General features: G+C 65.1%; 41 protein-coding genes and 4 pseudogenes. 30 read left to right on the forward strand and 15 right to left on the reverse strand.

What is annotated here, in order from left to right; translation table 11 throughout:
* Positions 1 to 104 precede the first annotated feature (104 nt).
* The 3 genes from ACWEKR_RS33800 (at position 105) to ACWEKR_RS33810 (ending at position 2,269) form a co-directional block, all read left to right on the forward strand.
* Positions 105 to 299, forward strand: coding sequence for a LysM peptidoglycan-binding domain-containing protein (locus tag ACWEKR_RS33800; protein ID WP_452357960.1), 195 nt, complete (start codon positions 105 to 107; stop codon positions 297 to 299).
* Positions 300 to 510: 211 nt separating this feature from the next.
* Entirely contained in the window at positions 511 to 1,659 is a 1,149-nt protein-coding gene (locus ACWEKR_RS33805) for a zinc-dependent alcohol dehydrogenase (RefSeq protein WP_452357961.1), read from the forward strand.
* Between the two features lie 13 nt (positions 1,660 to 1,672).
* The gene (locus ACWEKR_RS33810) at positions 1,673 to 2,269 is read left to right on the forward strand and encodes a hypothetical protein (protein WP_452357962.1); all 597 of its coding nucleotides are present in this window, start codon (positions 1,673 to 1,675) and stop codon (positions 2,267 to 2,269) included.
* 407 nt (positions 2,270 to 2,676) lie between these two features.
* On the opposite strand, the gene ACWEKR_RS33815 is transcribed toward ACWEKR_RS33810, so the two are convergent.
* The 3 genes from ACWEKR_RS33815 to ACWEKR_RS33825 all read right to left on the reverse strand — a co-directional run bounded on the left by ACWEKR_RS33815 (position 2,677) and on the right by ACWEKR_RS33825 (position 5,887).
* On the reverse strand, positions 2,677 to 3,972 hold the full coding sequence (locus tag ACWEKR_RS33815; protein WP_452357963.1) for a DUF2254 domain-containing protein: 1,296 nt from the start codon (positions 3,970 to 3,972) through the stop codon (positions 2,677 to 2,679).
* Positions 3,973 to 4,087: 115 nt separating this feature from the next.
* Positions 4,088 to 4,501 carry a GlcG/HbpS family heme-binding protein gene (locus ACWEKR_RS33820; RefSeq protein WP_195089960.1) on the reverse strand — a complete coding sequence of 138 codons (414 nt, stop codon included), beginning with the start codon at positions 4,499 to 4,501 and terminating at the stop codon, positions 4,088 to 4,090.
* Between the two features lie 81 nt (positions 4,502 to 4,582).
* Positions 4,583 to 5,887, reverse strand: coding sequence for a glutathione-independent formaldehyde dehydrogenase (locus ACWEKR_RS33825; protein WP_452357964.1), 1,305 nt, complete (start codon positions 5,885 to 5,887; stop codon positions 4,583 to 4,585).
* A gap of 181 nt (positions 5,888 to 6,068) precedes the next feature.
* Between ACWEKR_RS33825 and ACWEKR_RS33830 the strand changes: the two genes are divergently transcribed.
* The 11 genes and pseudogenes from ACWEKR_RS33830 to ACWEKR_RS33880 all read left to right on the forward strand — a co-directional run bounded on the left by ACWEKR_RS33830 (position 6,069) and on the right by ACWEKR_RS33880 (position 16,780).
* A complete protein-coding gene (locus ACWEKR_RS33830) occupies positions 6,069 to 6,365 on the forward strand; it encodes a putative quinol monooxygenase (RefSeq protein WP_452357965.1) in 297 nt (98 codons plus the stop codon).
* Positions 6,366 to 7,126: 761 nt separating this feature from the next.
* Positions 7,127 to 7,630, forward strand: a complete 504-nt coding sequence (locus ACWEKR_RS33835) for a general stress protein (RefSeq protein WP_452357966.1) — start codon at positions 7,127 to 7,129, stop codon at positions 7,628 to 7,630.
* 3 nt (positions 7,631 to 7,633) lie between these two features.
* Positions 7,634 to 9,517, forward strand: a complete 1,884-nt coding sequence (dnaK, locus tag ACWEKR_RS33840) for a molecular chaperone DnaK (protein WP_452357967.1) — start codon at positions 7,634 to 7,636, stop codon at positions 9,515 to 9,517.
* A gap of 8 nt (positions 9,518 to 9,525) precedes the next feature.
* Positions 9,526 to 10,041: a nucleotide exchange factor GrpE gene (locus tag ACWEKR_RS33845; RefSeq protein ID WP_452357968.1), complete on the forward strand. Its 516-nt coding sequence runs from the start codon at positions 9,526 to 9,528 to the stop codon at positions 10,039 to 10,041.
* 7 nt (positions 10,042 to 10,048) lie between these two features.
* Positions 10,049 to 10,954 carry a DnaJ C-terminal domain-containing protein gene (locus ACWEKR_RS33850; protein WP_452357969.1) on the forward strand — a complete coding sequence of 302 codons (906 nt, stop codon included), beginning with the start codon at positions 10,049 to 10,051 and terminating at the stop codon, positions 10,952 to 10,954.
* Positions 10,951 to 11,279: pseudogene (locus tag ACWEKR_RS33855) on the forward strand (chaperone modulator CbpM). Before ACWEKR_RS33850 ends, ACWEKR_RS33855 begins: the two are co-directional and overlap by 4 nt.
* A complete protein-coding gene (gene clpB / locus ACWEKR_RS33860; RefSeq protein WP_452357970.1) occupies positions 11,261 to 13,894 on the forward strand; it encodes an ATP-dependent chaperone ClpB in 2,634 nt (877 codons plus the stop codon). Before ACWEKR_RS33855 ends, clpB begins: the two are co-directional and overlap by 19 nt.
* Before the next feature lie 14 nt (positions 13,895 to 13,908).
* Positions 13,909 to 14,361, forward strand: a complete 453-nt coding sequence (gene trxA, locus ACWEKR_RS33865) for a thioredoxin (RefSeq protein ID WP_452357971.1) — start codon at positions 13,909 to 13,911, stop codon at positions 14,359 to 14,361.
* A complete protein-coding gene (locus ACWEKR_RS33870) occupies positions 14,358 to 14,624 on the forward strand; it encodes a UBP-type zinc finger domain-containing protein (protein WP_195089945.1) in 267 nt (88 codons plus the stop codon). Before trxA ends, ACWEKR_RS33870 begins: the two co-directional genes overlap by 4 nt.
* Positions 14,602 to 16,326, forward strand: coding sequence for an FAD-dependent oxidoreductase (locus ACWEKR_RS33875; RefSeq protein ID WP_452357972.1), 1,725 nt, complete (start codon positions 14,602 to 14,604; stop codon positions 16,324 to 16,326). Before ACWEKR_RS33870 ends, ACWEKR_RS33875 begins: the two co-directional genes overlap by 23 nt.
* 13 nt (positions 16,327 to 16,339) lie before the next feature.
* Positions 16,340 to 16,780 (forward strand): DUF1931 family protein, encoded by a 441-nt coding sequence (locus ACWEKR_RS33880; RefSeq protein ID WP_452357994.1) that lies wholly within the window; start codon positions 16,340 to 16,342, stop codon positions 16,778 to 16,780.
* Between the two features lie 739 nt (positions 16,781 to 17,519).
* Here ACWEKR_RS33880 and ACWEKR_RS33885 read toward each other — a convergent pair.
* The 5 genes and pseudogenes from ACWEKR_RS33885 to ACWEKR_RS33905 all read right to left on the reverse strand — a co-directional run.
* Positions 17,520 to 17,906 (reverse strand): annotated as a pseudogene (locus ACWEKR_RS33885) (arsenate-mycothiol transferase ArsC); the annotation flags it as partial.
* Positions 17,907 to 17,920: 14 nt separating this feature from the next.
* The gene (gene arsB / locus ACWEKR_RS33890) at positions 17,921 to 19,042 is read right to left on the reverse strand and encodes an ACR3 family arsenite efflux transporter (RefSeq protein WP_452357973.1); all 1,122 of its coding nucleotides are present in this window, start codon (positions 19,040 to 19,042) and stop codon (positions 17,921 to 17,923) included.
* A complete protein-coding gene (locus ACWEKR_RS33895) occupies positions 19,039 to 19,413 on the reverse strand; it encodes an ArsR/SmtB family transcription factor (protein WP_452357974.1) in 375 nt (124 codons plus the stop codon). Before ACWEKR_RS33895 ends, arsB begins: the two co-directional genes overlap by 4 nt.
* A 117-nt stretch (positions 19,414 to 19,530) precedes the next feature.
* Positions 19,531 to 20,343 (reverse strand): ABC transporter permease, encoded by an 813-nt coding sequence (locus tag ACWEKR_RS33900; RefSeq protein WP_452357975.1) that lies wholly within the window; start codon positions 20,341 to 20,343, stop codon positions 19,531 to 19,533.
* Positions 20,340 to 21,266, reverse strand: a complete 927-nt coding sequence (locus tag ACWEKR_RS33905; RefSeq protein WP_452357976.1) for an ATP-binding cassette domain-containing protein — start codon at positions 21,264 to 21,266, stop codon at positions 20,340 to 20,342. Before ACWEKR_RS33905 ends, ACWEKR_RS33900 begins: the two co-directional genes overlap by 4 nt.
* 602 nt (positions 21,267 to 21,868) lie before the next feature.
* On the opposite strand from ACWEKR_RS33905, the gene ACWEKR_RS33910 reads away from it, so the two are divergent.
* Together ACWEKR_RS33910 and ACWEKR_RS33915 are read left to right on the forward strand one after the other, a co-directional pair.
* Positions 21,869 to 22,528, forward strand: a complete 660-nt coding sequence (locus ACWEKR_RS33910; RefSeq protein WP_452357977.1) for a sigma-70 family RNA polymerase sigma factor — start codon at positions 21,869 to 21,871, stop codon at positions 22,526 to 22,528.
* Between the two features lie 725 nt (positions 22,529 to 23,253).
* The gene (locus ACWEKR_RS33915) at positions 23,254 to 24,186 is read left to right on the forward strand and encodes a LysR substrate-binding domain-containing protein (RefSeq protein WP_452357995.1); all 933 of its coding nucleotides are present in this window, start codon (positions 23,254 to 23,256) and stop codon (positions 24,184 to 24,186) included.
* Positions 24,187 to 24,391: 205 nt separating this feature from the next.
* Here ACWEKR_RS33915 and ACWEKR_RS33920 read toward each other — a convergent pair whose 3' ends face one another.
* The 3 genes from ACWEKR_RS33920 to ACWEKR_RS33930 form a co-directional block, all read right to left on the reverse strand.
* A complete protein-coding gene (locus ACWEKR_RS33920) occupies positions 24,392 to 25,168 on the reverse strand; it encodes an SDR family NAD(P)-dependent oxidoreductase (RefSeq protein WP_452357978.1) in 777 nt (258 codons plus the stop codon).
* Between the two features lie 313 nt (positions 25,169 to 25,481).
* The gene (locus tag ACWEKR_RS33925) at positions 25,482 to 26,897 is read right to left on the reverse strand and encodes an aldehyde dehydrogenase family protein (RefSeq protein WP_452357979.1); all 1,416 of its coding nucleotides are present in this window, start codon (positions 26,895 to 26,897) and stop codon (positions 25,482 to 25,484) included.
* A 104-nt stretch (positions 26,898 to 27,001) separates the two neighbouring features.
* Entirely contained in the window at positions 27,002 to 28,654 is a 1,653-nt protein-coding gene (locus ACWEKR_RS33930; RefSeq protein ID WP_452357980.1) for an APC family permease, read from the reverse strand.
* A 228-nt stretch (positions 28,655 to 28,882) separates the two neighbouring features.
* Here ACWEKR_RS33930 and ACWEKR_RS33935 point away from each other — a divergent pair, with 228 nt between their 5' ends.
* The 12 genes and pseudogenes from ACWEKR_RS33935 to ACWEKR_RS33990 form a co-directional block, all read left to right on the forward strand.
* Positions 28,883 to 30,349: a 2-hydroxymuconic semialdehyde dehydrogenase gene (locus tag ACWEKR_RS33935; RefSeq protein ID WP_452357981.1), complete on the forward strand. Its 1,467-nt coding sequence runs from the start codon at positions 28,883 to 28,885 to the stop codon at positions 30,347 to 30,349.
* Positions 30,346 to 30,702, forward strand: coding sequence for a hypothetical protein (locus ACWEKR_RS33940; protein ID WP_452357982.1), 357 nt, complete (start codon positions 30,346 to 30,348; stop codon positions 30,700 to 30,702). The genes ACWEKR_RS33935 and ACWEKR_RS33940 overlap by 4 nt, the downstream gene beginning before the upstream one ends.
* Positions 30,699 to 31,469, forward strand: a complete 771-nt coding sequence (locus ACWEKR_RS33945) for a 2-keto-4-pentenoate hydratase (protein WP_452357983.1) — start codon at positions 30,699 to 30,701, stop codon at positions 31,467 to 31,469. The genes ACWEKR_RS33940 and ACWEKR_RS33945 overlap by 4 nt, the downstream gene beginning before the upstream one ends.
* A gap of 26 nt (positions 31,470 to 31,495) precedes the next feature.
* Positions 31,496 to 31,891, forward strand: a complete 396-nt coding sequence (locus ACWEKR_RS33950) for a RidA family protein (protein WP_452357996.1) — start codon at positions 31,496 to 31,498, stop codon at positions 31,889 to 31,891.
* A 14-nt stretch (positions 31,892 to 31,905) separates the two neighbouring features.
* A complete protein-coding gene (locus tag ACWEKR_RS33955; protein ID WP_195089905.1) occupies positions 31,906 to 32,430 on the forward strand; it encodes a 3-hydroxyanthranilate 3,4-dioxygenase in 525 nt (174 codons plus the stop codon).
* Positions 32,427 to 33,446, forward strand: a complete 1,020-nt coding sequence (locus ACWEKR_RS33960; protein WP_452357984.1) for an amidohydrolase family protein — start codon at positions 32,427 to 32,429, stop codon at positions 33,444 to 33,446. The genes ACWEKR_RS33955 and ACWEKR_RS33960 overlap by 4 nt, the downstream gene beginning before the upstream one ends.
* A gap of 1,268 nt (positions 33,447 to 34,714) precedes the next feature.
* The gene (locus ACWEKR_RS33965) at positions 34,715 to 35,281 is read left to right on the forward strand and encodes a hypothetical protein (protein ID WP_452357985.1); all 567 of its coding nucleotides are present in this window, start codon (positions 34,715 to 34,717) and stop codon (positions 35,279 to 35,281) included.
* A 110-nt stretch (positions 35,282 to 35,391) separates the two neighbouring features.
* Positions 35,392 to 35,655: a hypothetical protein gene (locus tag ACWEKR_RS33970; protein ID WP_452357986.1), complete on the forward strand. Its 264-nt coding sequence runs from the start codon at positions 35,392 to 35,394 to the stop codon at positions 35,653 to 35,655.
* A 761-nt stretch (positions 35,656 to 36,416) separates the two neighbouring features.
* Positions 36,417 to 37,091, forward strand: coding sequence for an MspA family porin (locus tag ACWEKR_RS33975; RefSeq protein ID WP_452357997.1), 675 nt, complete (start codon positions 36,417 to 36,419; stop codon positions 37,089 to 37,091).
* Positions 37,092 to 37,156: 65 nt separating this feature from the next.
* On the forward strand, positions 37,157 to 37,828 hold the full coding sequence (locus ACWEKR_RS33980; protein ID WP_452357987.1) for an MspA family porin: 672 nt from the start codon (positions 37,157 to 37,159) through the stop codon (positions 37,826 to 37,828).
* 368 nt (positions 37,829 to 38,196) lie between these two features.
* Positions 38,197 to 38,370, forward strand: coding sequence for a hypothetical protein (locus ACWEKR_RS33985; RefSeq protein ID WP_452357988.1), 174 nt, complete (start codon positions 38,197 to 38,199; stop codon positions 38,368 to 38,370).
* Between the two features lie 84 nt (positions 38,371 to 38,454).
* Positions 38,455 to 38,591: pseudogene (locus tag ACWEKR_RS33990) on the forward strand (IS256 family transposase); the annotation flags it as partial.
* Positions 38,592 to 38,719: 128 nt separating this feature from the next.
* Here ACWEKR_RS33990 and ACWEKR_RS33995 read toward each other — a convergent pair.
* The 3 genes from ACWEKR_RS33995 to ACWEKR_RS34005 form a co-directional block, all read right to left on the reverse strand.
* A complete protein-coding gene (locus ACWEKR_RS33995) occupies positions 38,720 to 39,976 on the reverse strand; it encodes a flavin-dependent oxidoreductase (RefSeq protein WP_452357989.1) in 1,257 nt (418 codons plus the stop codon).
* A gap of 893 nt (positions 39,977 to 40,869) precedes the next feature.
* Complete coding sequence (locus tag ACWEKR_RS34000; protein WP_452357990.1) at positions 40,870 to 43,128, reverse strand: hypothetical protein; 2,259 nt, start codon at positions 43,126 to 43,128, stop codon at positions 40,870 to 40,872.
* Between the two features lie 868 nt (positions 43,129 to 43,996).
* A complete protein-coding gene (locus ACWEKR_RS34005) occupies positions 43,997 to 44,860 on the reverse strand; it encodes an IS701 family transposase (RefSeq protein ID WP_452357991.1) in 864 nt (287 codons plus the stop codon).
* Between ACWEKR_RS34005 and ACWEKR_RS34010 the strand changes: the two genes are divergently transcribed.
* Positions 44,778 to 45,290, forward strand: coding sequence for a transposase (locus ACWEKR_RS34010; protein WP_452357992.1), 513 nt, complete (start codon positions 44,778 to 44,780; stop codon positions 45,288 to 45,290). The genes ACWEKR_RS34005 and ACWEKR_RS34010 overlap by 83 nt on opposite strands.
* On the opposite strand, the gene ACWEKR_RS34015 is transcribed toward ACWEKR_RS34010, so the two are convergent.
* A complete protein-coding gene (locus tag ACWEKR_RS34015; RefSeq protein WP_452357993.1) occupies positions 45,214 to 48,474 on the reverse strand; it encodes a protein kinase domain-containing protein in 3,261 nt (1,086 codons plus the stop codon). The two genes, ACWEKR_RS34010 and ACWEKR_RS34015, sit on opposite strands and share 77 nt — an antisense overlap.
* A gap of 788 nt (positions 48,475 to 49,262) precedes the next feature.
* Here ACWEKR_RS34015 and ACWEKR_RS34020 point away from each other — a divergent pair.
* Positions 49,263 to 49,472, forward strand: a pseudogene (locus tag ACWEKR_RS34020) (MCE family protein); the annotation flags it as partial.

Genomic DNA, 49,472 nt, shown 5'->3' on the forward strand with positions numbered 1-49,472 from the left:
TACAACCAGCACGCCCGACCCAAACGCGACTTCGCCGTCAACTCCAAGATCCGGCAACCTGATTACCTACCGAAGGTTGCTTGACGAGGCACTAGGAGCTACTCATGGCAGCCGAATGGCACCGAGTCGTCGCAGGCGAGACCCTGTCGGGGATCGTCAAGAAGAAGTACGGCGATCTCGGATTCCTCCAGATGATCGCCGAGCTGAATCACATCTCGGACCCGAACCTGATCAGAGTCGGCCAGGACATCATGCTTCCCCTGCGGTCCGTTCTCGCCGGAACGGCGGACGTCGAGTAGTCATCGATCGATGCAGGAGGCCGCGATCCGGACCTACGGGCAACCCTCCCAGTCGCGGATGCTTCCACTTCTGGGAGGGCCGAACTCACAAGCGAATGGGCCTCATCTCGCCGGGCTGCCGCAGCTGCGGCGAATCCGAGTACCGGCGTGGTGCGGTGCTGTTTCGCGGCCGCGGACCCGGGTATGGCTAGCGGGATCAGAGGAGGCAGCCATGCGAGCGATGGTTTATCGCGGCCCGTACAAGGTGCGGGTGGAGGAGAAGGACGTCCCGTCGATCGAGCATCCGAACGACGCGATCGTGCGCGTGCAGCGGGCCGCTATCTGCGGCTCCGACCTGCACCTCTACCATGGGATGATGCCGGACACCCGCGTCGGCATGACGTTCGGCCACGAGTTCATCGGTGTCGTCGAGCAGGTCGGCGGGTCGGTATGCAATCTCCTGCCCGGTGATCGGGTGATGGTGCCGTTCAATATCTATTGCGGATCCTGCTACTTCTGTGCGCGTGGCCTGTACTCCAACTGCCACAACGTCAACCCCAATGCCACGGCCGTCGGCGGCATCTACGGTTACTCCCATACCTGCGGCGGTTACGACGGCGGTCAGGCGGAGTACGTGCGGGTGCCCTTCGCCGATGTCGGCCCGGCCCAGATCCCGGACTGGCTCGACGACGAAGACGCTTTGTTGTGCACGGACGCGCTGGCCACCGGCTATTTCGGTGCACAGCTGGGCGACATCGCCGAGGGCGATGTCGTGGTGGTGTTCGGGGCGGGCCCGGTGGGGCTGTTCGCCGCGCAGTCGGCGTGGCTGATGGGCGCGGGCCGGGTGATAGTGGTCGACCACCTCGACTACCGGCTGGAGAAGGCGCGGGAGTTCGCGCACGCCGAGACGCTGAACCTGGCCGACTGCGGTGACGTGGTGGTCGAGATGAAGCGCATGACCGGCTACCTCGGCGCGGACGTGGCGATCGATGCGGTGGGCGCCGAAGCGGACGGCAATCTGCTGATGCATGTGACCGCGGCGAAGTTCAAATTGCAAGGCGGCTCTCCGGTCGCGTTGAACTGGGCCATCGATTCGGTGCGCAAGGGCGGCACGATTTCGGTGATGGGCGCCTACGGGCCGATGTTCAGCGCGGTGAAGTTCGGCGACGCGATGAACAAGGGACTGACCATCAACACCAACCAGTGCCCGGTGAAACGTCAATGGCCGCGGCTGTTCTCGCACATCCGCAACGGCTATCTGAAACCGAAGGAAATCATCACTCACCGCATCCCGCTCGAGCACATCGCCGAGGGGTATCACATCTTCTCGGCCAAACTCGACGGTTGCATCAAGCCGATCGTGGTGCCCGATTCGGCATGAAGGAGCAGTCGAAATGACCTACACCAGCGAGCATCCGCCCGTGCCGAGTGCCGAGGAACTGCGTGCGCGCATTCCGGGCTGGGGCGTCGACCTCGACCCGGCAGACCGTCCGTCCGGACGGAAATTCCGCTCTGAGGAGACCGGCGCGCACTGGGACCTGCCGGAATACCAGCCGGAGACGAAGCACCGTGAACGCTCGATCGAACACGCGGCCCTCACTCCGGTCTTCGGCACCTCGGCACCGCTGCGCGGGCTGTCGGGCCGGATCCGCCGCCGTGCCTACGAGCGCTACAGCGAGGGCAGAGCCGCGCACTGGCTGCTGCTGATTCTCGGCGACCGTGTCGACGCCTGGGAGAATCACGCGCGCTCGTTCGCCACCCTGCGGCCCGACAATCCGATCACCGAGACGGGGGTGAAGGCCGAGTTCACCCATCACGGATTGCGCTCTCGCACACAGAGCACCCGGGTCGATCGAGCCCATCAGTGGATGGACCCGATCATCATCGCCGGACCGTGGGTGGCCGCCGGTGTGTTCGCACTGGGCGGGCTCCGAGCGCTCGCCCGGCGCGGCCGACGCTCCCTTGCGATTCCTACCTCCCTTGGCCGATGACTCTGTGCGCTGCGTCGGCGTGACCGCTGCTTCAACACCCGTGAGGTCGCCAAGACCCACTACATCGACGTGCCCGAGACCGTGCCCGACAACCGTGCTGTTCCGGAGGCTTGGGCGCGGGGGCAGAGCCCGACCACGTGAGATGTCGGTGAGATAGGTCGAATCCTGACACCGCTCCACCGAACAAGACACCTCTTCCGATGCGGGTCGAAATCCCGCCGATCACAGTGCCTGGCATCGCTTCTGGGGCACAGAGCAGACAGCAGGGCAGTCCTGGACGCCTATCCAGACTCAGGCCCGTTCACACCGGAATGGAAGCCGTACGTACCGCCGATGGATTCTCGACCTGCGAGCCTTCATCGCCCGCCGTGTTTCCCGCTCGGAAGACGCCGACGACCTCCTGTCGATCATGTTCCTGCGCCGGCGCGCTTGGTCGCCGCCTCGGACTCCGCCGCGAGGTCGGCGCCCGAACCGATGCCCTGCTGATCGGCGACCAGCGCCGCACCTCGGTCGCGCTGGTCGTCGTAACTGCGGTGTACGGCGGCGACGAGCACATCCAGCTGCCGCTCGAGCGGTGGGTGCCGCTCGGGTGGTGCGACCGTCAGGAGGTCTTCCAGTGCGGCGCGTAACCGGCGCGATGCCTGGGGGGAGGCGGCTCCGGCGAGGCAGAGCTCGTCGAACGCGAGCCGGACGTAGCCCGCCCAGCTGAGCGTTCGCTCGATGAGCCGAACCTCGCCGCCGGCGTCGTGGTGCCGGCCGGAGGGGAAGTCGCGGTCGGCGAGCTGCCGCAGGCAGTCGTGCAGGCGGTCGATCACCATCACGGCGGTGGTCGGGTCGGTGAACGGTTGGGCCAGACCACGCTCGGCAATGTCGACCAGTTTGCGGAACCCGTACGCCGGGTCGTCGCCGTGGGTCCGCTCCGCGGCGAGGACGACGAGACTTGCGACGCGGGCGTGGTCGAGACGGACGGGATCGCCGTGCACGCGGAACAGCGGCGCGCCCGCCGGTACGAAGTCGCCCATCAGGGGAACCATCTCCATCACGCAGCCGGCCTTGGACGCTGCTGCGACCAGCGCGGGACGATCCAGGTCGATAACGAGACCCGGTTCGGGCGAGACCACGACATCAGGCTGAGCGGGCGGCGGCACCTTCGCCGGGTACTTGCGGTTCAGCTGCTCGCGCAGATGATCGCCGACCAGGTCGATCAGGCCCGAGGCGCGCAGCGCGTTTCCCGAATGGTGGATGTAGAGGAACAACCCCGCGATGCTGGCCAGCATCAGCAGGTAGGCCACCGACACGGTCAGGCCCGGCACCGCACCCTCGCCCACGGCGTTGACCTCGCGGATCGCGAGGATCGCGAAGACGAACGTCGAAGCGAACAGCCCGTAGGCCAGCTGGCCGCTGCGGTCCTGGAGCAACGCCCGCACGATGCGCGGCGAGAACTGGCCCATCGCGAGCTGGACGGCCACCGTCGTCACCGTGAGCACGAGCGTGGTCAGGGTGACCATCGCGGCGGCGATGGTGCTGAGGATGTTGGCCACCGCGTCCGCCGAACCCGTGATCGTCGCCGGGATCAGCCGATAGCCGAACTGCCGATCGACCGCCACGGTCACGAACGACAGCCCGATCGAGGCCAGCACGCAGAGCAACGGTGTGATCCACAGGCTGGACCGCAGCCGATGACGGAACCGCAGGGAGACCATCAATCGCCCTTCTCCTCCGGCCGTGGCCGAGACTCGCGGTGCGGGCACCTCGGCAGGCAGCGGGGCCGCTTTGTCAGGCTCTCCGCGACGGCGCCCGGTCGACGTAGTTCACTGCTCACATCGCCGTCGCGGCTGCCTCGGCGACAGCCTTGTCCTGCTCTCCGGTGCCGCCGCTGACGCCGACCGCCCCGACGACCTGGCCGTTGCGCCGCAACGGCACACCGCCGGCGAAGATCATGATGCGCCCACCGTTGGAGGTATGTATCCCGTAGAACTGCTTGCCCGGACCCGCATCGGCCGCGAGGTCCTCGGTCGAGATGTCCAGCGCTCGGGAGGTGAATGCCTTGTTGATCGAGATGTCGATGCTGGCGATCCATGCGCCGTCCATCCGCACATGGGCTACGAGGTTGCCGCCGGCATCGACCACCGCGATATTCGACGGCGACTCGATCTCGGCGGCTTTGGCCTGCCCGGCGGCAATCACCCGCTGCGCATCGTCGAGGGACACCGAGGTCTGGTTCATTGTCATGACGCACCTGTCCCGGTCTTCGCGAACTGCTTGCCCCGCAGTGCTTTTCCCATCGTTGCGTTCCTCTCGGTCCGGGCCCCCTCACGGATGCATTACGACCTTGGTCCATCCGTCGTCGCGGGCATCGAAATGCTGGTAGCCGGACTCGGCCTCAGCCAGCGGGAGTTCGTGAGAGACGATCCACGACGGTTTGGCCCGGCCTTCATGGATCAGGTCGCGAAGCTGGCGGTTGTAGTGCTTGACGTTGGCCTGCCCGGTTCCGGCCTTTTGACCCTTGAACCAGAACTTGCCCATGTCGAAGGCGATCTTGCCCTTCTTCTCCAGCTTGTCGGGCGCGTTGGGGTCTCGCGGCAAGAAGATGCCCACCACGCCGATGTGCCCGGTGAACCGCACCGAATCGACCAGCCGATTCATGGTCATCGCCGAATCCTCATTTCCCTGCGGGTCATGAGCCTGATAGCCGACGCACTCACAACCCTTGTCGGCGCCGAGCCCATTGGTCTGCTCCAGCACCTGCTCGACCGGGTCGCCCTTCGAGTCGTCGATCGGTATGACGCCGATCTGCTCGGCCAGGCGCAACCGGTCTGGATGCCGGTCCACTATCATCACCTTCCTCGCGCCCTGGATCATCGCCGAATATGCCGCCATCAAGCCGACCGGGCCGGCCCCGTAGACCACCATCGAATCGCCAGGCCGCATATCGGCCAGACGCGTGCAGTGCCAACCGGTCGGGAAAATGTCCGCCAGCATCACATAGTCGGTTTCTTTGTCCTGAGCATCCTCGGGCAGCCGCAGGCAGTTGAAGTCGCCGAACGGCACTCGCAAATACTCGGCCTGTCCGCCCCAGAACGGTCCCATCCCGGCGAAACCATACGCGGCGCCCGCCATCTTCGGATCCGGATGCACCGTCAGGCAGAACGCGGTCAACCCTTCCTCGCAGTTTCGGCAGAAACCGCAACCAATGTTGAACGGCAGGCACACCCGGTCCCCGGTGGTGACCTTTACCACCGCATTGCCCACCTCGGCGACGATCCCCAGGTTTTCGTGACCGAGGACCATCCCGGGCTCCAGATCGGTGCGGCCCTCGTACATGTGTAGATCCGATCCGCAAATGTTGGTGCTGGTGATCTTTACCAGCACATCGGTCGGCTGCTCGATTCTCGCATCGGGCACATCCTTCACATGAACGTTACGGGGCCCGTCGTACACAAGTGCTTTCATCTCGATACTCCCTGACATGCGGCGTTTCCGGTTGACGCCCGGCCACAGGCGGTTACGTGTGAGCGACCGACCGAACGAACCGTTCTGCTGGGGTAGCCGACGCGACAGCGCACGCAACGGAAAGAACACACCAAAACTAAGGCACACCACCATGTTTCGCGTCATGGACAACAAACAGTGGGCCATTCCAGGCGTCGCGTTCTCTCCACCCTGGAGTCTCCTCTTTCGGCTCGACGATCGCTAGGGGTTGAGATCGGTTTTACTAATTTGTGGGTCGACTCCTTCTCTTCACCGGTCGACGGTGTGATGCTGGGTCTTGTCCACCACCTCGAAAAGGAGACCCGACATGGCCACCAAGGCGCTGCTGGTCCAACTCGAAGCCAAACCCGGCAAGGAAAACGCGGTCGTGGAATTCCTCCGATCGGCGCTGCCACTCGTCGAGCAGGAGCCCGGCACGAAGCCGTGGCTCGCGGTACGGTTCGGCCCCTCGACGTTCGGCATCATCGACGCATTCCCAGACCAGGCCGCCCGCGAAACACATCTCGACGGGCCGGTCGGCAAGGCCCTCGGCGAACGCGCCGACGAACTCTTCGCTGCGCCGCCGGAAATCAGCAACCTCGAGGTGCTCGCCGACAAGCTCTGAACCACCGACTGGATACTGCCCGCCCGCAAACTCGCCAGACCCACGTCACCCGCCCGACCGCGAACTTCGGCATGCGAGTCCGCCGAGCCTGTCGGATTCTTTGGTGCGCAACGACGAGGTCAGCCAGCCTGATGGTCACCGGGCTGCCACCGAAGTTCCGCGCAACTCGGGACATCCTCCGCGACCACCATGCTTACCAGGCCAAAGCAACTCTGGTGCCCGGGTGGGCGTAGGAGCACAGCATGTGTCCGGTGGGGCGTCTCAGGCGTCGGGGGGCGGCCTCGCCGGGTGGTGTCGACGACACCGGCGTTGGCCATGCAGCAGGATGACGATGCCTCGTCGGTGAAGTCTTCGCGCAGGTGGCCGCTGCTGCCGGCGCGAGCGGGCATGGATCCGTGACTCCCGGTGCTTCTGTGACTACACTGTGTGGCGTAGTCGGCTTCCTACTTTCGACTTGCTGGGACCTTGTCACACGCTCAGCAGTCCCGATCTTTCGTATCGGATTTCTACTCGTGGAAGCCCCGGAGTAGTGGCTGATGCCCGGAGTGCGCGCACCGGTCGCCTCGAGCGGGTTCCGGCACTCCTATGCCCCAGCCGGGTGTGGACGCCATCGCCTCCCGTTCTGTCGCCGCTACAGGCGGATGAAGAACAGTCAGCGGTTGAGCCGTCCGTGAGGTCGAGCGGTTGACCGACCGGCCGGACGCCGAACCGGTACCCACCGGCTCGGCGAACACCGAAACCATCGACGCCCAGGGGGCGTGATGTCAGAGTCCAGTCGTGGAACCTCCGCGGTACGTCCGAACCAACCTGCCCGCCAGGTAATAGCAACATTCGACAACTACGCCGACGCCGAAAGCGCCGTCGACTACCTCTCCGACCAGCATTTCCCGGTAGACAAATTAACCATCGTCGGACGCGACATCGAGCTGGTCGAGCAGGTCGTCGGCCGTTTGAACTACGGCTGGGCCGCTCTGCGAGGCGCCGCCGCGGGCGGGCTGACAGGCGCACTGTTCGGCTGGATCTTCGGAATATTCGACTGGGTCCAGCCGCTGCTCACAAGCTTCGTGCTCGCCTGCTACGGGCTGGTGTTCGGCGTGGTTGTCGGCGCCCTGCTCGGCCTGCTCATGTACGCGCTGCAGCGCGGCCGGCGCGACTTCACCTCGATCCAATCATTACAACCACGACACTACGAAGTCCTCGCCGACGTCGAGGTCGCGGACGAAGCCGTTCGCCTGCTCACCGGCCGGACCGATCGAAAGGAATGAGTCATGGCGACTGCTGTAGGTATCGACCTGGGCACCACGAACTCGGTCATCGCAAGCTGGCAAGGCGGCGAGCCGGGGGTGATCCCGAATGCCGAGGGAGCGCGGACGACGCCGTCAGTGGTGGCCTTCACCGAGAGCGGGGAGCGGTTGGTGGGTCAGCTCGCCCGACGGCAGGCGATCTTGAATCCGAAGGGCACAATTTACTCTGCGAAACGCTTCATCGGACGTCACTACGACGAGGTCTCCGAGGAGGCCAAAGCGGTCAGTTTCGACGTCGTCCCGGGTGATAACGGTGAGGCTCGATTCGACGTGCGGGGCAAGAAGTACGCGCCGGAAGAGATCAGTGCCCTCGTGCTGCGCAAGCTCGTCGACGACGCGAGCAAGTTCCTCGGTGAGAAGGTCAAAGAAGCGGTCATCACCGTTCCCGCGTACTTCAACGACGCGCAGCGCAACGCCACCAAGGACGCCGGCCGGATCGCAGGCCTCGAGGTTTTGCGGATCATCAACGAGCCGACCGCCGCGGCACTGGCCTACGGCATGGACAAGCAGACCCACGAGACCGTACTGGTCTTCGACCTCGGCGGCGGCACCTTCGATGTGAGCCTGCTCGACGTCGGCGAAGGAGTGGTCGAGGTTCGTGCCACGGCCGGCGATTCCCACCTCGGCGGCGACGACTTCGACCGACGTCTGGTGGACTACCTCGCCGACGAATTCCAACGGGCGGAGAACATCGATCTGCGTAAGGATGCCCAGGCGTTGCAGCGCCTCTTCGAGGCAGCGGAGAAAGCCAAGGTCGAGCTGTCCTCGGTGACACAGGCCCAGGTCAACCTTCCCTTCGTCACCGCGGACGCGAACGGTCCCAAGCACCTCACCACCACGATCATGCGATCGAAGTTCGAGGATCTGACGGCGGATCTGGTGGAACGCTGCCTCGGCCCGGTGAAGCAGGCGATGAGTGACGCCAAGGTCACCGCCAACGACATCGACGAGGTGATTCTGGTCGGTGGTTCGACACGTATTCCGGCGGTGCAGGCGCTGGTTCGCCGGCTCACCGGCGGCAAGGACCCCAATATGAGCGTCAACCCGGACGAGGTCGTGGCGCTGGGTGCCGCAGTCCAGGCGGGCGTGCTCAAGGGCGAGGTCTCCGATGTGCTGCTGCTCGATGTCACCCCGCTGTCCCTCGGCGTCGAGACCCAGGGCGGGGTGATGACCAAGATCATCGAGCGCAACACCACGATCCCGGTCCGGCGCAGTGAAGTGTTCGCTACCGCGGAAGACAATCAGCCCGCAGTGGATGTCGTGGTCCTGCAGGGCGAACGCGAACGGGCCGCCGACAACCGGGTGCTCGGTCGGTTCCGGCTGGAAGGCATCCGCCCGGCACCCCGTGGCGAGGCCCAAGTCGAAGTCACGTTCGACATCGACGCCAACGGCATCCTGCACGTCACCGCCCGCGACAAGGACACCGGTAAGGAGCAGAGCATCACGATCAGTGAGCAGGGCAACCTCGACCAGAGTGAGGTAGAGCGCATGCTCGCGGAAGCCGAACGGAACCGGGCCGAGGACGAGGCGCTGCGAAGGGCGGTAGACGCGCGCAACGCGCTCGATTCGGTTGCCTATCAAGTGGAACGGCGACTCGCCGAACTCGGCGACAGTGCCCCACCGCACGACAAGGCACGCGCCGAGATGCTGATCGCCGACGCCAGGAAAGCCGTGGAAGACAAGGCTCCCCCCGAGGAGGTAGAGCCACTCACCTCCGAGCTGCAGCAGTTGCTCTACGGGCTCGCACCGGTCCAGTCCGGCGGCGGAGACGGACACCAGGCAGGCGGCACAGACGCTGCGTCGTCGGGTGACGACGACGTGATCGACGCCGAATTCGATCGAAGCTGAGGTACACGATGGAAAGGTCCGCAGATCAGTCGACGACCGAGTCGACGACCGACGGGGATCAGACCGAGACGGCGCCGGATCGCATTGACACGGGGGCCGAGCTGGCTCAACTCGAGGACCGGTGGCGCAGGGCCCTTGCAGATCTGGATAACCTGCGCAAGCGGTTTGCCAAGGATCTGGACCGTGCCCGCGCCGCGGAGGCCACGAAGGTTTCCGCCGCGTGGCTCCCGGTGCTGGACAATTTGGAGCTCGCCCTGGCCCATGCGGGCAGCGATCCCCAGGCCATCGTCGAGGGCGTGAAGGCGACCCGGGACCAGGCGGTGCAGGTGCTGGCCCAGCTCGGCTTCGAGCGCCACGACGAGGTCGGTGTGCCGTTCTCCCCGGAGCTACACGAAGTGGTCAGCGTGGTGTCCCAACCCGACGTCCCCTCCGGGACCGTGATCGAGGTCGTGCGCCCGGGCTATGGAGAGGACGGTCGGCAGCTGCGTCCCGCCTCGGTGGTCGTCAGCCGACCCGAGGGGTGAGGCACTGATGGCGCGTGACTACTACGAAGCGCTCGGTATCTCGCGCGACGCCGGCGCCGACGAAATCCAGCAGGCGTACCGCAAGCTGGCGCGCAAATATCACCCCGACGTGAACAAGGACCCCACCGCGGAGGACAAGTTCAAGGAGGCCAACGAGGCCTACCAGGTGTTGTCCGACCCGGACACCCGGAAACGCTACGACCGATTCGGTGAGGACTTCCGGCGGGTGCCCGAGGACTACGACGAACGGGTCCGGGCCGGCGCCGGTGGGTATGGCGGCGGCGGCAGAAGGGTGCACTTCGGTCGAGGTTTCGGTGGCGAGGGCGCGGTCGACTTCGAGGACCTCTTCGGGCAGATGTTCGGTGGCGCGGGCGGGTACGGGCCGATTCCCGGCGCCGATCAGGAAGCGGAACTGGAACTGACTCTGGAACAGGCGTACCGGGGCGGTAAACACACACTCAGACTGGACGGACGCCAGTACGACGTCGACATTCCCGCCGGTGTCCTGGACGGCCAGAGAATCCGGCTGGCCGGGCAAGGCGGGCGCAGCAACGGTGACGCGCCGCCCGGGGATCTGTATCTCGTGGTGCGGATCAAGCCGCATCCCCGGTTCCGGGTGCAGGGCCGGGACATCTATGTGGACCTGCCCGTATCGCCATGGGAGGCGGTGCTCGGGTCGACCGTCGTCGTTCCCACCCCGGGTGGCGAAGCGAAAGTCAAAGTGGCGCCGGGCTCGTCGACGGGAAGGAAGCTGCGGTTGCGCGGAGAAGGAATGCCCAATCCGCGTGGCCCCAACGGCAACCTCTACGCCGAGATCAAGGTGATGGTGCCGTCGAAACCCACAGCACGCGAGCGCGAACTGTTCGAGCAGTTGGCCACCGAATCGAACTTCGATCCGAGGAAAGAGACATGAGCAACCCGAGCCCGGTCACCCGGTATGTATTGGTTCGCCGTCCCGGATTGTCGCCAGATGCCTTCGCCGAACGTACCGGGCTGCACCCGGACCTGGCACGAAGGCTTGTGGCGCTCGGCCTGCTCGACGCCGACCGAGGCGCCGGCGGCGCGATGTCGTTCCAACCATCCGCAGTGGCCCATGCCGCCCGCATCCAACGGCTGCGGACCGGTCTGGGCCTGAACTACTCGGCAATCGGGCTCGTGCTCGATCTGCTGGATCGAATCGAGAAACTCGAAGCAGCTTCCCGCGGAAGGAGGGCACCCCATGGACACCGGCAGCCTGACTGAAAAGTCACGAGAAGCCCTGCAGGAAGCCCAGAATGTAGCGACCAGAATGGGTCACACCGAGGTCGACGGAGAGCACCTGCTGCTCGCGTTGATCGATCAGCGGGAAGGGCTGGTACCTCGACTGCTCGAGCAGGCCGGCGCCAACGTCGATGCCCTTCGATCCGATCTGGAACGTGAACTCTCGCGCAGGCCGAAAGTCAGCGGGCCCGGCGCGACGCCCGGTCAGGTGATGATCACCCAGCGCCTGGCCAAGTTGCTCGACGCCGCGGAGCGGGAGGCGAAGCGACTCAAGGATTCCTACGTGTCCGTGGAGCATCTCGTGATGGCCCTCTCCGAGGAGGGGTCGGCCACTGCGGCAGGCCGGGTCCTCGCCAGTCATGGGGTCACGCGAGAATCCTTCCTCGCCGTCTTGACCAAAGTGCGCGGCCATCAGCGCGTCACATCGGCGACCCCGGAAGGGGCCTACGAGGCGCTGGAGAAGTACGGACGCGATCTCGTCTCCGAGGCCCGGACCGGCGCACTCGATCCGGTCATCGGCCGAGATGCCGAGATCCGTAGGGTAACGCAGATCCTGAGCCGGAAGACGAAGAACAATCCGGTGCTGATCGGCGACCCCGGCGTCGGTAAGACCGCGATCGTCGAGGGCCTTGCCCAGCGGATCGTCCGCGGCGACGTGCCGGAGGGCCTGCGCGACAAGACGATCTTCTCGCTCGACATGGGTTCCCTGGTGGCCGGCGCGAAGTACCGCGGCGAGTTCGAGGAGCGACTGCAGGCGGTGCTGTTGGAGGTGAAGGCGGCCGAGGGGCGCATCCTGTTGTTCGTCGACGAGCTTCATACCGTTGTGGGCGCGGGATCGGCAGGCGGCGACGGGTCTCTCGACGCAGGCAACATGCTCAAGCCGATGCTCGCCCGCGGCGAGCTACACATGATCGGCGCCACCACTCTCGACGAGTATCGCAAGCACATCGAATCCGATGCGGCACTGGAGCGTCGCTTCCAGACCGTTCTCGTCGACGAGCCCAGCATCGAGGATGCGATCTCGATTCTGCGTGGACTTCGGGAACGACTCGAGGTGTTTCACGGCGTGAAGATCAAGGACGGCGCCCTGGTCGCCGCCGTGACCCTCTCGCACCGGTACATCACCGACCGTTTCCTTCCGGATAAGGCGATCGACCTGGTCGATGAGGCATGCGCTCGGCAACGCACCGAAATCGACTCGATGCCCGCCGAACTCGACGAGCTCACCCGCAGAGTGACCCGGCTGGAGATCGAAGAGGCCGCGCTGTCCAAGGAAACGGACGCGGCCAGCAAGGCGCGCCTGGAAGAGCTGCGTAAGGAGCTGGCCGACCTACGGGCCGAGGCCGACGCCAGGCACGCTCAGTGGGAGGCCGAGCGGCAGGCGATCCGGCGGGTGCAGGAGCTGCGGGGAGAGCTGGAACGGTTGCGCCACGAGGCCGAGGAGGCCGAGCGCAACTACGACCTCAACCGCGCGGCCGAGTTGCGATACGGCGAGATCACCGAGCTGGAACGCAGACTCAGGGCCGCGGAGGAGCAACTGGCCGCCAGGCAGGGCCGGAATCCGTTGCTGCGCGAAGTTGTCACCGAAGACGAGATCGCGGAGATCGTGGCCGCATGGACGGGTATCCCGGTCGCCCGGCTGCAGGAAGGCGAGCGGGAGAAGCTGTTGAAGCTCGACGAGATTTTGCACGAAAGGGTCGTCGGCCAGGACGAGGCGGTGCAACTGGTCGCAGACGCGGTGATCCGGGCGAGGTCGGGTATCCGTGACCCGCGCCGGCCGATCGGTTCGTTCATCTTCCTCGGCCCGACGGGCGTGGGAAAGACCGAGCTCGCGAAGACACTGGCCAGTGCCCTCTTCGACAGCGAAGACAACATGGTGCGCCTGGACATGAGCGAGTACCAGGAGCGGCACACGGTGAGCAGGCTCATCGGTGCGCCCCCCGGGTACGTCGGCTACGACGAGGGCGGCCAGCTCACCGAGGCGGTACGCCGCAAGCCGTACTCCGTCGTGCTCTTCGACGAGATCGAGAAGGCCCACGCCGACGTCTTCAATACCCTGCTGCAGGTGCTCGACGACGGCCGGATCACCGATTCGCAAGGCAGGCAGGTCGATTTCCGGAACACGGTGATCATCATGACCTCCAACATCGGGTCCCAGTATCTCCTCGAGGGAGTCACAGCCGATGGCGAGATCAAACCGGATGCCAGGGGGCGGGTGCTGGCGGAGCTGCGCGGGCACTTCCGTCCGGAGTTCCTCAACCGGGTCGACGACATCGTGTTGTTCACCCCGCTCACGCTGCCCCAGATCGAGCACATCGTCGAGCTACAGCTCACCGATCTCCGGAACAGGTTGGCGGAGCGGCAGATACACCTGGATATCACGCCGGAAGCGCGCCGGCTCATCGCCGAACACGGTTTCGACCCGGTCTACGGTGCGCGGCCGCTGCGACGGTACATCGCCCACGAGGTGGAGACCAAGATAGGTCGTGCGCTGTTGCGCGGCGAGATCGAACCGGGTGGCACCATCCGTGTCACGGTGGACGGCGGCGAGCTCGCCGTCGCGTATGCGGAACCCGCCGTCGCGGCGGCCTGAGAAGAGGTGTCTTCATGGGATCCGAAAAGGTGAAGTGCCCGAACTGCGGCAAGGTCAACAAGGTGGCGGCGGCCGGGGAAGGAAAACCGCGCTGCGGGAACTGCCACGAACCGCTGCCCTGGATCGCCTCGGCAGGGGACGACGACTTCGCGGAGGTCGCCGAGAAGTCCTCGGTGCCTGTGCTCGTCGACCTCTGGGCGACGTGGTGCGGTCCTTGCCGCATGGTCAGTCCGGCGCTCGAGCAGCTCGCCAGGGAACGCGCGGGTCAGATCAAGCTGGTGAAGATCGACGTGGATGCTGCGCCCAAGACGGCCGAACGGTTCACCGTTCGCGCCGTACCGACTCTCCTGGTGATGGACCGGGGCGAGGTCCTGGCTCGTCAAGCGGGCGCAGCTCCGGTACCACAACTGCGCGCATGGCTCGATCAGGCGCTCTCGGAAACAGCAGGGAAGGAGACGAAGCCATGACTTCCATCCATGTCGACCCACACGTTACCGCGATCCGGCCCGTCGCACCGCGGACTCCACAGGGCTGCGAGGAATGTCTTCGCCTCGGCACCCCGTGGGTACATCTGAGGTTGTGCCTGACGTGCGGACACGTCGGTTGCTGCGACTCCTCGCCGGGCAAGCACGCGAGCGCGCACGCTCACGTCATCGGCCATCCGATCGTCCAGTCGATGGAGCCGGGTGAAGATTGGCGCTGGTGTTATGTCGACCAGAACTTCGTCTGAGGACGCCGCTCCCGTCCGCGACATTCCGCCACTCGACGAGACTCCGGATGAGCTCGGAGCGTACCCGCGGCTGACCGACGACCAGGTCGCGACACTCGAGGCCGGTGGCACGCGTCGATCGGTTCGCGCCGGTGAGGTGCTGATCCGAGAGGGCGAGCCCAGCAACGACTTCTTCGTCATCCTCTCGGGCAAGGTAGCGATCATCGACGAGGGCGACGGAGACGGTGAACGCCGGATACTGCGCGTGCACGGTCCCGGCCGATTCCTGGGCGAGCTCGGGCTGCTGGAAGGCCAGGTGGCGTTCTTCACCGCCGAGGCCATCGAGGACGGCGAGATACTCGCCGTCCCGGCTGAGCGGGTGCGCCGGCTGGTTTCCCATGATCCCGTGCTCAGCGATCTGATCCTGCGCGCCTACCTGGTGCGCAGGCACCTGCTGATCGGGCTCGGTTCGGGGTTCCGGATCATCGGCTCCTGCTATTCACCGGATACGTTGCGGCTTCGGGAGTTCGCCATGCGAAACCGATTGCCCCATAGGTGGATCGATTTGGAGCGGGACAAAAGGGCGGAGCAGCTGCTGCGCAGCCTGGACGTCGCACCCGAGGACACTCCCGTGGTGATCTGGCACGGCGAGAAGGTGCTGCGCAATCCGACGAATGCGGAACTCGCCCGCATCGTCGGGCTTCCGGTCCTGGACTCGCTCCGTGACGCAGCCCAGGACGTGTTCGACCTCGTCGTGGTGGGTGCGGGACCGGCCGGTCTGGCCGCGTCCGTGTACGGCGCCTCGGACGGGTTGAACACGGTGACACTGGAGTCGTTCGCCGCGGGCGGCCAGGCCAGTACCTCCTCCCGGATCGAGAACTACCTGGGCTTCCCGGCAGGGATCTCCGGCGCCGAATTGGCGGAGCGGGCCGTGATCCAGGCCGGGAAGTTCGGCGCCCGCATGCTGGTGTCGGCGGAGGTGGCCGGTTTGAGGTCCGAGAGCGGGCACCACGTGCTCCGGCTGGCAGACGGCGGCACGGTTCGCGGCCGGGCCGTCGTGCTCGCCACCGGGGCGCGATACCGCAAGTTGGCGGTGCCGGGGATCGAGGTACTGGAGGGGACGAGCGTGTACTACGCCGCGACCCATCAGGAAGCGCGGATGTGCGGCACCGACCCGGTGGCGATCGTCGGCGGCGGAAACTCCGCCGGACAGGCCACCGTTTTTCTCGCGGACCGTGTCTCCCACGTGCACCTGCTCATCCGCGGCGGTGACCTCGGAAAGAGCATGTCCCGGTACCTCGTCGACCAGATCGAGCGCCATCCGCGCGTGACCGTCCACCGGCATACCGAGATTCGCGAGGTCCACGGTGAGAAGTACCTCGAGGAGATCGTGGTCGAGAACAATCAAACGGGGGAACGGGACACCCTCCGGGTCCATGCCCTGTTCGTCTTCATCGGGGCGGTGCCGCACACCGGGTGGCTGTCCGACACGATCGCACTCGATGACCACGGCTTCGTCCTCACCGGCGTGGACGCGGTCCGCGCCGGTGAGGACGGCAACCGGCGGATCGGCGACCGGCCGTCGAGGACGCTCGAAACAAGTCTGCCCGGCCTGTTCGCTGCGGGCGACGTCCGCAACGGCTCCGTGAAACGGGTCGCATCCGCTGTCGGTGAGGGAGCGATGGCCGTTCGCCAAATCCATGAATTCTTCGAGGGGAGCTGACGACATGCCAGTGATGGGTACCGTGAAATTCCAGCAATTCTTCCGCACTGCGGCCGGCCTGCAAGTCGACCGGAACGATCTGAAGCGCTATACGGATTTCGTCGACGACAAGATCTACGATCTGGTCCTCATCGGCAAGGCCTCGGCAAAGGCGAACCTGCGGGACGTGATCGAACCGTGGGATCTGCCGATCACCAAGGGACTGCAGGAGAGCATCCACCGGTTCGAGAAACTGGATGAGGAGATCGAACTACAGCCTCTGCTCGATCAACTGGCGGCCAGGCCGCCGTTGGACATGGCCCTCTCCGAGGCGACCGAGCAGCGACTGCCGCTGATTGCCGGAGGCTTGAGCGTGGCGCTGGCGCAGACATTCGTCACGATCGAACCGAAGCGTAAGAACCCCGGGACCGCCGAATGGAACGTCGCCTTCGACATCTTCCATCTCCTGCTCTGACCACCGCCCCCGCCCGGCGAACCAGACCGCCGCCGGCCTGTGACGACACTTGCGCTGTGGAACTCCTTGGGCGGCAATGCATCCAGCTTGCAACGCCCGCCGGCAAGACCGGTTGACCCTCGCCACCTCGCGGTCCCATATCGAACCCGCCACCCTCGGCCGGACGCGGCTGCCTGCGCCGCCGAACCAGATCTGCACGATGGTCATCCTCGAACGAGCTGTCACGAACGCCTATCACGTGGTCGGATCGAATTCCGCCACCGGCAGGTCAGCTCACAATGCCTTCGACGCCGCGCGCTACCCTTCGATCACACGGCCCGGCGTCGATCCGGAGGTGTGGGATACCCACTTCGCCCCAGGGCGAGACGAAGATCCGTTCGTGTTCGGCTGCGACCAGGTCGGCCTGCGCTGCGGTGAAAGCCGGGCACCACGTCGTCCTGCCCGGCTCCTGATGTCGGTCCTCGCGGGAGGATGGTCTACGCGGCTCGGGCCGCTCGCCACAGGACGGACGGATATGTGAGCAGGCGGGGTGCCAGTCGTACCGCGAGATAGGTGAGCGTGAGCCAGGGACGCAGGTGTGGCTGCAATGTGCGGATGCGGCCCTGTTCGTCGAGCCCGATCACCAGCGCTTCGGTCAGCCGGAACGGTCCGATCGTGGCGCAGGAGGACGCGTCGCGCGCCGTCGCCGATTTCCTCCGTCCACCGCAGGCCGGGTGAGGCTTCCGTAGGGGGCAGCGGGACGCAGCTCGGTGAGCAGTTGCCGCACGCGGGTGTCGATGTCGTCGCGGATCAGGCGCATGCGGTCGATGCCGTCGATGCCGCGCTCGGAGGGTTCATCGGTGTCCCAGTTGAGGATTCGCACGCCGTCGACGGGATCGATGTGGGCTTCGCGCCCCAGGGTGACGACCAGGTCGACGGCGCGCAGCAGCCGCGGGTCGATCGGTTTCGGCGTTTCGTCGCGGATGTCGACGCCCAATTCCAGCAGCGACTGCACCGACAACTCGTTGAGGCTGTCGCCGGGGGCGGTGCCCGCGGAGTACACCTCCACTTCCCCACGGGCGGCACGGCGCATCAGCCCGGCCGCCATCTGCGACTTGCCGCTGTTCTTGACACACACGAACAGCACCGCGGGCCTCGCGCTCAACGCTCCAGCACCCTCTCCTGTGTCAGGACGGACGGTGTCGGCGTGGCAGGGCTGGTGATGCGGAACCGGCCGCGCAGCGCCAACGAGACATACACCAGGCCGACGAGGACAGGTACTTCGATGAGCGGACCGACCACCCCGGCCAGTGCCTGGCCGGAGGCTGCGCCGTAGGTGGCGATAGCGACCGCGATGGCGAGTTCGAAGTTGTTGCCCGCGGCGGTGAACGCCAGCGTGGTGGTGCGCGCGTAGCCGAGGCCGAGGGCAGCGCCGAGCAGGTAGCCACCACCCCATATGATGGCGAAGTAGGCCAGCAGCGGAATCGCGATCCGCACCACATCCAGCGGCTGAGAGATGATCTGCTTACCCTGCAGCGCGAACAGGATCACGATGGTGAACAGCAGCCCGTACAGCGCCCACGGCCCGATCCGCGGCAGCAGCGTGGATTCATACCAGTCGCGGCTCTTGCCGCGTTCGCCGAGGCGGCGGGTTGAATAGCCTGCCAGCAGCGGGATGCCGAGGAAGATCAGCACCGATTTCGCGATCTGCCACGGCGAGGTGTCGATGCTGGTTTGCTCGAGGCCGAGCCAGCCGGGCAGCACCGACAGATAGAACCAGCCCAGCACAGCGAACATGAGCACCTGGAACACCGAATTCAGTGCTACCAGCACGGCGGCGGCTTCGCGGTCTCCGCAGGCCAGGTCGTTCCAGATGATGACCATCGCGATGCAGCGCGCCAGCCCGACGATGATCAACCCGGTGCGGTACTCCGGCAGATCCGCCAACAGCAGCCACGCCAGCGCGAACATCAACGCCGGACCCAGCAGCCAGTTCAACACCAGCGACCCGACCAGCAGCTTCCGGTCGCCGGTGACAGTGTCCAGGCGGTCGTAGCGGACCTTGGCCAGCACCGGGTACATCATGATCAGCAAGCCGATCGCGATCGGCAGCGAGATTCCGTCGATCTCCACCGCGCTCAACGCGTCCCCCAAGCCGGAAATCGCGCGCCCGAGCAGCAGCCCGGCGGCCATGGCCGCGCCGATCCAGACCGGCAGGAACCGATCCAGGGTCGACAGTCTCGCTACCACGGCATTCTCCCGTGTTGTGGTGTCGGCCCTCACGCGTGCACCTCCACCGCTCCGCTTTCGGCCAGCAGCACATCGGACAGCCGTTGCAGCGCTTCGGGGACAATCCGGTAGTACACCCAAGAGGCACGGCGCTCGCTGGTCAGCAGCCCGGCTTCGCGCAGCACCTTCAAGTGATGCGAGATCGTCGGCTGGGTCAGATCGATGCCTTCGGACAGATCGCACACACACGCTTCCTGCCCGGCGCGGGAGGCGACCACGCTCAGCAGTCTCAGCCGCATCGGGTCCGACAACGCTTTGAACACCCCTGCCAGCTCGGCGGCGGTCTGGGCGGTCAACGGTGCACGCACGATCGGCGCGGCGGTGCACGACTGCACCGGAACGATCGGAAGCGGCGACTTCGACATGCGACTATATTGATCGATATCAATACTGCTGGCAAGCGACCAGCGAGTGAACAGACAGCGAAACGCAGAACCCGCCTCGTCCTTCCCTCTGGAAACACGAGGCGGGTGCGTCGTCGTTCAGCGAGCGTGTGCCGACCGAACCATGCGGATGAGGGCGGGGGCAACGGTGACCGCGGCCCATAGTGCGATCGCCGCGGCGAGGGCGGTGGCGGTGTCGGCGGTGGTGGCGGTGCCGAGGACGTGCCCGCGCAGGGCATCGGTGGCGTGGGCGACCGGGTTGACCGTAGCCATGGCCTGCATCCAGCCGGGCATGGTCTCGATCGGTGCGAACGCGCTCGAGACGAACATCAGCGGCATCATCACCATCATCCCGGCGAACTGGACCACGTCCGGGCGGCGTAGCCGGTCGCCGATCAGCCCGAACAGGGCGCTCATCGCCCCCGCCAGCACCACTAGGACCACGACCGCGGCGACGGCGTCGACGGCGCTGCCGTGGAAGTCGAAACCCAGTAGCACGGCGGCGATTCCGAGCAGCCCGGCTCTCGCGAGGGTGAAGACGGCCTCGTTGATGGTGCGCGCCATCCCGGGCAACGCGGCGCGCATCGGCAGGGCCGCGAAGCGGTCGTGCAGGCCGTTGGTGTGATCGATCGCGGCGGCGACTCCGGCGTTGGTGCCGGCCATCACCGTGGAGACCGCGAGCATGGCCGGGGTGAGGAAGTCGATGTAGCTGACCCCGGCCGGGAAGCCGGGTCCGGCGGCGACGCTGCGGAACACCTGGCTGAACAGCACGAGCATCGCCATCGGCATGGTCAGCGAGAACATCAGCAGCTGCGGGACGCGGGCGCTGGTGCGCAGGTTCCGGACCGTCAGGGCGCCGAGCTGGTCGATGATCGGGGAACGCCCGATCACGGGCGAAGTGGTGGTGGTCATCGGTGGGCTCCGGTGGTGTGGGCGAGGTGAGTGAAGACGTCGTCGAGGCTCGGGGAGGTCACATCCAGGTCGGTGACGTCGAGGCCGCCGCGGTGCAGGTCGGCGACCAGCGCGGTCGCGGTGTGCGCGTCGTCGACGGTGACCGACACGCGGACTCGGGTGCCGTCGACCCGGTCGGCGTCCGGAGTGAACGGCAGATCCGCGATCCGATCGGCGGGGATGGTGGCGTGCAGGACCTTGCCGCCGACGATCCGTTTCAGCTCCGCGGGAGTGCCGCGGGCAGCCACCCGGCCGCGGGACAGCACCACGATGTGGTCGGCGAGTCGGTCGGCTTCCTCGAGGTATTGGGTCGTGAGCACGACGGCGGTGCCCGCAGCGGTGAGCTCGTCGACGACGTCCCACAATCCGGCGCGGGCCAGGGGGTCCAGACCTGTGGTCGGCTCGTCGAGGAACAGCACCGACGGATCGCCGACGAGGCTGGCGGCCAGATCGACGCGGCGGCGGGAACCGCCGGACAGTTCCCCGACCCGCCGGGTCGCGTACTCGCCCAGCCCGAGCCGGTCGATCAGCGCGTCGGCTCGCGTGCGGGCGGTACGGCGCAGCCCGGCCAGGCGGCCGATCAGCTCCAGATTCTCTCGGGCGGTGAGGAACTCGTCGAGTCCGGCGTATTGACCGGTCACCCCGATCCGGCGGCGGACCTCGGTGGCGTCGGCGACCACGTCGAGCCCCCCGATCTCCACCCGGCCGACGGTGGGCCGCACCAGGGTGGTGAGGGCGCGGATCAGGGTGGTCTTGCCCGCACCGTTGTGGCCCAGCACCCCAAGGGTCGTGCCCGCAACAGCTTCCACATCGATGCCGTCGAGTGCCCAGGTTTTGCCGTAGGCGACGTGCAGATCCTCGACCACGAGGGCCGGGGCGGTCATCGCACACCCCCGAGGGGGTGCAACAGGTGGTTGGAAAGGTGGATAGTCATCGCAGGGTTCCTCTCGGAAGAAGGTGTATAGCCACCCCGTGGTGGATGGGAGTTCGCTTCCTCAGACGAACCAGCCGCGAATCGGACGCACCGGCTCGGGTGAGTGGTTGTATACCCGGCGATGGCGGTGCCGCGACACTCGACGAGATTCGTGGTCGCAGCGGTGTGCGATCGACCGGAAGCGGAACCTGTTCGGCGGCCTCGACCGCACGGACGGGAATGCCGGGAGCGGATAAGCCCGACGCAGGTGTCGATGGTGCTCATGCGGCGGCGTCGAGCAGATGCAGTTCCTCGGCCACGATCAGATCGACCTCTTCGTCGGTCAGATCCGACAGCAGATGTGTCGTGAGCATCGCTCTCACCTCCGCACTGCACTTACAGGGTCTGTCGAATCGAAGATCCCGTTCGACACCCATACAGACGTGACACTCCGGATCCGGACGCACGGGTGCGTCCGATCGGGGTCATCACCGTCATTACGTGCGATGACGAACCAAAGGCTCGCCACCGCGCTAGCAGGCGAGGATGCTGGAGACGGAGAGGAACCCGATCATGAGCCAGCCAACGGCCACCCCACCACAGCCGCCACCCGGTGATCTCGAACAGCTCTGGCGCCGCTTTTCCAGCGACCTGCGCGCCTTCATCGCCCGCCGGGTCTCCCGCCCGGAAGACGCCGACGACATCCTGTCGATCGTGTTCCTGCGAATGGCCGAAAGCCTGGACAACTTGCGCGATCAAGACCGGCTTCTGGGCTGGATGCATGCCATCACCCGCAACGCCATCACCGACTACTACCGGTCGGCGCCCCATCGCCGCGAACTCCCCGTCGACGCCGTCCCGGACGACCCGTCCGCAGGCGGGGACGAACTCGACGCCGACGAGGCGGCGCAGAAAGAACTCGCCTCCTGCCTAGGGCCGATGCTTTCCGCGCTGCCCGCCGAGCAGGCGGCCGCGGTGAAGATGGTCGACCTCGACGCCCGCACGCACGCCGCTGCCGCCGGCGAGGCCGGCATCTCGGTGTCCGGGATGAAATCCCGTGTCCAACGCGGCCGCGCCGCCCTCCACGCCCAACTGCACGCCTGCTGCCAGATCAGCCAGGACCGCACCGGCCACGTCCACGACTACCGACCCCGCGAGGGAGCCTGCGGAGACACAGCCGGCAGCAATGAAGGATGCGGCTGTGGTGGTGTCACACCACCCTCGGACCGGTAGACCGGCACACCGGTTCGGGTACGCCCACCGGTCGGCCGCGGGATCACCCCGATCGGACAAAGGTGCGGGTGCGAGCCGCTCGAGGCTCGCACCCGCACCGTGCCGGGTGAGGGCTACTGGCAGCCGCACCCGCCGCCTGCCGTGGCCGCCGGAGCGCAGCACGTCGCCTTGTCGCTGTCATCGCAGCACGTGGTCCGTCGTTCGGTGCCGCAACACGCGGGTGCCGCGGGCTGCGGTGCTGCGTCCGTCCGATGTGTCGCCGGGGACTCGAATTCGTTCGGGTTTGCCATCGTGACTCCTGGGTTCGTGGGGATGGGTACCAGGACAGACGGAGGAGAACCGGAAAGGACGCACCAGAAGCCGCGGTGGGGTGCTCCGGTATCCAGGCGGGATGCGATTGGTTCCATCTCGTTCACTGGCGGCGTGCTCGATGATCGCGGCATCCACCGCGGCCGCCGGGATGGTGCGCCCGCCTTCGAGCAGGCCCGCCGCGATCAGGCGTTCCTCGGCCGCGAGGATCTGTGGGCTGGTGTAGAGCTGGAGCCGGAGGTGGTGGACACGCTGTGTGCCAGTCTGCCGGGGCGATGCTGCCGCGCAGCTGGCGGGTGGCTTCGGCGCGAATACCAATCGCCTCGGCCGCGAGCTCAGATATGCGCAATTGTTGACGGCGGACGGCCAGGTCATGCTTGAATAGGCATACAAATAGCAGCGTGGAAAGCCGCACGATGAACCTCCCCAAACTGCTGGACGGAAGATTGAAGATCCGCCACCTTGTGCTGATCGACGCACTCACGCGCCGGGGCTCGGTTGGGGGAGCGGCCGTCGAGCTGCACGTCACGCAACCAGTCGCTACGCGCGGCCTCCAGGACGTTGAGGACATTCTCGGAGTCGCGCTCTATGAGCGCGGCCCCCGAGGCATCAGCCCGACAATCTTCGGCCAGGCCTTCACCGAGCACGCTCGCGCCATCCTGGCGCAGCTGAATGCAGCTGGACGTCACGTACTGGAGCTTGCCGACGCCGAGCGGGGCACCGTGTCCGTGGGGACACACCTGGCTGGTTCCAGCGTCCTGCTGCCGGTGGCGATCGGGCTGCTGAAACGAACTCGACCCGCACTGACAGTCATCGTGCGCGAGGGGACGCCGGAGGCACTGCTGGCCGAACTCGAAGCTGGGCGCGTAGACGTAATCGTCGGCCGACTCACGTCACCGACGACCGAATTCGTCTCGCGTACGCCGCTTTATGATGAAACCGTCCGGCTGTACAGCCGCACGCAACATCCACTGGCCCAGATCGTTGATGTTCCACTGGACGAGTTGACCACGTATCCGTGGATCCTGCCCGGAGTCGAGACGTCTCTACGCCGCGAGCTGGAAGAGTTTTTCGTCAGGCACGGGCTCGATTTGCCACGCAACCGTGTCGAAGTGACGTCGTTTCTCACAGTGCGGAAACTACTGATCGAGAACGACTTCATAGCTGCGTTGCCGAGTCTCATCGCCGCTGAGGATTCTCGGCTTCACGCGTTGACCGTTCCCCTGGACACGGTCGGGCACAGTGTGGGAATCACGACTGCCACTACGCGAGCGTTGAGTCCATCCGCGGTGGCGTTGATCGACAGTCTCGAGCGCACTGCGACGTCTATCAGGGATCTCTCTGGATAGAGCAGCCCCCGCCTCATTCGGCAGGGGCTGCTCTCGACCGTCGCCGGGGTCTTACCCGCTGTGCCGAGCGGCCCTTGTCCGGCAACCTGGCGAGCGGCGTACGCGTCCAGGAGGCGGTGGTCGTTGCGCGCACCCCCGACGTCGCTCCGATCCTGCTGTAACCGTTGCGGGGTGTCGTCGACCCCTTGTGCCAGTTGCTCGGATCTCAGATGTGCTTGACGCTGCCGCCGTTCACTGGGAAATCGGACCCCGTGATGTAGGACGACTCGTCGGAGACCAAGAATGCGACGGTGTTGGCCACGTCCTCGGCACTGCCGGGCCTGCCCAGGGTGATCCGGCGCTCGTCCCGGACATAGCGCCCGATCGCGGTTTCGACATCGGTGTCGTAGCGGATCGCGAGCTGCTCGGAGAACCCGCCGGGCACGTCCCACAGCGGCGTCCTGATCGATCCCGGCGACACAGCGTTGACCCGGATACCGTCAGCGCCGAGTTCCTCGGCGAGTCCGCGGGTGATCGCCAGGAGGCCGGCCTTGGTCGCCGCGTAGTCGATCCAGTACGGGTCGACTACGCGTGCGGTCGAGGAGGAGATCATAACTATCGATCCGTAGGAGGACTCGCGGAGCAGTGGAATGCCCGCGCGCGTCACGCGGACCGCGCTCATCAGGTTGACATTCCACAGCAGCGACCAATCGTCGTCGGTGATCGCCTCGAACCCGCCGCGTGTCGGTGCGATACCGACGTTGTTGACGATCACGTCCAGTCGCCCATGAAGTTCTTTCGCACGCTCGACAAGCGTGGCGCATCCCTCAGCCGTGGAGAGGTCGGCGACGACCCAGGTGACCCTGTCCAGAAGCTCCGGAAACGGCGTCAGGTCACCGGATAAGACGTGTGCTCCAAGAGCACTCAGCTTGCGGACCGTCGCCTGTCCGATACCCGACGATCCCCCTGTGACGATTGCTACTCGACCGGTCAGATCGGTCATGTTCGATTCTCCTTATGGAAATGCCGCGTGGGCGCGGGTTTCAGTGCTCGATGTCCAGGCGCTCGGATGTCCTTGCGTCAGCATGTCGTCGTAGCCATCGTTGATAGCCTCCAGCGGGTACCGACCGGTGATCAGCTCATCGAGTTTCAGATCGAGGAAACCGCCGGCGTGGTCGGGTGGAGATGGACAACCCGATCACGCCGGCGGTTCACCGTGTGACGGTCGCGTGGACAGTCAGTGCGGGCGTATCACACCGCAACCGGCTCCCAGGACTGCGGAGCGGGCAGCAGTGCGATGTGCGTCCTCCGCACTGCTAGTCCTGGAGATTCACCGCGACATGCTTCGTGCCTGTGAACTCATCCAGGCTGGCACCGAACTCACGTCCGTACCCGGATGCCTTGAAGCCGCCGAAGGGCAGTTCCGTGGCAACCGCTGAGTGGGTGTTGACCCAGACGCTGCCGGCTTTGATTCCCCGGGCGAGCCGCAGCGCTCGTGCCACGTCGCGTGTCCACACCGATGCGCCGAGTCCGTAGCGGGTGGCGTTCGCGCGCCGGATGACCTCGCTCTCATCGCGGAAGGTCTCCACCGTCTGCACCGGGCCGAAGATCTCCTCACGGGTCATCTCGTCCCCTTCGCGCAGGCCTGTGACGATCGTAGGTTCGAGGAAGAAGCCGGCCAGTCCGGCCGGCCGGACGCCGCCGGTCACGATCTCGGTGTGCGACTCCCGGCGCTGCAGGAATCCCTCGACACTCTCGCGCTGCCGCGCCGATACGAGCGGGCCGAGCGTGGTCTCCGGGGACTGTGCGTCTCCGATGACCAGCGCCTGAGCGCGCTCGGTCAGGTGCTGCACCAACTTGTCGTGCGCACTCTCCTCGACGAGTATCCGCGTCGCGGCAATGCAGTTCTGCCCCGCGCTGTAGAACCCCAGCCCCGAGATCGTCTCTGCGATCTTCTCGAGGTTCGAGTCGGCGAACACAACGACCGGTGACTTGCCTCCGAGCTCGAGAACCGTCTTCTTGAGCGTCCGGGCCGCCATCTCGGCGATCCGCTTCCCGGTCTCCACCGACCCGGTGAAGGCGACGGCGTCGATTCCAGGATGCTCGAGCAGCGCCTCACCGGTCTCCTGCCCTCCCAGCACCACGTTGAGCACCCCGGGAGGCAAGAGGTCCGCAGCAAGCTCGGCCAGGCGCACAGCGGTCATCGGCGTGTTCGGCGCCGGCTTGAGGACGACGGTGTTCCCGGTGGCCAACGCGGGCGCGAGCTTGGTCAGCGCCAGCAGCAGCGGGTCGTTCCACGGGGCGATGCAGCACACGACCCCCAGCGGTTCACGCCGCACCATCGACGTGCACCCGCTGATATATTCGCCGGCGACGGGGGCGTCCACGACGCGCGCGGCACCGGCGGTGTACCGGATCACGTCGACGCCCCATGCCAGATCCTCGCCGTACGCGCTGACCGGCAGGCCGGCGTTGGCAGATTCGAGATCGAGCAGGTGGCTCAGATCGTTCTCCACAGCTTGCGCAAGCTCTAGAAGGGCTCCGGCGCGATACCCGGGCGTCTGCTCACTCCAGCTCGCGGACGCCTGCTGTGCTGCTCGTACCGCAGCATCTACCACGGCCGGGGGCGCCGACGGTGCGTGTGTGATGATCTCGGCGGTCGATGGGTTGACGATCTCGAGCAGGTCGTCGCCGCCGAGTGTCTTGCCGCCCACAAAGTGCTGCAACTGCATTTGTCTCAATCCTTCGTTGTCGGTTGTCGGCGCACCTCGACGGATTCGCAACACTGCCGATCCATCACGGTGCGAATGTGCTGGCCGATGGCGTCAGGTCGCGGTCACTGGTCCGTGGCGAGGACTCTTGCTTCCGCCGCCGGCGCCTCGTCGGCGTCGGATTCCGTATCCGACTGCAGGGAGTTCTGAATCCGCCGCGCTGTCACTTGGCTGCTGAACAGCGCCACCGCCAGGCCTGCACCGCACCACAGCAGCCCCCAAGTCGCCGGACCAGTCAGTATTCTCTCCTGGGCGCGCAGATTCGCCAGTAGCACGAGGACCACGCCGACCCCGCCGAGGGTCAGAAGTGCGAACATGCACACTGCGGGACCGGTGCGGAACTCGGTGAAGGACTGACGGATGCCGGCGACCTGGACAGTGAGGTAGCTGACGAGCAACGCGACCGACCCGATCGAGGCAAAATAGATATAGGCGTCGATCGCGGGATTGCCCGTTCCCATGTTCGTAAAGCCTGTCGCCCAACCGAGGATGTTGAATGCGGCGTTCAGGACAAGGACGGTGACTACCGCATTGGTCGGGGTGCCCAGCTTGGCATGGCTCTTGGCGAGTGCCCGCGGACCGATGCCATCACGTGCGAGGGCGCAGATGATGCGGCCCGCCGCCGACGCGACGGCGAGGTTTCCGGCGAATGCGGAGATGCAGACGGTGATGACGATCGCGATACTGAACCCGGGGCCGAGGTAGCGGGTGCCGAGGTCGCCGAGAGTGCTACCCGAGCTCTCGAGGGCATCCAAACCCGATGTGTCGGTGCCGAATCCGCAGACCAGCGCGGTCATCACGAAGGTGTAGAGCAGACCTACGATGATGACGACGCCCACGAGGGCGAGGGGGATGTTCCGCTTCGGGTCGGCAGTCTCTTCTCCGAGCGCGGCGCCGGCCTCGAATCCCGCCCAGGCGAGGAACCCCATGACCCCAGCGGCGAGAAGCGCGGAGTGGGGGACACCTTCCAGGTCGAGTGTCGACGACAGATCGATGCCGGTCGACGGGGCGCCGCCCCGGGCGAAGACGGTGATCGCCAGCACGAGCGCCAGACCGACGCCGAGTAGTTCGCTGATCAGCAGTACCCGGGCGACGGTCGACGTTCCCGCGAACGCGAGGGTCGCAGCGACGACGACGCAAGCCAGCGCAGGCACGATCCACGGCAGCTGGAAGGCATCGGCTCCCAGGATCTGCTGAAGAAGCGAGTTGAACGTCGCGGCGAATATACCGCCGCAACAGGTGGCAAGCGCGACGTACGCGCCGAGGATCGCGATGCCGCTGAACATGCCGCTGCGCGGGCCGATTGCTTTTCCGACCAGCCCGTAGACGCTCCCCATGTGAGCGATGTGCCGCGACAGGATCGCGAACCCGAGCGCGATGAGGAGCACACCACCGGCGGCGCAGGCCATCGCGACCGGGATGGCGGCTCCGACGTAGCCGGCGGTTCCCTGGGCGTTCCCGGACAGGGCCATCATGGGGCCGACCGAGGCGAGTGACAACGCCATGACTTCCCACAGTCGCAGGCTACGGACTCGTTGCCGGGATGTGTCGGCGTGCTGTTTTTCGGGCACTTGCTTGCTCCTGAGTATCGGCTGCGGCTCCCCCTGAACGCCGTGCTCATAACGGTCGACTCCGGATCGGAATCGGACTTGGGTGTATTTGTCAAACCTTTTCGAATCATCGCGAACCTGTCCAATGCCGAAATGCGGCGTCGACATATCGTTTGAGGCATGACCGGCGTGGCTCCGGAAGGTTCGATGTGCGGCTACCAACGCTGTTGTTCGCATGCCCATACAGGCTTGAATCGACCATTCAACTGCTGACTGCGCGTATCTCACTCTGCTGGTGGGATGATCGCCAGCGATCTGGGCAATGCCCTTTCATGCATAGGCACGCGGCGATTTGGCATTTGTCAGGCATGGGCCACGAACTCGATGATTGCCGGCATGGCAGAGACGGTCCAGTACTGGATGCGCAACTTCGTTGACGGCGCATACACCGAACCCGACGAAACCGCGGGCTACGACAACATCGATCCGGCGACCGGGGCCGTGCTGGGTCAGGTGCACACGGCCGACGAGAGGTTGGTGGACCGCGCCGTCGGCTCGGCACGCCGTGCTCTGACTGCGTGGACGCAGACACCGGTCGCCGAGCGGGCCGCGCTGCTTCGCCGAGCGGCCGACCGCATCGAAGAGCGCTTCGAGGAGTTCGTCGCCGCGGAGGTCGCCGACACCGGCAAGCCGATCACCCAGGCCCGGTCACTGGACGTGCTCCGCGCACCGCAGAACTTTCGCAGCTTCGCCGACACCGTGGCCGCGGCCGGCCAGGAATCTTTCATCACCGAGACCAAAGACGGCCGGCGCGCTCTGAACTACGCCGTGCGCAAGCCGCTGGGCGTGGTGGCCGTGATCGTGCCGTGGAATCTGCCGCTGTTGCTGCTGACCTGGAAGGTGGCCCCGGCCCTGGCGTGTGGGAACGCAGTGGTGGTCAAGCCCAGTGAGGAGACTCCCTCGACTGCGGCGCTGCTCGCCGAGGTGCTCACCGAAGTCGGCCTGCCCGCCGGCGTTTTCAACGTCGTCCACGGTCGTGGCGACGTCGGCGAGTTCCTCACCCGGCATCCGGGCATCGACGGTGTGACCTTCACCGGGTCGTCTGCCACCGGATCGCGTGTGATGAGCGCCGTCGCGCCGCGTGTGCGGCCCGTGTCGTTCGAGCTCGGCGGGAAGAACGCCGCGGTGGTGTTCGAGGACGCCGACCTCGACGAGACGCTGGACGGGCTGGCACGGTCCGTCTTCACCAACACCGGGCAGGTGTGCTTGTGCACCGAGCGGGTGTATGTCCATCGCGCCGTCTTCGACGACATCGCGAACGGGTTGACCCAGCGCGCGTCGGCGCTGACGCTGGGCCGCCCGACCGACGAGGCCACGACGACCGGCCCGCTCATCTCACAGGCGCACCGCGACAAGGTGCTGCGCTACTTCGAGCTGGCCGAGCGCGAGGGCGCGGAGGCTCTGGTCGGCGGCGGGGTACCCGATCTCGGCGCTGAGCTGAACGGGGGATCCTGGATCGAGCCGACGCTGTGGACCGGCCTGACCAACGACGCCGCTACGGTGCGTGAGGAGATCTTCGGCCCGGTGGCCGCATTGATCCCGTTCAGCGACGAGAACGAGGCGATCGCGCTGGCCAACGACACCGACTACGGGCTTGCCGTGTCGGTGTGGACCAATGATCTGCGCCGTGGGCACCGTGTCGCACAGGCGATGAACGTAGGCATGTCCTGGGTCAATACCTGGTTCCTGCGGGATCTGCGGTCGCCGTTCGGCGGCATGGGCCTTTCCGGCCTCGGTCGCGAAGGCGGTGCGTCGTCGCTGCACTTCTACACGGACCCGACCAACGTCTGTGTACAGCTGTGACCCTCGACGCAACCACTGCCGCGCAGGCAGCAGTCCTCGACGCCGCCGAGCGCATCGACGCGTATCGACCGACGCCGGACCCCGCCACACAGACACGAGCGCACGCCCACGAGAACCTGTCGCGGTCGGTCGCCGACGGCGTGACCGCCGTAGAGCGCGGCGCCGACCGGGTCGATGTCGCGTATGCCGCGGGCGGCCCGGCCATTCGGCCTTACACCCGCAGCATCCTGCTCGAGGTCGGCCGCCCCGGCCTGGACGGAGCCCTGGCGGACATGATTATCGACATAGCCTTGCACCTGCAGAAACAGGCGCAGACGCAGATTCATACGACCGAGGCGGTATACGGACCATGAATCACCCACCGGTATTCGAATTCCTCGCGCGCCGCCTGGACAACGCGCAGGTCCACCGCACGGAGATTTCGAGCCTGGCCGACGACATCGACCTGAATGTGGACGATGCCTACACGATCCAATCGCTCCTCATCGACCGCCGCGAGCGGCGGGGTGAGACGGTGGTCGGAGCCAAGCTCGGGTTCACCAGCAAGGCGAAGATGGCCCAGATGGGTGTCTCCGAGGTGATCGTCGGCCGTGTCACCGACGCCATGCGCGTCGCCGACGGGGACGACGTCGACCTGACCCGCTTCATCCACCCGAAGATCGAGCCGGAGGTCGCCTACCGTCTCGCCCGCGACGTCGGATTCGACAGTGACGTCATCGATGTCGCCGAGTGTGTCGACGCCGTCGCACCGGCGGTGGAGATCATCGATTCCCGGTACCGGGACTTCCGGTTCACCTTCACCGACGTCGTCGCCGACAACACCTCGGCCGCCGCCTTCGCCGTCGGAGCCTGGCAGCCGCTGCAGCCGGTGCACGACCGTGCAGTCCGGCTGACGGTGGGCGCCGCCGAGATCGTCGGCTCCACCTCGGCGATCCTCGGTGACCCCGTGCGTGCCCTGCACGCTCTGGGCCGGGTGTGTCGGCAGCGGGGATTCACGTTGCGCGCCGGGGACGTCATCCTCGCCGGCGCAGCGACGGCCGCGCTACCGCTCACCGCAGACACTGTCCACTGCGAAGTGGCCGGCCTGGGTACGGTCAGCGTGAAGGGAGTCCGGCCGTGACCGACGCTGGCAAGGTCATCGACAGGATGGCCACACCCCGGGGCCGATTCCCGCATGTGAAGATCGCCGGTGACCTGATCTTCGTCTCCGGCACGAGCTCCCGGCGCCCCGACAACAGCTTCGTGGGCGTCGAGGTGGACGAGTTCGGCACCACGCGCCTGGACATCCGTGCACAGACCCGCGCCGTGATCGAGAACATCGCCGCGATTCTCGGCGAAGTCGGCGCCGATCTCTCCGACGCTGTGCAGGTCACGACCTTCCTGGTCAACATGAACGACTTCGGCGGCTACAACGAGGTCTACGCCGAGTACTTCGACCAGACCGGACCCACGCGCACCACGGTGGCCGTACACCAGCTGCCCCACCCGCACCTGCTGATCGAGATTCAGCTCGTCGCTGCCCGGCGAACGAGCCCGCTGTGAACGGAGATCCGTCAATGACCACCATCCTCCCGCCCGTCATCGACTTCCAAGGGTGGATCGACGAGCACGCGCACCTGCTCAAACCGCCGGTGAACAACCGGTCCATGGCCCTGGGCAAAGACTTCATCGTGCAGATCGTCGGCGGCCCGAACAAACGGACCGATTTTCACCTCGATCCGTACGAGGAGTGGTTCTATCAGATCAAGGGCGACATGTACGTCACCCTGATGACCGACGAAGGCCCGACCGACGTGCATATCCGCGAGGGCCAGGCGTGGCTGCTGCCGCGGGACATCCCGCACTCCCCGCAGCGGCCGACCGAGGGCTCCATCGGCCTGGTCATCGAGCGGGTCCGAGAAGAGGGCACCCTCGAGAAATTCCTGTGGTTCTGCGCCGAGTGCAACGCCCCGGTTCACGAAATCGAGCTACAGGTGCGCGACATCGTCGCCGACCTGCCACCCGTCTTCGAGGAGTTCTACAACGACGAAAGCGCACGGGAGTGCTCCGAATGCGGCGCACTGCACCGGGGCCGCGCGTGAGCGACGCGCCTGAAATCATCGACGTCCATACGCACTACGTCCCGAAGGGTTGGCCCGACATAAGGGCCCAGGCCGGGCCGGATGCACCATGGCTGCGCATCGAGAGCGAATCCGAAGCGATGATAATGATGGGGCAGAAGGAGTTCCGGCGCATTCAGTCGAACTGCTGGGACGCCGAGGAACGGCTACGGGATATGGACGCCGATGGTGTGCGGTTCCAAGTCGTCTCCCCCACGCCGGCGCTATTCCACTACGGGCGCACCGGATCGGACGCCGCGAAGATCGCACAGATCTTCAACGACCTGGCGCTCGACATCGTGGCTCCCGCACCGGACCGACTCATCCCCTTCTGCCAGGTTCCTCTGCAGGATCCGGATCTTGCTTGCAAAGAGCTCGACCGGTGCCTGGACAACGGTCACCGCGGTGTGGAGATCGGAAACCACGTCGGCGATCACGACCTCGACAGCGAGGGGGTGGTGACATTCCTACAGCACTGCGCGCACCGCGACGTGCCCGTGTTCGTGCACCCGTGGGACATGCCCAACTCTCCGCGCCTGGACCGGTGGATGGCGCAGTGGCTCACGGCGATGCCCGCGGAGACGCATCTGTCGATCCTGGCCATGGTCCTCGGTGGGGTTTTCGACCGTGTCGACGAGCGGTTGCGGATCGCGTTCGCGCATGGTGGCGGGTCGTTCGCGTTCTGGGTAGGCCGCATGAACAACGCCTGGCACAACCGCAACGACGTGATCGGCACTTCGCTGTTCCCGCCATCGCACTACACCGGCCGGTTCTACGTCGACTCTGTGGTGTTCGACGACCGGGCACTGCGCCTACTGGTCGACACACTCGGGGCATCGAACGTTCTCGTGGGGAGCGATTACCCCTACCCGCTGGGTGAGCGGCCGGCGGGCAGTGTCGTGGCGGCCAGTCCGTCGCTCGACGAGAGGACCCGCGAGTTGATCATCAGGGGCAACGCCCGCCGGTTCCTCGGAGCCTCGGCATTCCCAGCGGAATAGCACGGGACGCCGGCAGGTGGTCCGGGCAGGATGAGGGGCGGCCCGAGGGGTGCATGTGACCAACTCGGGCCGCAGCAGTCCAGTGCGATGAAGTAGGCAATAGGGATTGCACGAACGCTGGTCGACGAGATGTCGCAGCGCTTTACGGGCCAGACCGCTCCGAGGTGTACTCGGCTATGGGCGCCGGGTACACCTTCTCCTTCTCCGACATCGCCGACTCACTAGACGGGTCGGCGATCAAGGACACGGCCGGCCTGCTTCGGCCGCCACGAAGCTAATGAGTGCGCCGCGGGGGCGGTTCGACCTGGCCGATCCACGTGCACACCCAACGCCACCCCGAGCGGGCAGCCGTCCACTGTCCAATCCGCCCTGGCCGCCGAGACAGTGGAGGTGCCAGCGCGCCGTTTTCCGGCACCACCCACAGCCGGCGGTGTCGGCGATGTCGCCGCGACCCCCCACACGGACAACGACATAGGCCTCGACTTGCCGGCGGTATGCGAGGTGGGAGGCCATGCGCAGGGTGTCTGCGCTCTTCGAGCCGGGAACCCCGGCGCCCACCGCGCAGTATTCCGGCACGAGATCGCGGGCGTGCAGCTGTCGAATCTGCGCCAGCAGGCCGTGATTCATAGGCATCCAGGGCCTATGCCGGAACCGACCAGGCGCTGAGCGCCTGGAGAACGTGACCTCGAGCTCGAAGGGGGCGGTGACCTCGCGCCGGCGCTGGTTACGAAGCAACTCCAAGGCCTGGGAATAAATCTTGGCGGTATGCCTTGAAGGACATAATTCTGAACACTATCGGCATTTGTCATGCATAGCTGTGATGCTCAACACTTGCTGTATGGCAATTCATCTCGGAGCTGGAGCACGTGGCTGGGTGCCGCTGCGGTGCCGCCGAAGTCGGCATCGGAATTATGAGTACAGGGGTGTTCGATCGATGGATCGCTAGGGCTGGTTCAGCCGCTGAAGCACCAGGCATGGACGCCGAACACAACCATCCGTATCTATTCGAGGAATAAGGTGCGCAATGAGTAGCAGCCTATTCGAGACGCGTATATTCTGCGGTCCCGCAGGCCTCAGCGAAAGCTTTCGCGCATCGGACACGGCTATCCACAGGCTTCCCGTGATCGACTCTGACAGCACATCGGACGGCATGAGTATTCGACGAACATGACGGCCAGATAGTCCCTCCTGGGAAATGTGTTCGTCGGCGATGTACGCATCGGTATAAATCGAATAGTCAAAGGGTTTTCATTCGCAGGTGGTGGACAATGTACTTGAATGGATATCTCTCTCAGCAGAAGCAATCCAGCGGTGAATCCGTCTCTTGTACGGCGGTGCCGCTCTTGGATCCCGCGCAGCTACTGCTGGCCATTTCGGGACGGTCCACGAGTACAGCACCCCTTGTTCGATGGGCGCGGGAACTCGGCGATATTCATGCGGGGCTTATACCACTCAAGATCGGTCCGCAATCGCACCGCAACGACGCCTCCTATCTGAGAGGACATGCAGAAGTCGACCGCATAATTTCCGAGATCGATGTGTGGGCGGCGCGTCAGGTGCCACGCGCAAAATGTGCGCGCAAGCACACGCACTCCCTGGGTGAGGTCGTAAGCCACGTGGCGAAGACGTATGCCCACGCATGGTGGGTGATGCTTCACACGGCTGATGGGGAGTTGCAGCACAAGGCTTGGTTTCATGTAAGCGAGGTGCGGGAAGGTTATGCAGAAATGCTGAACGAGATACGTGCTCACCACCTTCAATTACCTTTCGGAGCCATCGATATTCGAATATTCGAACGTGATGAAGGTAACGGGCCGCATGGGGGTGCCGCGTAGGAAGGGCCCTGCGCTCGCAGCAGGAGAAAGGCGGAAACCAAGGTTAGCAGCTTGTTCGGATAAGAGAGGTCAGGGCTCAGACTTATAGGCGCGAAACGCAGGAGGCGATGATGAATCGAAAGAGCGAGCTCGAGCTGCATCAGGATTTCGGGCGGTGGGCGGAACTTGTCGACCGTGCCGCGCATGCGGAGAACGAGGTCGACAGCGAGGCCCCAGCATTGCAGGCGGCGGAGCTCGAAAAGAAATGGACCTACGCAGGTGAGTATTGGAGGACGCTACGCGAGTTGTACGATCTGTGGTACGAAAATGTCGCTCGTATACAGAAGAGAACTGGTGTGACGAGACGCGCAGACATTCGCGATCAAGCGAGTTGACTCTGCCCGAGAAGTTGGGGAATCCACGCATCGTCAATGTCCGTGTTCGTCCAGAAAACGCTGAAGTGGCCGACCAGATGAGTCGAGCCGTCCATACGCTCTCGCCTCCCGGCAACGGAGCCGCTGGCGGTCCGCAACGTCGCGGACCCCCAGGGTCGATGAAACCGAGTGAAGGACTCCTGTCCCAAATGTTGGCGAGCTTGACCAGGGTTCGAGCCCTACACGCATCATCTACTGATTTCAGAAAAAATACGGATTGGCATACGCAATGACTGACATGCATTGCCCGAGATGTGGAAGATTGCTCCGGCAGGAAAAGGCTAGAATTCGGCGTCTGCACGCGTATTGCAGTCGACAAGAACAGCGACCTCGCAATCAAATGACCAACGCCGATTGGAAGGCTGTGGCCGGCTGGCTCGATCCGGGAAATAATCATTTGACAGGCCAAATCGGCGCCGAGTAGTGGTGCGACTTCCGGTACGCTTCAGGGCAGAAATTACGAGGCGCAGGGGCGGTGATCGCAGAAAGCAGCGGTGATATTTCCGGATGCCGAGCAACCTCGGACCAGGGGGAGTCCAGCCCATGTTCCGGGTAGTCTATCGCGCCGAACACTTCCGGTTATCTCGCGGATTATCGACGACGGCTTCGTCATTTTTTACACAACTAAGCCAGAGCTGCAAGGCCAAGAATGCGTCGAACCCTCCAAATATGAATTGCATCAGAATGCGGAGACAACTCCGCAGTACCCGATGAGGAAAGTCATGAGTAATTACCACTCCAATGGTCTGCGCCGCGGTGCCCGCGTCGCGGGCGTGGGCGCTGCCGCGGCTGTTGCCGTGGGCCTGCTTTCGGCCGGTGCCGCCAATGCCGATACCTTCGTGCCGTTGCCGGACGGCCAGAAGGTGGGACCCGGCGTGACGATCACCCGGAACGGAGAGCGGGCCCTGATTTCGCCGTCGCTGGCTGCCAACGGTGCCGGTCGCGTGGTCTGGGTGTCGGGCAACGCGGTCGCCGATGTCACCGTGACGCCGGATGGTGAGATCGGCCCGAACAACGGTCCGACCGGGAATCCCGGAACCAACAACTCGTCCACCCACGGTGCGTCGCAGTTGAGCACCGGTTATATCGTCGGCTGCCAGGTCAGCATCGCCGATGACGCGATCTCCGCGGGTGTGTCGGGCAGTGTGAACCTCAGCGGCGCGAGCGCGGGTGGTTCGATCGGTGTCAACCTCGGTCCCGGCGAGGTGAAGTTCGTTCAGATCGATTACAAGGACATCCTCAAGCCGGGTGTGTACTCGGTGGAGTACCAGGATGCCGAGATTCAGATCCAGGGCTGCGCGGGTTACGCGCAGGCGCGTTCGTACACGGTCGTGGAGATCATCGGCGATCACTACTCGAAGACCACCCTCTACGGGATGCCGTTCAGCATCGGCTGACGTCTGTCGAAATCAACGAACCATCTTCCCGCTGAAGCGGACTCAACCCTCGAGGGATATCAACCATGATCAACCGTAAGAACCTGGCGCGGATGGCCGGCGTCGGCGCCGCTGCCACCATCGCCATGGGCCTGTTCTCCACCGGTGCGGCGAACGCGGACACGTTCGTTCCGTTGCCGGGTGGCGAGCTGACCAAGACGTTGTCGGACGGCACCGTCGTGACGATTCGTCTGGTCGGGGAGTCGGCCAACATCAGCCCGTCCATGGGTTCGACGCCTTTGCATCGCAACGCGTGGGTGTCCGGGAGTGCGCAAGTGGAGTTGTCGGGTGCGGCCGGGGGCAAGATCTTCCCGGGTTACACCGTGGGTTGCCAGGTGAACATCGCTGGTGGTGGTGCGACCGGTGGTGTGGATGGCAATGTGGATTGGAGTGACGGTCAGAACGTCACCGGTGGTGTGGGCGCGAACTCGGGCGGCAACTTGTCGTTGGGGCCGGGTCAGGCGAAGTCGTTCTATGTGCTGGATTTGGAGCAGGCCGATGACTTCGGTAACGAATCGCATAAGACGCGCAACGCTTTCCGGGGCCCGAGTGGTTCGGTGACGTGGGCGGATGAGACCATCGGTTTGAACGGTTGCGGGGGCTATGCCCAGGCGCGCGCCTTTGTCAGTGTCGAGGTCGAGACCGACAATGTGATCACCTGGGTGACGTTGTGGGGACAGCCTTTCAGCCTCGGCTGACTGCGCTGTATGAACCGTCGACTTATCTAATGACAGCGGTTTCGTGGTCGGGGCCAGCCCCCGTAGCGTGCCGCAGGAGACCGGGCGGGTTGACTCGTGAAACCGTCTGTCGCCCTTGCGGTTGACTAGCCGTGATGCGTCCACCTGGCCGGTAGCTCGCTCGCCCTTCGCGAGCGAGGGCTGCCGGGTCACCGATATCGACGTGGATGACTGGGTGTGGACGCTGCGACGGCGAACCACTCCCGGACCGGGTGGAATGCAGGACAAGGGCACGAAAGGCAATCGAGCACGCAAGATTCCGATCATCGCGGAGCTTCGCCCGCTCGTCTCGCCGGATCGCCGTAATAGGGGACAAGCCGGAGGCACGGTTGTTCGTCGGCCCCCGCGGTGGACGCATCTCCACTGGCGTCCTGCGGCGGGCGACGCACTGGGACGACGTGGTCGCCGCACTCGGTTACGAGCATCTGCGGCGCCACGGGCTCCGGCGCACCGGGCTGACGTGGTTCGCCGAATGCCGGATTCTGCTGTACCAGCGGGGCTGAGGTCGACATCTGGCCAACAGACGTGTTCGCGCGTGGCGGCATTCCCAGCATCGGCGAACCAAAGTGATCGACGGCATGAACGAGCTGAAGTGTGTCTACCTGGCAATCATGGCCCTCGACCCCCGCGGAACAGACCAGAAACGGTGGATCACCGCTGGAAAGTGGCGCTGAACGGTTTCGACATCACCTTCGGAGGCCGCCTCAGCGCTGGACGGAAGTAACCGCAATCAAACCGGATTACACCGTTGACGGGACAGATCCGATCGGGAGCAGCACAATCCTTCCGCTCTACAACAGAATTCGATTAATCCGCATTCGAGCCAGACGAGCGTGCGAGAGCCGCGGCCGCTCAGATCCGTGAGTGCGAAACCGCTTTGCGGCCGGTTGGCATCGCTTGCGTGCTGGTGTGTTGGTACCCCTTGCCGATCTCATCGAGTTCTCTGTCGGTCAGTACCTCGTCGATGCGGTCGAAACCGTGCGGGGCGCGGTCGGCCACTTTTCGGAGGATGCGGTCGACCGGCATGTCCCGGTTGGCGAGGACGATGGCGTTCACCACGTCTCGCCGCGCCGCCTCGTAGGCCTCGAGTCCTGCGATTGGATCGCGTGTCGCGGCCAATTCGCGCGCCAGCACGCGTGCGTCGAGGATCGCCTGAGATCCACCGTTGGAGCCGACCGGATACATCGGGTGGGCAGCGTCGCCTAGGACCGTTGTCCGGCCATAGGTCCAGCGCTTCAGAGGGTTCCGGTCGACCATGGGATATTCGAGGATGGTGTCGCTGGCCGCCATGAGCTCACTCACGTCCTGGCCGTCGAACTGCCAGCCCAGGTAGTGCGGCAGCACGTCCTCGAGTCGGCCGGTCCGGTTCCAGTCCGGAACTTGTTCGGCCATATCCGTAACCTTGACCTCTGCCACCCAGTTGATCAGCGCGCGCCCGCGCTGTCGGGCCGCAGCGCAGATCGGGTAGGCCACGAACTTCGCGGCATGGTTGCTTCCCGCGATCACCATGGATGCGCCGGACAGGAACGGCCGAGCCTCGCTCACCCCCCGCCACATCCGGACGCCGTTCCACAGTGGCGGACCCTCGCCTGGGTGCAGCTGCGCGCGTACGGCGGAATGTAGTCCGTCGGCGCCGATTACCGCGTCGGCACGCATCTCCATGATGCGGCCGCGGATGCGGTCGTGTATTCGAACACCGACTCCGTCGACGTTTTGAGTCGCGTTTTCGAACCGCATGCCGGTGCGCACCGCAGCCGGACCGAGGCGCTCGTAGACCGCGTTCAACAGCAGCATCTGGAGCTCGCCGCGATGCACCGAGTACTGCGGCCACGGGTGCCCTGCGGCAAGTCCGCGTGGTTCACGCCATATTTCGTTGCCGAACCGGTCCAAGTGCAGGCATTCGAGTGTGGGAATGGCGATCTCGGCCAGACGCTCATGCAGGCCCAGCTGGGCCAGTTCGCCGGTCGCGTGTGGTAGGAGGTTGATGCCGACTCCGAGTGGGCGCAGCTCGATGGCACTGTCGATCACGACGGCCTGGATGCCGGCGGCGTGCAGACTCAAGGCTGCCGTGAGTCCTCCGATTCCGGCTCCGACGATCAGCACTTTCATGAGTCGGCACTCGAGTTGGTGAAGGGGTTCATATCGTGTTCCTCGGAGTGTGGGAGAAGATCACCTGTGGTTGTTCGAACCTGGTCCACGACGCCGCCTTGCGATAGCAACCCTAGTGTCGGTCGGTGCACCCCAAGAGTGAATGAATCCTCACCCTGGGGTGGGCGTCAGCACGACCACCACGACGCATTCAATGGTCTTGCACCGTTCCGGGTGCGGGCCTTTGGGGCTTCTCGAGGTTCTGTCGGCCGGGTTGTGATCGGAGACTTTCCCGTACTCCACCCGCACACCCTTACCGGTCACGGTACGCACCAACCGCGGCAAGTCATAGAGGTTGCGCGCCAGACGATCCATAGGTGGACAATCACCGTATCGCCGTCGCGCACGAACTCGAGCAGCTCCTCGGGCTGGGCGTGCGATGTCGTTGCCCAAGACTTTGTCGGTGCAGGTGACCTCGACTCGACCTCGAACTCGTCCGGGCGCCGGACGGTGTTCTGGTCGACCGTACTCACCCTGGGCAGCGGGATGGGCGATCTGACGACCGCCGAAGCCCACTCTGAGGCGCTGAGGCGGCACCGGCTCCAACCGAGCCCACTGGGCATCGGTCAGATCCGCCCGCCCCGCCACCGCTATGCTGGCCACGAGGTCTCCGGCACTATTCAGGTTTGCTTGGTCGCTAACCCGATACCGGAGACCTCACCCCATACGCCAACGCGGCCAACAACTCCCACCGAAACACTGATGGGGTGGCATCGCTGCGCGGTGCCACCTCATCGCCTCCCTTCAAGACAGAACCCAGCGGCGAGGACGGCACGACACCAGCTCGCGGAGCGGGTCCAGGGAAACCGGTTTGCGATGTTGTCACTCGGCAATAACTGGGCCCATAAAGACGATTAATTTGTCCACGGCCCTATATTGGTACCTGCTAGCCGCAGATCGACATATACAGCCCTGTTCTTGCGTCGCATAGCTTCATCACGGATGGCCTGATCGTCCGGGTTTCGGTAATATCGTTCTCCCGCTTCGAACAGATCTCTGGAGAGTCTGTACGCGATGTATCTGCGAGTATCCTCATCGGCTTTCGCAAACCTATCCGGAGTTACGACTCGCTGGAAATCATCGAACGTCGCGTAGCTTCGTCGCACCGTGTCCCAGACCAATGGATCGGATTCCCAAGCTGCATCGCTGCGGTTGCGCGTGGGTCGGGGGGTGAGGCGGTGGAACAGAGCTGCGGATTCCGCGAATTGGGCATTGTGGGCGTTTCGCTCGGTGACGCCGTATAGCCGGGAGTTCTCGGCCAAGTCCAAGGCAGCGGCAGCTCGTTTCAAGGGGCCGTATTCCATCGGGTTGTCTTCGGCAGACTGCATGGTCCGGGCATGGGCCTCGGCAGCCCATCTTCGAATCTCCTTGGGAAAACGGGCGGTGGCGAGGGCGCCCATGGCGTCTGCGCGGTCGGCACCGAGATTGAGGATGGTCGTCATCGCTGCCGCTGCGCTTCGCGCGTTGATGCCGTCGAATTCGTACACGGAAGCCCTGGCAGCTGCATCGTGCGCATTCTTTCCCAAGGTGAGTCGCGCCATCCAGCTCCCGGCGGCCCGCCGCGGTACGTTTCCTCGGAGCAGTTCATAGTTCAGGTAATTCATTTCTTGCATGCGGCTCGAGTAGTACGTCAGCGGCGATGGGCGGCCGAACATGAAAGACGCAACGGGGTGCGCGTTGAATTCGGCTACATCGCGCAGCGCCGTTCCCATGGCTCGGCCTGGTGACAGCGAATAGCGCAGGCTCGCCTCGCCGATCCCGGTGGATGGGCCGCCGGCGGAGGCCGGCCTACCTTCGATCGCCGCGCGAATCTTTTCGGCGATCCGGCTCTGGCCTCCGAGCAGGTTGAGATCAAGGCGTCGCAGCAGTACGAAGCCCGCGATCAGCACGACCCCACCGACAAAGATCGCGGCCATACCGCTGTCCGGCGCCGATTTGAAGACATGGTCCAGTACAAGGGCGTAGCAACCGAGGTATGTGGTGTAGACCACCAGAGCTCCGGCATCGCCGACCATGTCGACCAGGTTGCGCACCAGAAATGCCTGGGTGGGGCCGTATATGAACCCCCCAGCGGCGAAACCGAAAATGGCGAGGATTGCGTGGAAGATCGATGAGAGTGCGGAGAGGAAGATCTTGATAGAAAGGTAGGACATGAACAGCAGGAGGATTGTGCCGAAAGTAAGGAGTATCAGCCCGGTGCCGACCTGTCCCGCGCTCGGATTCATGACCTTGGCGTGGGCGTAAGCGTCACCGCAGTCGCGCATCCCGCGCGCGACCTGCGATTCACTGCCCGCCAGGATTCCGGACGACCAGGCCGCCCGACATCTCGGCGAATCGTCGATGACATGACCGAAATTCCACACCTGCAGCGGATGTCGAGCGAAATTGTCGGCCAGGGTGCCGTTCAAGTCGGCGACGATGGATCTCGGATCCGGGCTGGAGTCGCCGTTGAGCCCCGCCGCGACCGCGATCCCGACGTCGCGCGCCTGGGCCAGCAGGCCGTTCGACGACAGCGCGGCGGCCAACGGATGCGCCAGATAACCGACGCCGACCACGGCAACACCCAGCATGAACACCATCTGTAGTACGGCCTTGGCGTGGTACCCGCGGACGATGAACCATCCCACGAAGAATGCTCCGATCGAGGCCGCCACGGTCATCATGATCGGTGTAGCGATCTGATCCCGCAGGCCGTCGGCGAGTGCGTTCAACGGCGTGCTGAGCCAGTCGAGCCAGTGCAAACCCACCGCGAAGCCGGTCAGCCAGATGGCGCTGATTACGATGACCATGAATACGGTGAAAAGCAGGTCAAGCACGCTCGCCAGTACCATGTCCCGGGGGTTGAGAATGCCACCTTCGGTGGCGAACATGTAGTGCGACAACGGAATTCCGGAAGAATCGCGGACATTCGTCCAGGCCACTCCGTCGATTGTCGACGTGCTTCTACCGCCGGTAGCCGGGTCCGCTCGCCCGCCGGCAGCACCGCCCGACAACAGCAGGATCACCAGCAGAATCAGCAAGCCGATGACGAGGCGGACAAGGATGCGTCCTGGACGGGTGGTGGTGGCCCAGATCCGACATCGTCCGAGTGCGGCCTGCGTCGACCAGCGCATCGGATCCAATCGTTCGCACAAGCGAAGACGGGAGTCCGGATCGAGTCTCGGCAAGAACTGTCGCATGCGACTTCACCCCGCGGCCCTGAATGCCAGGTTACAAATCGGTTACGTCATCATTGACACCCCCATTAAACGGACCGTTAGTTGTCGGCTCAATGTACCGCGGCGTAACGGACACTTCGACAGTGGGTGGGGTGACTGCGACAGGGCCTGAATGGGCCTACGAGTGCCCAGCCCGCAACCAACTACCCCCGACCTCCCGTGGCAGCACCCTGCGGGATTGCTTCCCGCGAACGACCGCCGGCAGGTGCTGCGTCGTTGCCTGACCGAATGCAACCCCCCTAGACATTTGTGCAACCGACGTGCCGATATCGCCTGTTCGGCCTGCTAGCGAACACCTCCGAAAGCCGCCACAGATCGGATCGCCTGCAAGTGATCCGCCTCGTCGACCGCGGCGACGATACCCACGCCACCACGCACCGTTGCTCGACGGCCACCATCCTCGACCACTTCGGCGCGGCCGGGTCCATGGTGGCCGGGTAGCAGCGAGGGGTGGATGCCCCGCTGATTTGTCGGCGACGGTGACCTGGCGTCGGGTGACGCGCCACGCAATTTACCGCTGATGAACGTACCAATAATTGACGATACGTTATAACCTGTTCCCGGTGAATGAGGCCGCCTGGATTTAGTACTGCAACGGCACTCAGGTGAGTGGGTGTCCCCGTTGGCGGTAGTGGGATAGGCGGGCCTGGTGTTGTCGTCGGCGTCGCCAGTTCGACCACGCCCAGACGGTACTGGCGCAGCGTAGGGCCGGTAGGGCCAGGGCGATTCGTCAGGCGCCGGATCTCCGGTAGCGTGAGGGCGATCATGTCTTGATCGCGGTCGCTGATTCCCCTTTTATGGCAACGGCTTTGGATTCTGTGAGCCAGGCCGGAGCGAGCATGGACAAGGTGATGTGGGCATACCAGGCCCGCCAGCTGCGGACCTGGTAGTGGTCGAGGCCGGCTTCGTTCTTGGCCTGCTGGAAACACTCCTCGATGCGCCATCGAGCCCCGGCGATCCAGGCCAGATCGGCGATCGTGGACCGGCGTGGTCCGTAGCAGACGTAGTACGCGACTCGGCAGGGTTGGAGATGCTGCGTCGTGCCAGTAGCCAGTGTCCGCGCCCGGGGTTCCCAGAGAACACGGATGGGGACACGGGCCCAGTCGTAGTCGCGTGGCCCATGTGCCCCGGCACCGGCAGAGATCCGCCGCCACGCCCTGGCCGGTAGCGCGGCGACGAGTTCGTCTGCGCGTGCCTGGGTCCACCCGGTCGTGACCAGGGTGTCGTTTCGGCGGGTGGCCAGCACGTGGGCGATATGGTGCTGTTCGAGCCAGAACCGCAGATACTTCACCGCACCATAGGCTTCATCAGCGGTGAACCAACCAAACGGCACCTTCGCGGCCAAGGTCCGGGCGAGCATCGCGATCACCAGCCGCGGCTTGGTCGCGAACTCCACCGCATCGGGGATCCCGGCGGCCCGGCAACGAGAACGGTCTTCGGTCCATGATTCGGGCAGATACAACTCCCGATCCACCAGCGCGTGCCCGCGCGCAGACGCATACGCCAGAAATACTCCGATCTGGCAGTTCCCGGTGCGCCCAGCCGTGCCAGAGTCGGGATCGAAACACCACATCCTGACCTGCGGGAACGGGCTACCTCTCGCGGTCGCGCTGTCGGGCGCCAACATCAACGACCACCTGATGCCGCCGGAGTTGCTCGACCGGGTCCGGCCGCTGCGCGGCAGAACGGGTCGGCCACGCCACCGGATCAAGGCACTGATCGCGGACAAGGGCTACGACTATCCGCGCGTGTATGCCGAACTGCACCAACGTCGTATCACCGGCTATATCCCACGCCGCGGCACCCACGACAAGGTGACAGGGCGATGGATCGTCGAACAATCCCTTGCCCCTGCTGCACCAGTACCGCCGCCTGGCCACCCGCTGGGAACGACGCACCGACATCCACCAAGGACTCCTCGACCTCGCCGCCGCCCTCATCTGCTGGCGAAGGCTCCGCAACCGAACCTGATAGGTGCTCTTAGCACAAGTCCGATGCGGAACTATCGCGCTGGGCTTCGTCGACGATCCAGGCCGCGATCTGCGCGCGGGAGGTGAATCCGAGTTTGTTCAGGATGTGTTCCACATGCCCCTCGGCCGTGCGGAGCGAGATCACCAGTTTCGTCGCGATCTGCTTATTGGTCAGTCCCTGGGCAATAAGGTCTGCGACCTGCCGTTCGCGCTTGGTCAATCTCAGTTGCGAAGCGGGCGCGGTGGCGGTCGGCGGCTCACCGAGCGCATAGGTCAGCGCAGCGTTGTCCCCCATGGCCTGGCCGCGCCGGAATGCGGCGTCGAATCGTCGTTCCCCGAGCGCGCGACGCACCGTCCGCTCGTATTCGTCGTGGACGTTGGTCAGCTTCGGGAAGACGGAAAACCTCGACGCGGAGGACCGCAAAAGATTCTCCGCGGCACCCATCAGCACGGCGGCGCGCTCACCGTTGTCGGCTGCGTAGGTCCAGGCCAATGCCTCGAGATCGAGCGCCGCGACGACGGGGCTGCGCATGCGCTGGTTTACTCGCAGCGATTCGCGCAGCAACTGTTGTGCGTGCGACCGCTCGCCTTGCAGCCATGCGGCGATGCCCAACCCCCACAGCGCAGTCGACCGATAAAGCGATTCGCCGCATTCCGCGGTGATGGAAAGTATTTCCTCATGACAATCGATTGCCCGCGGTATGTCGCCCTGCGCTGCGAAGGCCCAACCGAGCAGCATCAACGCGGAAATGTATAGGTACCCTCGCTTATTCGAGCTGAACGCCTCCACGGCACGCTCGAAGAAGGAGACTGCGCGAGCGGGGTCGTCTCGATAAAGCGCCAGCATGCCGTCGGAGTAGGCGATCAGCGCCTGGTTCATGGGAGTGGGATCCTGCTCGGCGAGGGCGCGCGCCTGCTCCAGCTGTGACGCTGCCGATCGAAGGTCCCGCTGCGCCGTGGCCATGACAACGCCGGCCTCGAGCGCCTTGACACGGTCGGATAGCGAGCCCGCGTCCGGATTGGCCAGGGCTCGGTCGAGCCACCGTCGACCTTCATCGTACCGACCCCGAAAGCTCCAGAACCCGAATAGCGCATTGGCGGTGCGCAGCCCGGCATCGGCCGAGTCCGCACTGTCCTCGGAGAGGGAGAACTCGAGTGCAGCCCGCAGATTCGGTTGTTCGCGTTCGAGGCGGGCGAGCCAGTCGGGCTGGCGGTCACTGAACCAGTCCGCCACCGAATCCAGCACCAACCGCCGGCACCAGTCACGGTGTCGTCGACGCAAATCCCGGTCTTCGCCGGACTCTTGCAACTGCTCGCGCCCGTAGTCGCGCACGGTCTCCAACATCCGGAAGCGCACGACGCCATCCACTTCGCCGCGGTTCACAATCGATTTGTCGACCAGACTGGACAAGGTGTCCAGCAGATTCTCCGGCGCAATATCGGCGCCGCACACCTGTTCGGCGGCATCGAGTTCGAACCCGCCGGCGAACGCCGACAACCGAGCCCACAGCCGCTGCTCGATCGGCGTGCACAACTGGTAACTCCAATCGATGCACCACCACAGGGTCTGCTGCCGCCTCGGCGCCGTGCGACTGCCGCGAGTGAGCAGCGCGTACCGGTCGCCCAGCCGCGCCAGGATCTGCTCCGGCGACATCGCGCGCATCCGCGCCGCCGCCAGCTCGATCGCCAACGGCAACCCGTCCAGCCGCGAGCAGATCCCGACCACCGCAGCTTTGTTCTTCTCGGTGACCTCGAATCCCGGCACGACCGCCGCGGCGCGCTCGACGAACAAACTGACCGCGTCGTATTTGTGCAGGCCCCGCAGCCTCGGTCGCTCCTCGGGGGCCGGAACTGCCAAGGGCCGTACCCGCAACACCGCTTCCCCCGCGACGTCCAACGGTTCACGGCTGGTGACAAGAATCCGCACTCGCGGACACCTCAGCAACAACTCCTCGACCAGCCCCGCCAACGCCTGCACAACCTGCTCGCCATTGTCCAGAACAAGCAGCGTCTCCCGCGGACGCAGGAACTCGACCAGCACTTGCCGCGTCGACCGATCCGAGTCGTCCCGCAGGCCCATACCAGCCGCCACAACGTTGATCAGCAACTCCGGGTCCCGCACGTCGGCCAGATCGATCATCCACACTCCGTCGGCGACAACACGTCGAGCATTCGACGCCACCCGCAACGCCAGCCGGGTCTTGCCGACACCCCCGATCCCCGCCAATGTCACCAGCCGCGACACCGACAGCAGATTCTTGATCTCCGCAGTCTCGGTACGGCGGTCCACAAAACTCGTCAGCTCGAGCGGCAACTCGCCAATGCGACCGCGGATCTCCACAGACTGCGGTACGGATGATGCCTGCGGCGGTGGCGTTTGCTCCAGTGGCCCGGGGGCGGCAGCGTGTGTGCCATAGACGGCCATATCGCCCACCTGGTATCCGTGGTCGCCCTGTACCCGCCGGATGCCCTCGCCGAAAGCCGCCGCCGACGGCCGCGCCTGCGGATCCCGCTCCATCGCCGATTCCACCAACCCCGACAAGTCATCGGGAATACCGCTATCCCGCAGATCCGGCACCGGCTGGCTGGTGATCCGCAAGAACTGCGCCACCACCTGCTCACCGCTGCGACGCTCGAACGCGGCATGCCCGGTCAGCGCGCAGAACAAGGTCGCACCGAGCCCGTAGACGTCCGCTGCTGGGGACGCCGTCTCGCCACCGAGCACCTCGGGAGCGGTAAACGCCGGGGACGCGGTCACAATGCCCGTCGCCGTCTCGAACCCGCCCGCAATGTGCGCGATACCGAAATCGGTCAACGCCGGTTCGCCATAGTCGGTCAGCAGAATGTTCCCCGGCTTCACGTCACGATGCACGATGCCGAGCCGATGCGCACTCTCCAGCGCACCAGCCATCTTCACCCCGATCCACAGCACGGTCTGCACCGACATCGGACCCTGTCGATGGATCCACGCATCCAGCGAATCCAACGGGTGATACGGCATCACCAGATAGGGCCGCCCGCTCGCGGTGACACCGACCTGCAGCACGGTGACGATGTTCGGATGCCCGGTCAGCCGTCCCATCGCCCGCTGCTCGCGGAAGAACCGCGCTTGGTTGTTCTCGTCCAGCTCTGCGGTCAGCACCTTCACCGCTACCGTGCGGTCCAGCGCCACCTGGGTACAGCGATACACCACACCGAAACCACCACGTCCGATTTCTTCGGCGTCCTCGAACCCGGACGCGCTCAACTCGACCGTGACAGGCAGAGTCACATCACGGCGGGTCCGCAGCGGATCATCGTCGACCATCAGCGGTGTGCGATCCACCCTGCAGGTGCACGAACGTCAGGCGCCATGCGCTTACCTTTCGACACTGCCCAGCGTATCGCCGACCATCATGCACCGCCGTCGATCCGACGCTGAGTCGCCCGGCTCCCCTTGGCCACAGCTGTGACCGCCGTCTTCGACAGACAACCGCCCCCACGTCGCATGGCGCGGGACCGAGCGCCATGACCTCGGTCAGCGGCCGATTCGCAGGTCAAGAGATACCGGCAACATCGTGCTCGTTATTGTATGCTGCGCGCATGCAGGCCGAGGCGCCCCTCGCCCGTTAGCGGCTAATCGCACCAGGCGGTTGCGTATGAGATGCCTCGACGGGCGCATCGGTGACCGACTGGATGCGAATGGCATCCGAGTTCCCCGTCGCTATCAATTGTGACGTATCCGTCAGCCGACTATTGACTGAACCAAATGTCATGTGTGACGATTCCGTCATTCTGATGAAGGGAGTGGCTGATGAGCCACCATCACGACCCCCTCGCCGGCGTGCACTGCAGGTCGACTGGCGGATATGCCACTCATGGACTCGGGCCGGTTTCCTGGGGGTGGACAACACGAACCGCGGATTCGATTCGGCACCGGTCCACAGCCCAGCGAGGCGCGTCGCGATCGACCCTGCCGCTGCATGTTCCGCAACGATGCGGCGTAGTCCACCCACCGAAACCCAAGCATTCGCGTCCGAACGGGTATACCGGCATCATCCGAGACCTTCAGGGCCCGCTGTGCTGACGCTTGGTTCGGGGAGCAAGGTCGGCGCAATCAAGGCACTCGCCGTCACCGCGGCGGCGGTCACGGTGGGTGGTTGCACCCTGCTGCCGGATTCGGCTATTGACGCGGTGGGCAACACTCTGCAGATCACCGCCGATTTCGACAACATCGCGGGCATCTACGAGGGCAACCCGATCACGGTGCTCGGGCTCGATGTCGGCAAG

The organism is Nocardia sp. NPDC004573, from assembly GCF_053602135.1.

Bases quoted from the DNA above. Each gene is read 5' to 3' on its own strand.
- ACWEKR_RS33800 (WP_452357960.1), top strand. From the start codon at position 105: ATGGCAGCCGAATGGCACCGAGTCGTCGCAGGCGAGACCCTGTCGGGG.
- ACWEKR_RS33805 (WP_452357961.1), top strand. From the start codon at position 511: ATGCGAGCGATGGTTTATCGCGGCCCGTACAAGGTGCGGGTGGAGGAG.
- ACWEKR_RS33810 (WP_452357962.1), top strand. From the start codon at position 1,673: ATGACCTACACCAGCGAGCATCCGCCCGTGCCGAGTGCCGAGGAACTG.
- ACWEKR_RS33815 (WP_452357963.1), bottom strand. From the start codon at position 3,972: ATGGTCTCCCTGCGGTTCCGTCATCGGCTGCGGTCCAGCCTGTGGATC.
- ACWEKR_RS33820 (WP_195089960.1), bottom strand. From the start codon at position 4,501: ATGACAATGAACCAGACCTCGGTGTCCCTCGACGATGCGCAGCGGGTG.
- ACWEKR_RS33825 (WP_452357964.1), bottom strand. From the start codon at position 5,887: ATGACGCGAAACATGGTGGTGTGCCTTAGTTTTGGTGTGTTCTTTCCG.
- ACWEKR_RS33830 (WP_452357965.1), top strand. From the start codon at position 6,069: ATGGCCACCAAGGCGCTGCTGGTCCAACTCGAAGCCAAACCCGGCAAG.
- ACWEKR_RS33835 (WP_452357966.1), top strand. From the start codon at position 7,127: ATGTCAGAGTCCAGTCGTGGAACCTCCGCGGTACGTCCGAACCAACCT.
- dnaK (WP_452357967.1), top strand. From the start codon at position 7,634: ATGGCGACTGCTGTAGGTATCGACCTGGGCACCACGAACTCGGTCATC.
- ACWEKR_RS33845 (WP_452357968.1), top strand. From the start codon at position 9,526: ATGGAAAGGTCCGCAGATCAGTCGACGACCGAGTCGACGACCGACGGG.
- ACWEKR_RS33850 (WP_452357969.1), top strand. From the start codon at position 10,049: ATGGCGCGTGACTACTACGAAGCGCTCGGTATCTCGCGCGACGCCGGC.
- clpB (WP_452357970.1), top strand. From the start codon at position 11,261: ATGGACACCGGCAGCCTGACTGAAAAGTCACGAGAAGCCCTGCAGGAA.
- trxA (WP_452357971.1), top strand. From the start codon at position 13,909: ATGGGATCCGAAAAGGTGAAGTGCCCGAACTGCGGCAAGGTCAACAAG.
- ACWEKR_RS33870 (WP_195089945.1), top strand. From the start codon at position 14,358: ATGACTTCCATCCATGTCGACCCACACGTTACCGCGATCCGGCCCGTC.
- ACWEKR_RS33875 (WP_452357972.1), top strand. From the start codon at position 14,602: ATGTCGACCAGAACTTCGTCTGAGGACGCCGCTCCCGTCCGCGACATT.
- ACWEKR_RS33880 (WP_452357994.1), top strand. From the start codon at position 16,340: ATGGGTACCGTGAAATTCCAGCAATTCTTCCGCACTGCGGCCGGCCTG.
- ACWEKR_RS33895 (WP_452357974.1), bottom strand. From the start codon at position 19,413: ATGTCGAAGTCGCCGCTTCCGATCGTTCCGGTGCAGTCGTGCACCGCC.
- ACWEKR_RS33900 (WP_452357975.1), bottom strand. From the start codon at position 20,343: ATGACCACCACCACTTCGCCCGTGATCGGGCGTTCCCCGATCATCGAC.
- ACWEKR_RS33905 (WP_452357976.1), bottom strand. From the start codon at position 21,266: ATGACCGCCCCGGCCCTCGTGGTCGAGGATCTGCACGTCGCCTACGGC.
- ACWEKR_RS33910 (WP_452357977.1), top strand. From the start codon at position 21,869: ATGAGCCAGCCAACGGCCACCCCACCACAGCCGCCACCCGGTGATCTC.
- ACWEKR_RS33915 (WP_452357995.1), top strand. From the start codon at position 23,254: ATGAACCTCCCCAAACTGCTGGACGGAAGATTGAAGATCCGCCACCTT.
- ACWEKR_RS33920 (WP_452357978.1), bottom strand. From the start codon at position 25,168: ATGACCGATCTGACCGGTCGAGTAGCAATCGTCACAGGGGGATCGTCG.
- ACWEKR_RS33925 (WP_452357979.1), bottom strand. From the start codon at position 26,897: ATGCAGTTGCAGCACTTTGTGGGCGGCAAGACACTCGGCGGCGACGAC.
- ACWEKR_RS33930 (WP_452357980.1), bottom strand. From the start codon at position 28,654: ATGTCGACGCCGCATTTCGGCATTGGACAGGTTCGCGATGATTCGAAA.
- ACWEKR_RS33935 (WP_452357981.1), top strand. From the start codon at position 28,883: ATGGCAGAGACGGTCCAGTACTGGATGCGCAACTTCGTTGACGGCGCA.
- ACWEKR_RS33945 (WP_452357983.1), top strand. From the start codon at position 30,699: ATGAATCACCCACCGGTATTCGAATTCCTCGCGCGCCGCCTGGACAAC.
- ACWEKR_RS33950 (WP_452357996.1), top strand. From the start codon at position 31,496: ATGGCCACACCCCGGGGCCGATTCCCGCATGTGAAGATCGCCGGTGAC.
- ACWEKR_RS33955 (WP_195089905.1), top strand. From the start codon at position 31,906: ATGACCACCATCCTCCCGCCCGTCATCGACTTCCAAGGGTGGATCGAC.
- ACWEKR_RS33965 (WP_452357985.1), top strand. From the start codon at position 34,715: ATGTACTTGAATGGATATCTCTCTCAGCAGAAGCAATCCAGCGGTGAA.
- ACWEKR_RS33970 (WP_452357986.1), top strand. From the start codon at position 35,392: ATGAATCGAAAGAGCGAGCTCGAGCTGCATCAGGATTTCGGGCGGTGG.
- ACWEKR_RS33975 (WP_452357997.1), top strand. From the start codon at position 36,417: ATGAGTAATTACCACTCCAATGGTCTGCGCCGCGGTGCCCGCGTCGCG.
- ACWEKR_RS33980 (WP_452357987.1), top strand. From the start codon at position 37,157: ATGATCAACCGTAAGAACCTGGCGCGGATGGCCGGCGTCGGCGCCGCT.
- ACWEKR_RS33995 (WP_452357989.1), bottom strand. From the start codon at position 39,976: ATGAAAGTGCTGATCGTCGGAGCCGGAATCGGAGGACTCACGGCAGCC.
- ACWEKR_RS34000 (WP_452357990.1), bottom strand. From the start codon at position 43,128: ATGCGCTGGTCGACGCAGGCCGCACTCGGACGATGTCGGATCTGGGCC.
- ACWEKR_RS34005 (WP_452357991.1), bottom strand. From the start codon at position 44,860: ATGTTGGCGCCCGACAGCGCGACCGCGAGAGGTAGCCCGTTCCCGCAG.